Genomic DNA, 57671 nt, shown 5'->3' on the forward strand with positions numbered 1-57671 from the left:
CGCAACCTTTATCGCTGATTTTGAAATGGAATTTGCCAAGTTAGGCTGGGGCGGTAGTCGAGACTAGAATTTACGTTGTGCTAAAGAATCATATTCTCAAAAATGATTGGTAGGAGGAAGAAGATGAAAAGAAATATCAGTAAAAAGGCTGTTGTTTTACGCTTTGGGCTTATGGGGTGGAAATTATACACAAGAAATGAAAGGAAATTCGAAGCGAACCCGGAATACATATTTAGAGTATATTTCCTGGCATTTTTTACAGTGTATTCGATCGTCCTATTATTAGCTCTGTTGGTATCAATAAAGGTTTGGGCATTTTTAGAATTGTTTTTGATACTGCTGTCGTGGTTATATGGCTTTTGGGCATCTAAATTTTTTGCGAAGTATTTTTAGCGGCACAGGAACGATTTTTAATAGGAAAAAACTTGGAAAAGAGAAGGGGAATTATGGGGGAAAATGAATTAGATAGCTACAAAGAGCTTGTTGATGGATTTGTGGCGATAAGTGAAAGAGATTATAGAAAGGTCATAGAAAATAAAAAGAGTACGTTCATGGATAAGCTCAATGATGAGGAAAAAGAGGTTCTTTTTGAATGGCTGTCTGAAGCACGAACCGGCGGGATACATGATATGCTAGTGTATCTGAATGATTTACAAAATCTGGAAGACCTGACAATTATAAAGGGAAAGAAGAAGCTGCCAAAAGAGCCGTTTGGGACGGAAATATTCTATGATTACATGTGTAGATTAAAAGGCGATTCCTGGCCGGAAAATGAATAAGAGGGTGTCTCAAAAAAATTTAGATTAGAAGGTGTTTTATGTACGTAAATTCTAAGCGCAACAAGCTTTCACTTGAGCGTTTTTTTATAATAGGCAGCATATTTTTGGTTTTTGCTATCGTATTTTTATCTACGAATTATTTTTCTAGAGAAGATGGTATTGAGGCGACACTACAGAACAATAGATGGGAAATCAAAAGAGGGTCATATATTAAAATTGTAGAAATGGTTACTTTTTCTGATGAAGAAATCAATGTGAGAGCGACTAATTTGGACCCTGCTTTTTCAGGAACTCGGACATATCAGTATTCTATTGACGAAGATAGGATAACCATAGATAGCTATGATGGAGAAGAGATATATTTAATAGAAGAAAATGAGGCTGGATTCAAATTTATAGCTCAGAATGACCTAGCTAAAGCAAATCTAGGAAATGTACAACTGATGAAAAAATGAATAGCCAGCGCTGATTTTTTCAAAACAATCGAAAGGCCAGTCAGAGTAGTGTAAGTCCAATTTATACGATAAAAGTTTCTGAAAAAATTGACTATATTTAGATACAGAAAAATCGAGTGACCCGCGTGCTTCTTAAGCTAGTCACTCGATTTTTTGTCTTTAGAAAAGTTCCAGCACTCCTTCCTGTATCAATAAAGGAAGAAGTGCTGGAGCCTCTTTAGTCTAAATTTATTTCAGATTTTATCGAGTTCAGCAAGGCTACTTTTTTTATAATAAGCTTAATATCCTTTGAACTCAGAGCAGGGTTAATGTGAGCAATAGATATATCTGTATTAGATGTTTTGACGATTTGAGCAGAGGCAATAATTAAATCAGGTACAATGTCTGTTGGGATGTGGATTGTTGATAAGATAGAAACGTTAAAATACGGAGATAGGACAGAAAAAACTTGATGGGCAAGAACTTTCTCCATTACTACCGGAAGATCCGTTTCCATTTTTATTTTTATTTCAGGGTTGTAATCAGTTGGATGCCCAAACAGACAATAAAGTTCACAAAATCTGGAAACAATCAAAGCTTTATTATCCAATAATTTTGATGGATAAGATTGTTTCAGCAGAACTAGTCGGCGTTCCATTTCTTTTCGAAGATAGGGATAGGTTTGATAAAGATACTCATCGTAATCATAGCCGGAAAGGGTTGTTGCATAAGAAGGAAATAGGCTGGCTACCATAAGTGTTGAAAAAATTAAGCCTCTGGCAATTGCTGTAGTCTCTTCATCCGTCTCTTTCATCTCTTTACTAAAACAATTCAGTATGTCCTGGTACATTATGAAAATGGGTGTCTGTTCCTTTTCATGAAATGAAATATAATAATCAAGGTAGCCTGGGATTAAGTAGGTTTGAACGCTTGTCTGGAAAAAGAGCTGTAAGAAATCAAATTCAGCATCTACATGTACAGAAGCCAAGTCGAAAAAGACATTAGTAAAACTCTTAGTATCAAAAAAATTGGTTAACTCATAGAGCATTGTATCATTTAGCTGATGTGCAAACTCCGGCAGGTCACTATCCGATAAAATAGCTCCCTTCTTTATTCGGCAGAGATTAATGGCTACAATAAATTTCCATTGAGAGAAAGCAGTTGCTTCATATGGATATAAGTAGAAAAGTGTTGAGAAATGAGAAGATCGACTTTCTCTTCGGGGATGACTGTTTCAAAAGGTCAGTAAACACCTTTAGTAATTCGCCAAAAAAAAGTATACCCAAAAAAGCGAAAGGAGATTTCGTTACCAGTTACGCTAATAATTCCTTTTTCTTGGACTAAAAATATCTCTAGCGGCTCAAAAAAAGTTCGGAATTTACCAATCAATTCTTTTAGTGATGTCATACTAATAAAATATTCTTCACTAAAATCCTCCAAGTCTACATATGAGTGGAGATACAGTTCAGAAATAAAAGAAAAGGGGATAGATGAAGAAACCAGCTGATGTACAAAGTCTACATAAGCTGGTTTGCCTCCTATGAATCGATGCCCGAGGCCCTTTCTTGATAATATGATAGAATCATAGGTGTCTGGAAGAGAGTCGCTATCAGCTTGTAAAAGTTTCATATATTTCAAGACGGTTCGTTTATCAAGGGTGGATAATTTTACTAATTTTTCCGTTGACAGCCAGTATTCTTCCAGGTATAAAGTTCTTAGTAATGTGAGTTTTGTGCTTATTTCTCGGTCCCAAAAAATATATCTTTCCATAAGTAATCCCTCCATTAATTAGCATTACTTACTATAGTAAGCGTTACTAATGCAATGTCTATATAATTGCTTTCAATACAGAAAGAAACCGACTCGCAGATTGCGCGAGTCGGTTTTTTGTATTTTGATATGGCATTAGTAAGTTGGAAGCCAATGATTTTGCATGGTAATTTTATAGTATCAAATTCGATAAGAATTTCATCTATTTTTCCTATTTCTCTATCAAATAAGAAAAATCTAATAAAAATATTTGGTATATTCGTTAGTCTAATTGATATGACTGCTTTCGTCAATATGTTTATTAGAAAATATATTTTCTTTATTCTAAAGAAAATTAGAAAAATCAGAGAATAATGGCATGTAAAAATAGCATTTTGTCCGTTTTTCAGAAAGGCAATGAGAAGAAATGCAGGAATTACAAGGATTTCAACAATCTTCATTTTTTACCCGTCAAAAAAATCGTCAAATAATGAAGGGACTGAAGCAATATGGCTAAACGAGGAGAGAACATTTACAAGCGAAAAGATGGACGTTGGGAGGGCCGTTATATAAAAAAGAGAACCCCGGAAAGACAAATCATCTATGGCTATGTATATGGCAAGCGCTACGCTGATGTGAAAGAAAAGCTGACAATTCTAAAGGCAAAGCAGCTGACTACAACCTACGAGTTTCAACGTTACGAAGGAACCTACGAACAGTGGTTGGGGCACTGGATGTCCGGCACCGTCCGAAACAATGTGAAGGAGACAACCTATTCGAACTATTTTCGGATGCTCAACCGCCATATCTTACCGGAACTGGGAATGCATCGTTTGTATAAGTTAGATGAAGAATGTATCCAACAGTTTGTGAATGGTCTGATAAATCACGGTCTATCTGCCGGCAGTATACGCCTCGTTACTAATCTGGTGAAGCAATCATTAAATGAAGCTGTCCGAAAACACTACCTTCCATCTAATCCTTGTGCCTTCGTTCAATTGCCAAAACTGGAGTATCGGGCTGTTCGGGCACTATCGATAAAGGAACAGAGAGCATTAGAAGCTCTGGCCTTTCTGGATTCTGAATGCTCGCCTATTCTACTGGCACTGTATTCCGGGATGCGAATTGGTGAAATCAGCGGCTTGAAATGGCAGGATATCGATTTTGAGCAGAATATCATTTATGTCAATCGGACTATTTCGCGAATTGTTGATGAAACGAGTGTTCTCAATAAGACGAAGCTAATTGCAGGGACGCCGAAAACACAGGACTCAAGTCGGAAAATCCCATTAGCCAAAAACCTGAAGGCTTACCTGTTAGAAAAGAAAGAGCATGCTGTTTGTGATTATGTCATACACAGCCGTAAAAACCTGGCAGAGCCGCGCGTGATTAACTATCGCTTCAAAAAGGTAATCAAGGACACCTCCATTGAGCATATTCATTTTCATACCTTGCGCCATACCTTCGCAACTCGTTGTCTGGAACAAGGAGTGGATATCGCCAGCCTCAGTAAAATTCTCGGTCACCGATCCATCAAGCTGACACTGGATACCTATGCTGATTCGCTGATGGAGCAGCGCCAGGAAGCGATGGGAACAGTTGATGCGTTACTGACCTACGGCTAAAGATAATTGCGTTAGATACTCAGCGGACCTGCCGTAGGTCTCTTTTTTCCAGACGTTACGCCGTCATGATTCTGGTCGGAAGAGGCTGGAAAACAAGGTATAACAACATTTATGGGTATTCTTCCTATTTGATAGAGTAACACGAAAAAAAAGCATTTTATCTTAGTAAGTTTTCGAAATAATTGTACTATGCTTTACGAAAAAAACAAATAGGATGCACCAAAAAATACTATTAAGGAGGAGCATTATGTATCAGTTAGGTATTGTATCTTCAGAAAAATTTTCTGAACGAGTGATTACGGAGTTTGAGAAAAAAGGATTCATGCTAAACCCTTTATCAGAAGAGCAATTGTTTCAAAAAAATCACAAATTTGATGGAATCTTTATAGAAGAAACAGAGAATCATTCTGTCAGCTCGATTTGTGAACTCATCCTAACCGTCCGAAGAGAGAGCGACGCATTTATTTGGATTCTTTCCAATAAATCGACGACGATTGATCGACAAGTGTATTTTCAGTTAGGTGTAGACAATGTTTTTGACATAGACTATTTTCCTATGGAGCCATTACTTCTAATAAAGAACAGTTTCAGTAGACAAAAAATGCTGCAGCTAAAAGAGCAGGATATACATAGCACAAGGTTGCAGGAGAAGAGCAGTAAAAAAATAGAATTGAATATTATCAATCACAGCTTGTGCATTTCCACAGATGATGACGAGATAAAAGAGATAGATTTGACTAAATTAGAGTACAAAGCAGTCAAGCTCTTGTTTAGCAATCCCGGACAAGCCTTTACATATAAGGAAATCTACGAATGTCTTTGGAACAAGCCTTATAAAAATCAATCCTACAGAGTAGCGAATATCATTTTCCATATTCGTGAGAAGTTGGAAAACGACTCTCTTGATCCGAACTATATCAAAACAGTTCGGACAAAGGGCTACATGATAAACATGAATTATGCGGAGGTGTAACAAGCTGTTTTATTAAGAGATGTGAAAGAGATAAGTATACCTCTAAAAATGACTCAGAAGTATTCAGATAGGGAAATAAGAGGTCTGATGACTATTGATTATTTCAGAAAAATTAAGTAAACATTTAGATTTTAATATTATAGCTATATCTAAACAATGGCTTATATAATAGCTCATTTAGTAGTCGCATGTTCGTCACACTTGCGATTAAGAATCAAATAATTATAGATACTTATTTTATCGGTAATATGAAAGAGAACTTTGGGTGGGGATTTAGAATTAGAAATCGTGGGATGGATAAAGTAATCTTTCAGTATTTTTTTAGTAAACAAAAGGAGGGATGGTTTTTTAGACAACAATAGATAAAAGCTAAATTGCTTTTATGAAAGAAAGGAGGAAAAATATGAAAAATATTAAAAAGTTTATTCTAGTGAGTGTAGTTATTTTATGTGGACTGATATTGTTTTTTTACAATAATCAAGTTCAAAAAATTGAAGCGAAGCCAGATGATGGATCAGATACACCTGTTGTAATTGATCGAGGAACAACTAATGAATATCAGCTCCCTTATGATTCTACTAGTCTTTTTGAACCCAAACTATTGAATGATTCAAACTTTGAAGGGTACGTACAAAGTACAGATGAAGTGCTGAATGTTTACAAACAATTCGTAGGTGGTATATCAACACCATATTGGAATAAGTCATGGGTTGGTTCTGTCTTAGATAATGGAGATATCATCACTATTGAATATGAGATGTCATATCCGATTATTGTTGAAAGTAAATATTTAGATGATGTTTGGGTTGTGAAGAGAGACTCGTCAGGGAATGAACTAGCTAGACTTCAAGTTCCAAATAATTCAGGGATTCCAGCGGCTATCATAAACGAAGGAGTTCCACTTCTGAAAAAAAGCAACGGGAACTATATACTTCCATACAGTACTCAGGCAGTCAGTGTATCTACTAACTATTCAGAATCATATTTTTTTGAGTTCACTTCTGATTTGAATTATGTTAGTCGAGAGTTGATTTCTAATGATGCATCAGGTGAAGGGACTAGCTATTACGTAAGTTTTTCTGAAAATGCGAATGGAACGTATTTTTGGCATTATCGAAATTCCCCAAGTTCGAACAGTGCAAAGTTCAAAAAATTCAATTCTGATGGAACATTTATTGAAGATATTGAATTGGCGTTTTCGAGTGAAATAGCTCCAATAGCTGATATCAGTTTATATGAATATGATGATTACTATGTAGGGAAGATTATATCTGTAAATGCATCTGGTAATAGTGAATATTTAGCTGTTTGGGATAAGGGAACTAAAGAGATTCAAGGCGTATACAAGCAAGATGAGGAAAAGGGGAAAGTCAATGTTTTAACTGAGATTTCTGATTCAGGGGCTCTCTATTTTATTCATCAACCAAATAGTGGACGAACGAATATAAATGTAATGAAGGATGGCAATATATCAACTATAAAGTTGGCAATGGAACCAACCGATATTACTTCTTCTGATGTTAATGAAAAGTATGGTAGTAGCTATCCAGAAGGAACACAAATGGATCTAAAGCCATCCTCAAGAGGCTTTGTTATTGTAGGTTATGTGCAACAAGTAATTGATCAGTTTGATAAATATTCTGATGTTGGTGGTCAGTTTTATGCATTTTTGAATAAAGACTTTAAGTTTGAAAATGCAAATATTATCAAGAGCGATGGCGAATTAGCATTTACGTTAAATTTTTCTGATGATAAATCAATTTATATTGGTGGTAATTTTGATTCTAAAGGCTCGGATTATCTAACTATACCAATTGATGTGATTGAAAAAAGCGATAGTACACACAAAAATGGGCTGTATGGAAAATTAAATATTGCTAATGATTACTCACCGGCAATAAAAGCGCCTAGTGGGCTAATTATTGATCTTGAACTATTACCTAATTTAAACCAAGATGAGCTAGATAATTTACTGATATCTGGAGAGAAAGACGGAAGTAAAAATAGTATTAAAGCTATTAAAGTATTCGACTCATATGATATTGAAGAAAATAGTTCTAGTGAATCGTTGCTGTTTGAGAAAATCAACCGAAATCCCAATGCGTTGACAAACACAATTGACTGGGAGGCATTAGGATTTGATAACAATGGAAAGGTTGGCCCGAATCGAGTCACTTACTTCATTACAGATTCTCAGAGACAAACAACTTCTACCTCTAGAATTGTCAATAAGATTGATAGCCATACAGTAGTGAATAAGGAAGGGGCTTTAGCTGCTTATAACTTTGCGATTACTTTGGATGAGCTGGTTAATTTGACTGATGAAAGCCTAAGAAACTCCGATAAGTATGCCAACTTGACTGCCTGGGATTTAGATACAGGTGAAAGTATCCTGTCTCTTCCGGAAAATGAAGGGATTGAGATTGATGCCGAACAACTGGCTGATATTAAAGCAGCGACAGAATTTGGTGTTTATCCGTTGACCTTCAAACTGAACTATGGAGAAGAGTATAAGGAAGTAGCCATATCAGTATTTGTTTCTCGTTATGAACCAATTGATGACTATGTGTATGATTTGGAACCAATTTCTATGCCATGGGATGTATCTAAAGATATTTCCGGAGAGGATTATCCGAACTCGGAATTCTCTAAAGATGGTATTCATGTTTACACTGCTTATAAGATTTCAACTGGTGAAAAGATTGATGAAAACAATCCAAATTATCAGTTGATTGGTGATGTAACAAACTTAAATGCCTGTGATCCTAATCCGAATGATTATACTGCAACAGAAGCAGTGAAAGTTCCAGTATCTATTTGGACCAGAGGAGCAACCCCGACCAAGGAAGTGGATTTACCTAATACACCAGATACGACAGTCTATTATCGTACAGAAGATATTAAAGTATCCTTTGTCGATTGGAATTTTGCGACTCTATATGATGTAGAAGGCAATCAGCTTCAGGCGGCAGGTGTGACACTGGCTAATCAAATCGTTGGGAAAAATACTGCTATTAAGACCAATGCTCAAGTAGTCGCTGCAATAGAGACTATTCTATTAAAGGGGTATGAAAAAGAAGATTACTATTTAGAAGATAAAACAGCGAAGCTAACAACAGATTCTGTTCTGGTTGAATTAAATAATGGAGATGGGGCAACATACTATCTGCGTTTTAAAGGCTTACTGGAAATCATTTCTGTGCCAACAGTAGATTTCGGTCTCCACAACACTGCGACTGCATGGGGAGGAAGCCTGCGTGAAGATGCCCCGGATGTAACTGGTTCATTGATAATCTCAGATACTCGAGCAGACACGACGAAAAACTGGACGTTAAAAGCTGAGCTGTCAGAGCCGTTAACAAGCTTAGATGGCAGCGTGACTATTCCTGATGCTATTCGCTACAAGCGCAGCGGTCAGTCGGAATTTGTTTTAAGTACAGAGAAACAAATAATGATGGCTAATGATGCTGGGACGTTTGGAACCTTTGATGTTAGTGAGACCTGGGGATCAACTAAGGATAGTGATGGGTTCAAGTTTGAGGCACCTGCAGCAAAGGTGAAGAAGCTGACAAAATATCAAGCAACAATCAAGTATACACTCTCAGATACCTATGAACCATAAGAAAGGAAGAAATCAATGAAAAAGAGACTAGCAAGCTATCTTCTTCCAGTTGTTTCCTTTCTACTTGTGGGATACACATTAGGTGGAGGGCTGGGATATGTGGAAGCGACTGGTGGCGTTGTCTCAACCAAGGGACAAATTCGACTGACAGACACCACAGAGACCAGCAGCTCCAGTACAGATAGCAGTGATACAAGCTCTACAAACTCAAGTGACAGCTCGAATACTTCGGGTTCTAACAGTATTGGCGGTTCATCAAACGGTGGCGGCAATTCATTGTCAGGAGTGACAGGCGGTCAAACTACAGGAGACGGTTCAGTATCCAAGCCAGCGGGAAGCAAGTACCCATCAACAGGAGAACTAGTGAAAACTAGCCTATCCATTAGTGGTGGACTACTCATCGTACTAGCACTCTTCTTCTACATATGGAAGCGGAAGAAGGAAAGAGAGGCGAGAGGATGAGTAAAAAATACATGCTGGGATTTGTTTTCGGTTTGCCACTCTTATTCGTTGTAGGAAATACTGTAGCCTGTGGAGAAGAAGTGTCTGGTGCCGCATCGGTTCAGTTCTCTGAGTCAGACCCTAATCTTGGCGTTTTGCACCCAGAAACACAAAAGCCGACAGATCCTGGTGAAGTCGCAAAAACAGAAGGGCCATTACGGATTGATTTTGCACCTCAGCTGACTTTTGAAACGAGCGAGCTGACCAACAGCGGAACAGAGATTCGTTCATCCGCAACAGCACAGCTATTTCATGATGCTGATCCAAGTGGTCACTTTGTTCAAGTGTCCGATTATCGAGACACTAACACTGGCTGGACACTGATGGTCCGTCAGGAAAGCCAATTTGTTCATGAATCAAAGAGTGGTGTGCAGTTAAAAGGAAGTGTCATTTCCTTTGACTCTTCTTGGACAAACTCTAAAAAGGACGCTTCTTTAGCACCTACAGTTTCTAAAGAAACGATTCAAATGAACAACATCGGTGAAAGCTATCCGTTAGCTAGCGCCGGCGAAGGGCAAGGTATGGGGACTTGGAGTATCAACTTTGGTGCTTCCTCTGCCAACTCACTTGGTCAAGTAGACACTCTTGAAGCAATTACTGATACAGCAGGTAATCCGTTAACGGATGCTGCCTATGAAAATCAACAACTTTATCGAAACACAGCGGTCAATTTGACCATCCCGAAAACAAATGATTTAGTTTCGGGGAATTATTCCACGGTGTTAACTTGGATATTAGCCGAGTTGCCATAAAAAACACAAACAAACTTAGGAGGAAACACACATGAAATTTACACACAAATTATGCGGAGCTGCTTTACTTGCAGCAGTTGGGTTTGCAGTCGTTCTACCAAATAGTACAAAGGCCGATGACGGAGTAGGAGTTGAAGGTGGAGCGGAAATCGAATTTACCTCGACGACAACATCAACTACTGAAACAAACCCGGGAAGCGGAAGTGGAACTGATCCATTACCTACATCTTCAGGCGGTGGCGGAGTCACTTCAGATGCTAAAGGTTTTGGGATTTCTTATGTAAGTGATCTAGATTTTGGTAAGCATGAAAACATGACAAATACAGGGAACGAAACCTATTGGGCAAAATCATGGGTAGGTACAAATGAAGCAGGCGTGACAATGGAAAATGCCAACTTCGTTAACTTTGAAGATGTCCGCCAACAAGTTGGACATGCTTATCAAATCCAAGCTGAATTGACTACAGAGTTCACAGCAAGTGTGAATGGAAAAGAAGCAAAATTGAACGGAGTAAGCTTGACGTATAACAATCCAGGATTGAATACACGACATTTGACAGATGATTCGACTGCACCAACAGCAGGACTGAAAAACGGAGCGGTTGTTCAATTAGGAGCGAAGACAACGATGTTGGATAACTCTACACCTGCAGATGATGAAGTTGGATACGGGTACTATAGCTTGTACTACGGAAAATATGAGTTGGGTGAAGCTGAAGGCGGTTCAGCGAAATCTATCAAGCTAGCTATTCCAATGGCAGAAAACAAAGCAGTTTACAATGCAAAATACAAAGGCGGCATTACGTGGACAATGTCTGATGTACCACAGCCTTAAGCACTAAAGCTACGTATGTAAAATTAGTGAACTGAAATGGGTAGAAGGGAACAAGGCTGCTGGCTTTTAACAGGCCGGCTCCTTGTTCTGTTTATATAAATCCTTTAAAAGATTCATTGCACAAAAAGTGCTTTTTGCCAATAGTAGAGGCAAAAGAGATTGTTGAATAACTTTCTTTAATGGGATTTATACATAAAGAAATCTATTACTGTTCAATAAAAAGTTATCTTATAAAGTGATAAGAAACTAAATAATAAATAAGGGGAGACAATCAGTTGAAACATAGAAAAAGAAAAGAAATGAATTTAATTATTTACATAATTTGTCTGGGTATTTTTTCGCTGCTGCATCCATTAACCAGCTATGCAGAAGAAAGTCAGAGTGATCCCCTTGATTCAGGAACCTTTACGTATAAGGTAATCCTTCCAGAAAATCAAGCTAGTGAGGCCGGATACTTTGATTTACGGATGACACCAGGGCAACAACAGGTTGTGCAAATTGAATTGAACAACCCTTCAGAACAAACCGCAGTGACAGTCGGTGTTTCTCTAAGTGGTGCCAAAACCAATGCCAACGGAGTATTAGAGTATGGACCCGCTGCAATAGAGAAGGATGCTTCATTGCGTTATGACTTTGAAACGATTGTAACTGGACCTGAAACAGTGACCTTAGCACCCGGAGAAACAAAAATGTTAGAGCTGGCTATTGCTATGCCGGAAGAACATTTTGACGGATACATTGCGGGGGGCATTCAATTAGAGGTAGTGCTGACGGAGGAAACAAAGAAAGCGAGAGAATCACAAACAGGGATTATTAATGATTATGCATTTTTAGTCGGTATGCTGCTTAGTGAATCAGATAGTGTCGTTGAACCGGAAATCACATTTAATCGAATTTATGTAGACTTAGCGAATTACAGAAATGCTTTTTTTGTCAATTTTTCCAACACGGAAATGGGTTTTATGTCTGGTATGACAGTGGATTTCCAAGTGATGAAAAAAGGGTCGGATGAGATCCTATACGACACCAAAAAAGCAGATATGCGTATGGCACCTAATTCAATGATTGATTTTCCTTTGACGATGAACGGAGATGAAATGGTTCCCGGAACGTACACTGGCCATGTCCTTGTTACTAGTGGAGAGCGAAAGTGGGAGTGGACACAGGATTTTGAAATCACCGATGAAGAAGCAGAAAAGTATAACAAACAGGATGTATCTCTGGTACAGGAACGAGGCATCAATTGGTTGTTAATCGCTGGAATAGTTGTCGGAGTGTTGCTTGTTCTAATTCTTTTGTTTGTGCTGGTACATGGATTGAATAAGCGGCATAAGCAGAAACAACGTAAGGCACGAAAACAATTAAAAAAGAAGGCTGGAAAAGATAGCTGAACCAGTTGAATGGAGAAATAAAAAAAGGAATCAACTTTGGCAAAAGGGAGTTAGGGAATATGGATATACTCATTGAACTGATTACCACCTTGATGATGGAAATGATTTTTTTTGGATGTTCAGGTGTGAAGTATCTGATTAACTGGCTCTTGCAAGTGATAGAGGATAGAAAATGGCAGCAGGAACATCCAAAACAGAAAAAGAGATACAAACATCAGAAGTTGACAAATACGATGAATAAAAAGCTGAAGATAGAAATACTGCCAAATAGAAAAAAGAAGAAGCAACAGAAACTAACAGGAGGATAGAAAGTATGAGTGTATTGGATTGGCTGTTTATCGGTCTGTTATCAGGAGCTATCCTTTTTGGTTGTTTAAGTGTGGGTTTTCTATTACTGGGACTTCTACAGCGTAAGCAATATAGAAAGCAGCAGCAGAATCGCCCAAAACAAAAAAAGAAACGCAAGCGTTGGCAGAAACATTGTCGCAGCTTGAAAAAGCGGTATAGTCGTCAGTTAAAACGTAGCGGATTGTTCTTCTTGTTGCTGCTGATTTTTTCCGGCGGCAGCGGGTACAGTCGATATTACCAGCTGACTAACTTAGATACAAATGACGGAGAAATTATTGTTCAAAGCTACTTTCTGATTGACGAAGTTGAAAAAGAACTGATGAGTATTCAAGAAGGCGCTGATGCAGTAAAAGTACATGGGAAGCTGCGAGAAATGTTGGAAATGCTGGTTTCTTATACGAGTCAAACACCATCTAATGCTTTGACTAAAGATGGTCAGCAGTTATTGCGCCGCTACTATAATCGGGCTATGGAGTTTGGATTAAATCTTGATAGTCAAAGTGCTGAGAGCTTGAATCAGGGAGAACTATTGACTGATTTTTTGGATGACATTGAACGCCTTCAAACAGAACAGCAAACGATTTTCAAAAATTTTGGAATTAATGAGTCTGCTTTAGTGCAAAAGAAGTAGCCTAAGGATGGAAGAATGATTGGAAAGAAAAAGACCAAGAAAATTAGAAGAGAACCATTGCCGAAAAACTACTCAAAAAGGGAATCAAATGGAAAGAAACGAAGGAATGTTAAAAAGATAGCTGCAGTTTCTTTGGATGAGAAGACGATAACTTCACAAAGCGGAATCGCAAAAAAGAAGTATCCGAAAAGGCTGGAACGGAAAAAGAGTAAGAAAAAGCAACAGAGTCCTGTCAGAAAAGTAGGCAAAGAGCTGATTATTACTTTGTTCATTTTTTCCTTCTTGGTCGTACTTATCCAAGCCTTTGTTTTTTCGTTACCAAAGGCTGAAGGCTACTCTATGATGCCTACAGTGATGGATAAGGAGAGATTTTTTGTAAACAAGTTAGGTACTATCCGTCGTTTTTCTTTGGTTTATTATCGTGAGCCTGAAACTGGGGCTACCGGAATTCGGCGAATCATTGGGCTGCCGGGTGAACAGCTTAGTTATCGAGACGATCAATTGATTATTAATGATCAGGAAGTCGTTGAGCGGTTCCTTGAAGAGGAGAAAGCTCGAGCAAAGACCAATGGAATAGTTTTCACAGAGGATTTTACGTTATTTGAGGCAATTGGCAAAGATACTCTTTCTGAAGAAGAATATTTTGTTTTAGGGGATAATCGGTCTTATGCCTCTGACAGTCGTACATTTGGTTTCATTAAAAAGAAAAATATTATTGGTGTTGTTGAACTGCGCTGGCTCCCCTTTCATCGATTAACTAGATTTTAATATCAGTAAAGGGAACAAGAAAAGAAAGAATGGAAGAGACATGAAGACAACTAAAAAAAAGTCAATGAATGGATATGGCTCTTCATCAAAACATAAAAGAAGAGGCCCTGGAAAAAATAAAAAAATAGAACAAAGACGGATGGAGAAAAAGCTTTTGAGAACCTATCGGCTTGTTGGGCAAGTGTGTTTTTGGCTGCTTATGTTAGGTGGTATAGGGTTCTTAGTTGCCCTACGTCCTCATCAGGTAGACGGACAATCAATGATGCCGACTTTAGCAGATCGAGATCGGTTGCTAGTGTTTAAAAACAAGTCTCCTAACCGATATGACCTAATTGTCTTTGATCCTCAGGCAAAAGATGCTTCTTCTTACGTGAAACGAGTGATTGGCTTGCCGGGTGATCGCATTTGGTTAGATAACAACACGCTGTATATTAACAGTCAACTGGCAGAAACGGATCAAACTATAAAGAGTAATCAATTTTTGACTGGAGAAGACCTGCCGGATAGTACATTGAAAATTTGGGTGAATGAAGAAGTGGCTAGAGCACTCTACGGCTTAGATGAAATTCCGGCGAATCACTATTTTGTTTTAGGGGACAATCGAAATCATTCAACAGACAGTAGGAAACTAGGGTTGATAGAGGATAAACAGATTGAAGGTATCGTCGTTTACCGCTACTTTCCACTCAATCGACTAGGCAATGTATAGCTTGTCCAAAGGTAAGTAGAAATAAAGAAAGATTAAATCAAATACATAATAGCTATATAAATCCCATTAAAGAATGAGAGTTATTCAACTACCCCTTTTGCTTCTGCTATGGGCAAAAGGCACTTTTCGTGCAATGAATCTTTTACAGGATTTATATAGTTAAAAAATATAGAAACATAAAAATAGAAATAAGTGAGGAACTTTATGAACAAACGAAACATTTCATTCAGTTAAGCCGTACGCCGATATGGGCTGCCCCTTTTACTAAGTGTGTTGCTTCCTATCCTAATAATGGCTTTATTATACGCCAAAGAAGGCATTTACTGGAACAGTGCCAGAACGATGCTGGCCAGCGATGCGTTCCCCCAGTTAGCAAATTTCTATGCCAGTTACCATGATGTCTTATTAGGGAAAGAGAGCTTTTTCTACACTTGGTCTGGGGCGCTTGGAGGAAATTATTGGGCACTTTCTGCCTATTACATCAACAGTCTATTTACCTTTTTAGTAGCTCTGGTTGAGAAGGCTCAAATTCCCGATATCATGTATCTGATTACGTTGCTGAAATTCGGCGCAGCCGGCGGAAGCTTCTGGATATTCAGTCATCAGACTACGAAGCTTTCGCGGTGGCTGAATACTACGTTTAGTGTGAGCTATGCATTGATGAGCTTTTCGGTGGCGTATTCGCCGATGATGATGTGGTTGGATGCGCTAATCTATCTGCCGTTAATTATTTTAGGGATTCATCGAATACAAGAAAAAAGAAAACCACTATTGTTGTTTATCAGCTATCTGCTGCTTTTTCTTTCAAATTTTTATATGGCCTTTATGATTGGTGTTTTTTCCTTTCTATATTTTATGGGTCGCTTATATACAGATAGAAAAGAATTTGGCGGCACGGTCCCTATGTATCTGATTACGTCCTTTTTAGCAGGAGGAGCGTCTATGATAACCATTCTGCCTACTGTATTGGATTTACGAAATAATGGTGAAGCTTTAACTGAGCTGACACAATTTTGGACTCCGGATACTGGTGCGTGGGATGTGGTCGTTAAAAGCATGGTTGGTGTTTATGATACAGCAAAATTTGAAGCAGCACCTTTTCTGTATGTGGGTATATTGCCGTTGCTGCTTGCTTGCCTATACTTTTTTTCTAAAGGAATTTCCAAGCGAAGAAAGTGGTTATCAGGGGGCATGCTGTTACTTTTGGTGCTAAGCATCTATATATATCCTTTGAATTTATTTTGGCATGGCTTTCACGCTCCAAATATGCTGCTGTTTCGCTTTAGCTTCCTATATTCTTTTTTCCTGCTGATTTTAGCTCAACGAGGAATGGAGCAGTTGGAAGAGCAGAAGGTGGATACATTGTTGAATGTGGCAATAGGGCTTGTATTGGTGTTTCTTGCTGCCTTTTTATTAGCAGACCCTAAACGCTATGATTATCTGACTCGAGAAAATGTATTTTCTACCTTCTTTTTTCTAGTGGTGTACTTCCTCTTACTCATGGGAATGATTAAGGACGTTGGAGGATTACGATGGCGATCTTTGTTCGTTTTCCTGCTCCTTTTCGGAGGTCTGGTGGAGGCCGGAGTGAATACGGAAGCCATGCTGCAAGGCGTGAAGAAGGATTGGAATTACCCGCTTAGAAATGTCTACTCTGATTCTTATGAAGAGTTGGAAACGTTGGTAGGTCAAGCTGAGGAAGAGGGTAGTGGATTTTTCCGAATGGCTAATCTGGATTGGATGAGTATCAATGAAAGCTTTAATTTTGGTTATAGTGGTATTTCACAATTCTCCTCCATCCGTAACCGTCGAGCATTAAGCTATTTAAATCAGATGGGCTTTCGATCTGAGGGAACAAATTTAACGATTGAATATCAAAATAACACATTGTTTATGGATAGTCTATTTGGTATTAAGTACAATCTTGCCAAAGAAGACCCGTTAAAATTTGGATTTGAGAAGGTTGGAGAACAAGGAGAATACAGTCTCTATGAAAACCAGTATGCTTTGCCGTTGGGCATGATGACGGATGAAGGGATTTATGAAGAGGGCGTGGCAGAGAATCAGACAGCATTGATTCAATATCTATCTCAGCAATCAGATACCTATGTACGTTTTACTGAACCTAAGATAAAAGCATCGGAGAATGTTCAAATTGAAGAAGAAGGCGATTTTGTCTATTATTCCGCAGAACAGCCAGATAAGGAAATGACAATTGATTGGACGGTTTCTGCACCGGCGCATTCCCAAGTATATCTTAGTCTTTATGCGGAAGATATTGCTATGATGACCAGTGCTAAAGCGACTGTTACAGTGAATGGAATCAGTCGTACCTATGAAATGAAAAAAGTGAATCAATATTACAATCTGGGCTATACAGAAGAGGCGGAGTCAATTGATGTATCAGTCACTTTCCAAGGTGCTTCTGTCATTCGATTATTGAAACCGGATGTTCTTCTTCTAGACACCCAAGTTTTTAAAAACTCAGTGGAAGCTATCCAAACACGCGGTGTAGAGTTTATGGTGGAAAAGGGGCAGGCGCAAGCAACAATTGACTTAGATGAATCTGGTGTTTTAGTGACCACTATTCCTTTTGATAGTGGTTGGAAGGCTGAATTAGATGGAGAAGAAATCCCTATTACAGCTTTTAAAGAGGCATTAATTAGTGTGTCAATACCGGAAGGGAGTCACATGCTAGTGCTTCGATACCAGCCGGAGGGATTTAAGGTCGGAGCCGTCTTATTTGGCGGATGTCTGTTGGTATTTAGTGGGTATCTGGTTTATTTAAAAAAGAGAGACAGGAAAGGAAGAATATCAGATGAAGAATCGATATAGCACATCGGGACAAGCAAATGAGCATTGGAAATTGTTAAAGTGGCTTCCCTGTCTATTGCTGTTATTAATAGGAATGTCAGGGTGTCAGCAGGAGACCTTGGATAAAGAAGAACAGGAAGTATCAGGACAAGGTGTGACCTATACCTTTCAGCTGCCGGCAAATTGGAAGGCAATTACCAATTATGAAGAAGTGTATGGACGCTTAGCAGTTTTTGGAGCAGAAGATACTCGAAGTAAATCAGGGATGAGTGTTCTAATTTTTCCAAAAGAGAGTGCAGAGCAAGAGAATTTTGGCGAAACGACTCGAAAAGAGTTGGCTCAAAAAAATGGTTATTCAAACCCAGAGGATGTTTATATGAAGGAATACACAGTGAATGATAGTGTGGCGTATAAATTTACTTTCCAAACTCAATTTAACGGGGCAAAAAAATGGGCACATTATTATTGCATTTTTTCTGAGCATGGGATTCTACAAATTTTGTATTATTCAGCTGATGATACAAATTATGAGGACCGAGTGAAGACTATTGATGCCTCTATTGAGACAGTGAAGGAAACCGGTTTTGATGAAGAGTCGGCTCAAACAGCGACCGTGGAATCAGAAGAAGCCATTCGATTCCAGACCTCAAACTATGAGGTAACAATTAATGGGTTGGCAACAACAGTAGGTGAGGAGGGAACTTCCTTGTTGGTATTACGCTATAGTTTGAAAAATAGTGGAGATGAGGCTATAGCAGCAAATAGTTGGGAGGAGAAAATTCAGCTTATTCAAGAAGGTGAATTGTTGAAAAAGGGTACTTTATCAAAAGACGCTGTATCTTATGAACTAACAGAACTTTTGGATTCCGGAAGTCAGATGGTGGAGCCTGGAAAAGAAGGGGAAGGTATCGTGCTATACAAGCTCATATCCGAGGAAGCGACAACTTTAAAATTGGATACTGCTCTTGAAAGTGAACAAACTAGTTACACCTTGAATATACCTGCCAGTGAAAAATAAATACACGTGAAAAGCTTTCACGAAAAGATAGTAACAAGTGGAAAAAAGAAATGATGCTAAGGAATATGAAGGAAGGATACGATTATTGAATGAATAAATACTGTCGATACATAGGAGCGTTAATAGGTTTTTTCTTGCTGGCAGGATGTACAGCTTTAAAGGCAGAGCAATCGCCATTTACAGAAGCTGAACAACAGGTTACCTGGCATGGAGAAAGAACAGGAACCTTTGGCAACTATGATTATACAAATCTGGCGAATGAGGCGGAAGCACAGGAAATTTTAACAGAAAAGTTCAATCTGTCCTTACCAAAAAACTACGAAACATTGAAAACACAGCTTGCATCTACAGCGTATCTAAGTGGTAAACAATTGCTGGGAGAAGCTTGTGAGGTTATCGTCAGTGATCAGCAGGTAAATTATCATATCCAGCAACAATATGGTGAAGAATCTATAGAAGTGGTTGTCGAATTTTCATTGACTTACACAATAGAAGAAGAGAGCAAACGAGTGATTTTAGCCGATCAAACGCTGCTGCTTCAAGATGTGTCTAGCTCCGGAACTGCTGGCTTGTACGAAGCCATACCAGAACTGGTTCCACGGGTGGCAAAGAACTTGAGCTTTGACTCAGAAGATAAAGTATGGGAAACGTTTATGGATAAGCACCAGGAAGTCGATGATACTTTGGCGCAACAGACGGTGGTTATTCAGGAAAATGTGGATAAAGCAAAAGAAAATAAAGGGCTGCAGAAGTCCATTCAGGTATATTATGATGCCGCGGGTCAGTTGCGGGAAATATATTTTAATCTGACGGATCTTTCAGAAGAATGAAATTGATAATTCTATTCACGATAGATTCGTTAAGAGAGGAATCATCGCTCATTTGAGCTGAAGTGGTCAGCTATGCTGACCTGCTTCTGCACCCTGCGATTGATCGGTTTTAAGCAACCAAAAAGCTTGGGGGCTATTTCGTCCCAACCTTAAGAAAGAAGGAAATACATGCAAAACACAAATCAGCGAGCTCGTTTTGTTTATCGAGTTCAATCTTGGTGGAAAAAACCGCCCCTAATACTAATTTATCTTCTATTTTTGATTTTGAGTATAGGTAGTGTCTATGGGGTGTTGATTCACAACAATCAGTTTTTTTATGGGGATGACTTGGGGTTTCACTTAGCGCGAATCGAAGGGCTGAGCCAGTCGATTCAACAAGGAACGTGGTTTCCGAGAATTAATTACTTTATAACCGGTGGGATGGGGTATGCAACAGGGATTTTTTATCCGGATTTGTTGCTGTATCCAGCGGCGCTTCTTCGAGTAGCAGGTCTGACTTTGGCTCAAAGCTATCTTTGGTTTGTGTTGTTGGTCAATTGGGTTACTTTTGTGATTGCTTATCATAGCTTTCATGTGATTGTTAAAAATAGTCATAAGAGTTTGCTGTTTGCTTTTTTATACGGGATGGCCTCTTATCGAATGTCAGATTTAATTTATCGGGCAGCAGTCGGAGAATACTTGGCGTTAATGATCCTGCCAATTGCATTTGTAGGACTTTATCAAGTGATTAAGGGAAATGAGCGCCATTGGTTGACTTTGGCGATTGGAATGAGCTTGTTGTTTTATGCACATCTATTAAGTGCAGGGATGATGATACTGTTTAGCAGTGGCTTTCTATTGTTAAATATTCGGGGTGTTTGGCAGGAAAAAAGGCGGTTTTTAGCAATAGTAAAAGCGGTAGGAGTTACCTTGCTGCTAGTAGCCAATTCTTTACTACCGATGATTGAACAATTGTTGTTTCAACGCCTTCGAGTTCAGGATGAGCCGGTTTTCTATCTCCAACGTCAGGCAGAAACCATCGGAGAATATGTGCGTACAGCGATTCAAAATATTGGTTTTAACAATATAGGTCTTCCTATTTTGTGTTTGTTGGTTCTCTGGTTGTGCTTGTTTCGTCGATTGGAAAAAACGGATAGTCAGCTGTTGATTCTGGCGGTAACCTTTTTCTTTCTGGCCACCAGCTATTTTCCTCACTGGCTGTTTCATGGAACAACCCTTAATGCCATACAGTTTCCTTGGCGCTATTTCATTTTTGTAACTTTTTGTGTTTGTTGGATAATGGCTGACAACTATAATCGTTTGTTTTCAAATCAGTTAGGACAACGAGTAGTGGTAGCTGTTCTTGTCGTTAGTGTGCTAATTGTCAATTTGACGGGGCAAATCCGCTTAACTGAATTTGAAGCACGAAGAGGCGGGCAAGTTACGCTGAATGAGGTTGACGGGGAAACACAAATTGGTTATGGCAAGGAATACTTACCTAGCAATATGAGCAGTTGGGCGAGTCCGACAGGTTTATTGTCAGAACCTTCAGATGTTGTACAAACAGCTAATATGTCTCGAAGTAAAAATGTTTTTTCGTTGGATGTAGTAACGGAGGGACCAGCCAAGTTGATTTTCCCTCTGATTTATTACAAGGGATATCAAGTTCGATTCGAGGGAGAAGGAACAGTAAGTGAGGTCGAAGATGCAGAGAAATTTAAGGAAGCGGATATGCACGGGTTTGTTCAAGTCAAGGTATCTGGTTCAGGAAGGTTAACTCTTTGGTATGAAGGAACATTGATTCAAAAAGGTAGTTTTTATCTGAGTTGGATTACATTGTTTGTCATTCTAGCTGTTTCACTAAGCCGAAAATGGAAGAATAGTCAGATGGAAAAATTGCAAAAATGAATTATGAGGAGAAAGAGTAGAAGAGGGATATAAAAGGGAAAAAATGTTAGATATTTTTAGACCAAGTAAGGGACTGTGTAGTGTGAACTGCTAGAAAAAGAAAAGGGATTGGAGAAACGAAATGGAGATACATGTTTATTTTCACGTAGGTTTTCCTACATTGGCTAGGGGAGCTTTGGTAGTAGAAAAAAATCAACAGTTGAAAACAACAGCAGAAACAAATTTTTACTTGGAAATAGAGACAGAAGAGATTCAATTTTACGGCACTGTGTTGGCAGAGCTGTTTAAAGAGAGGTATCCTTTTTTTTCATGGGGCACCTTAACAGAAACGCAGTTAGAGGTGAACACCTATCAATATATTTTCGAGTTTTCTCCACATCGAATAGAGAATGGGGAACTTGTCCATCATTCATTACGGAGAAGTATGGAATTATGCGGCTGCTCTTTAGCGGAGACATGGAGTAATCAAATAAGGAAAGATATCGAAGCATTAATTGATAGGGAGCTTGCCGTGTTATCAGATGCAAAAGAAAAAGAGACGCAGGCCTTCTTTCTATAACAACATTTTTAGGAGAGCAAGGGTTATGGAAAAGAGAATTGCAGCAATCAATAAAGGGAAGAGATATACAGGTTGAGCCAAACTAGGAAGAATGTATTGGAAGTAGATATATAGTTTATTGAATCCACTATTACATGTTTTAGCAGCAATGTTACTTAAGAGGCAGACCGCCTATTGCGTTCGGTAGTAAGAATGATTTACACTGAGGTCATTAGAAAGAACGCAGCATCAATAGGGGGAGCAAAAATGAACTTGTTTAAATTTTTCAAAAAAAAGAAATCAGAAGAAATAGATACTAACGTAGAGCAAGAAGTAGAAGTTAAGATCGATTATAGTGGATTGATAGAAATTACAAGGCTTTTGACTGAAAACAATGCAGAGGCAATAGAAGCAATCCATCATTTGGTAGATGATCCATCTGGATTTGAACAGCAATTTGGCGAATGGTTATACGAGTATGATTTTTCACCGGAACACCAGCCGGATATCATCACTGCGTTTATACTCACCGGCTCCAATGTTGACAGTCCATATGACTTTGGCGGCTATATAGATTGGAAAGAAGAAGGAAATGAAATTCTTTGGAGTTTAAAGCCCGGGATTATAAATAAGAAATACCCGATAGTCTTAGATGACATTAAATTTCTGAATGATGAATGTGGACAGGATGCAATAAAAGTAATCGATTCTTTCTTGAAAAAAACAGAGTACTTACTTGTTATTTGGGATGTGAATGGTGATTGTTATAACCTGTTTATTATACCAAAATCAAAATGGCAGAGGCTGCAAGAATTAGGAAGAGCAATGAAGATAAACATTTGGTGTGTAGAGTCAGCTGAAAATTAATAGCAAAAAGATAGTTTAAGGAGAGAATAGTTAATGAAAAAGAGTATTGCAGTAATCAGCACGATATTTTTAGCAACAGTTATTTTGAGTGGTTGTGGAAATAAAATAGAAGAAGGAGCAACGAAAGAGTCCACCCAGAATACAGCATCGAGCTCTGTGGGCACAACGGAAACCGAAGCTGAGGCGGGAAAAACAACCGTAATTAAAACAGATAACGGTGATTTTGAGCTGAGCCTTTTAGACGGTTGGAAAGAAATTGATCCGGAAGAAGTCAACGATTATGCAGACTTGGCAATTGAGAATACAAAAAGAGATATGTATCTGATGGTTCTCAGTGAACCGGAAGAGTACTATGAGGATTTCGATGAGTTTCTTTCCGTAGCTGCGGTGACTGAGCTAGTAGATACGGTAACGGAAGAAAGTTCCTTTGAAGCAATTGAAGAAAATGGTTGGACAGGCCAACGAGAAATTTTTTCAGGGGAAATGGATGGCTTGGAGATTTTCTATATCTATGACTTGTTGGCTTCGGAAAACGGACATTTCGTTCAGCGCGTAGCGTGGACCTCAGCAGTCTGGCGAGAAAATAATGAAGAAGAAATGAAAGAAGTGTTGGCCTCAGTGGTTGATGTATCAGAGCCAGATAAGGAATGACACGATGGCTGTAAAGCCGTTGATTGAAAAAGGAGACAATAACAGAGTGGAAAATAGAGTAAAACGGGAAATTAAATGGGCACAGCTATTCTTTTGCAGCCTGTGGTTCATCGGTGCGGTATTGATCTTTGTCTTGTACCAGACAGACAGCCTCTCTTCGGGTTTCCCTGTGCCGAGAATTATCGGCTGGATTTATGACTTATTTGGCATTGTGATTGGTTCGGTTATTCAGATACTTGTAACTGGGCTGGGGATTTTCACAAGCTTTTCGAAGAAACCGGTTGGATAAGAAGTGAAGAACAGAACATTGAAGTGATGCAAGAATTTAGTTGTCATTTTTCTTTGTTCATTGAAAGGAATAAACGAGGGCAACAAAACCGAAATATATTGAAAATGCGAGAAATCATTTTCAGTATATTTCGGTTTATTTTAGGTTGTAGCCATTTACAGGTCTGGCTATTTTTATTTATCTTGAAAGATACTCTTGCTACTAATAGTCGTCTAATTTAAACTGGAAAAAAGAAGTGAGAAATAAGACAGTAATTTCTAAGTGAGTGAGATAGATAATAGAAAATGTTCGCAGTATTTGGTTAAGTGATGAATGAAGAAATATTATTGACACAGTAACTATTCTGTTTAAAAAGGATAGCGAGACAATGATCGAATCGATAGTCAAAGTGTTGGAGAGTTAATTATTGGCATAAAAAGGAGCAAATGATGGGAAAAGTTTTTAAAGCTGTAGGGATAGGCGTATTTGATTTACTCACAGAGATAATGATAACCCCTATTTTAGTAATACTCATAGTAGAGAGTAGTTATCCATGGGGGACGGATTATTTTTTTCTTGGTGGAGTTGGGCTTGCGGCGGTCATACGAACTGTAATAAAGATACAGGTAACTGCCTTTTTATCCACCAAGCTATTTGGCTATTCTCAAAATGGACGAGGTTTGAAAATCTATTATTATCTTAGTGGTGTATTGTCAGTTTTTGTCAATCCATTCGCGATGATGGTTGGGTTTATGTCTACAACGACATCCGAAGAGTATCTCTTTCAGTTTTTAGGAGGTTTTCTGTATGCTTGGTGGCTGCCTAATCTGGTTCTTTTGTTGGGATATCTACTTTGGGATAATTTCGGAGTGTTGAAATCCTGGTTTGTAAAAAGGTGGAACGAACTGAAAAGATAAGGGAAATGTAAGAAGAAAAGTGATGGTAAAGCAGAGCTGCTGCAAAAAATCATCACATAGATTAAGGCTTGAAGTGAGGTGGGAAAATGAGTCGAAAAATAAAGGCTATACGTTGCTATAGCGAGGAGAATGAAGTAATCTTTCTAGATTTCATGCCTTGCAAAAAGGCAGACTATAATTTTATTTATGATTTTTACGAGGAATCTCAGACTGAGTTTCTACGAATTTATCAAACCGATTATGCCAGGCTTCTTGTGCCCCATTTACGTAAAGTATATCCAATAGTTCATCCGATTACATTGGAAGTGCAGACAACTGTTGATGTTTGTTTTGATAATGTATTCAGCAAGGCAGACTGGCTGGAAGTGTTGGAATTGTTGAAGCTTGAAGCAGCTTCAAATACAGTGAAGCAAGAAAAAGATTTTTATGAAGCGTTTCTCTTGTGGAATATCAAGCAGTTGGACTGGGCAGAGGTTATGATGGTAGAAGGGAACCAATAAGAGATTCTAAAAAGTGTTTATCACCAGGAAGAATGAAAGGGGCGTTTACAGTGAGTATCTTTTTTGAGCTTATTTATTATGGTGCGGGTGCATTTGTTTTATATGTGATTATTCGTTTGGCAGTCAAGCATGGGATAAGGGATTCGAAAATGTGAATCTTCTCAAGTTACTTGATAGAAGAGCTGTTACATAACGATAAGGGAATTAGTGTAACGTGTTGAAAAAGAGTTAGGGGCGATAGAAAATGAGAGCCAACAAATTATGGAATGAAAAGATGAGCGGAAAGGACTTAAGCGGTTTAACGAATACTTTTGCATTTAGTTTAGAGCAATTAGAGCAGTTCTTTTCTATTAAAATCAAGAGTATTCACGGTTGCTTCAGTCTTATATTTGGTGAGGAAGAGGATGAACTGGCGTGGGAGAAGTCTGTTACCTCCAGCGTGGATTTCAAAGCGTCGATAAAGAAAAGCTTTGGGAATGAAGTCGGCTATGAATTTTCCGGTACAGAGCTGAGAATCATTGATTGGCTGGATCAAGAGTTAACCGTAGCGGAGCAGTATCAGCTAGGCATGGTTTATATACGGTGCATGAATAATCGACTGACTTTAATGACGGACAAGAAAATTCATTATATTCTAGGCTTTAGCGATGACATTCTAACGATATGGTTTTATCAGGACTGGGAGGATTCTATGGGTCATTTTGAAGAGCTGGAAGGATTTGACGGTCCGGTAGCAGTACTATCCAGTGATGAGGTTTCAACCAGTTTTTTTAAGATGTAACAAAATGTTCAGCTGGAAGTGGACGTGTCTTTTGTAAAGCAAATACTTAAGAGAAAAGAGAGTGTGACGAATGGGGAAAGAGATGATGGAAGAGCGTTGGGCAGATTTTGATTTTAGCGCATTTTGGAAGGTTTCTGATTATGCAAAGAAAACTTATGAGGGCAACGAGTTTGGGGCAGCGGATATTGCGCAGATAGAAGCAGCCTTAGGGTATAGATTACCGGAAATGTATATCTCCTTTATGAAAAAGCAAAATGGCGGAATGCCGTTGAAGGATAGTTTCAGAACGAAAACACCAACAAGCTGGTCGGAAAATGGTGTGGCGATTGAAGGTTTTCTGAACATTGGACTTACAGGCTCAAATGCACTGCTAGGTGATTTTGGGAGTCGCTTTTGGCTAGAGGAGTGGGGCTACCCTGATATTGGTATTGCCATTTGTGATTGTCCTTCTGCCGGGCATGATATGATTTTTCTAGATTACAAAATCCATGGTACACAGGATACCCCTGCCGTCGTGCATATCGATCAGGAGATGGGTTACAAAATAACATTTTTGGCAAAAGACTTTGAAAGCTTTGTTCGTAATTTGACGGAAGAAGAATGGTAAGAAAGCACGAATAGAATGAAAGCTAAAAGTTTTTGTTTTGAGATGGAATCAACGGCTGAAAGTGGAGAGAGTATCTTTTGACTGATAAAAAAGAGGAGCTATGACATGGATAAAGAAGAAGCTAAACGAAGATTGTCTTTCCATTCGTCAAGAAATGAGGATATAGAAAACCCGTTATGGGAGAGTGGATTTGTGCGGTCGTTAAGACAATTTAGGGGAGAGCAGCATTTAGAAACAGCTTTTCATGAAGTGATTCAGCTAATCTATGTATTAGCTGACTGCTTTCAAAAGGAACGGCTGGAGAAGGCAGTTATTGCAGACCTCTGGGCGATTGTTCATTTGGGTAAAAGCTGGGGCAGTAATGAAGAGATGTTTATTCCGAGTGAGCTGCAGCAAATCGCACATTTTACAGAGCAGATTTCATATCCTGTGTTTTGCTTACTGGATGGAACGGACTGTGAAACGGCGTTTGACTTATATATTCATGAATATCCGGAAAGAGCTCAGGCGTTGGTAGAGCTAAGAAAGAAGTAATAAATGAAGGCATAGATTAATGCGGCTGTGCTGAAAAAAATAGAAAGCGGAGAAAATAAAATGATGTGGACAATGGATAAGGTTCAAGAAATGTATAAAGAAAAATCGGATATGTCCTTTCTCTTTTTCTGGGGACATCAAAAATCGAAGGATGGCTACATAACAAAGAGCTGCCTGAGTCAATGGTGGAAATGTCGATTTTCGGATGGTGAAAATGAATATATAAGTACAGAACAATATATGATGTCTGAAAAGGCCAAGCTGTTTGGTGATTTAGAGCTTCACGCAAGGATTATTACGTCAGAGGAGCCTAAAGAGATAAAGCATTTTGGGCGACAGATAAAGGACTTTGAGCAGGCAACGTGGGATGCGAAAAAGCGTGAGATTGTTACAAAGGGAAATTATTTAAAGTTTATGCAAGATAACGAACTCAGGCATTACTTACTAGCAACCGGAAATGACATTCTTGTAGAGGCGAGTCCTGTAGATGCCATTTGGGGTGTTGGCCTTGCAGAAAATGATCCGATTATTACAAATCCGTTGCTATGGAGAGGTGAAAATCTACTGGGGTTTGCTTTGATAGATGTGAGAGAGCAGATTCTTTCAGAGGCTAGAGGCTAGAGGCTAAGAAAGATAGCTGCTTTTGACTGGTAGTTGGCCGGAGTTTTGTTGCTTATCAGGCGATATAACATAGCGATGCAGTGAGGAAAAGATTTGCCAATTTACTAGTATCTAAAAAAAATGAAAATATCTGTTGACTCGTACCTTACGTCAGCGTTTATAGTTTAGATATCAAATAAGTATTGGTTGTACATCAACCTGAAAAGGAGAGAGTTAAAATGGCAAGACCAACGACGAAAGAGGACCTTATCCAAGCAGCAAGTACGAACTATGAAAAATTGATGGGACTGTTGGATTCATTATCCGTTGAACAGCTGAATGGTACATTTTCTTTTGATATAGATAAGGAGAAGGGCGATCATTGGCAGAGAGACAAAAATATTCATGATGTTCTGATTCATTTGTATGAATGGCAGCAGTTGTTACTGGATTGGGTGGAGGCAAATCAAAAGGGCGAAACCAAGCAGTTTCTTAAGGAAGGCTACAATTGGAAAAGCTATGGCGCGATGAATGTAGAATTTGTGGAAAAGCATAAGGATGGTTCTTACGATGAAGCATTATCTCTTCTTAAAGAAAGTCACGATAAGGTGATGAAGTTAGCAGAAGGCTTTTCAAATGAAGAGCTATTTGCTAAAAAGGTTTTCCCTTGGGTTGGCGGTTCTACATTGGGCAGTTACTTTGTTTCTACTACAGCCAGTCATTATGATTGGGCAATCAAGAAAATTAGAAAATATAAAAAATCCATTGGTTAGGAATTGGTATCGAAGCAGGTGTAGCGCTTAGACGTTACGCCTGTTTTTTATGTTATGTAAAATAAGATGTTCCTTTATAGGATTTCATGGGATAATGAGTAGTGAGCGAGATTTAGTCAGTATCAAAGGCTGTTATAAATAGAATTATGGATGGGACGATGAAAAATGATAAGTCTTGTATTGAGTGTGGCTCCAATGGCTACATTCTGTATTCTTGCTCTTCTTTTTTATCAATGGAAAAAGAGAATAGAAGGGCGCTTGACAGAACGGGTCTTTGGAACGGTGATTCGTAATCGAGCATATAAAGCCAGGGAAAACTATGGCAGGGTATCTTTGATTGAATATACATTGGAAGGAAAAACCTATCAAAAAGAGTTTCAAGTCAATCAGTTGATTTACTTTCGAAAAATCCCAATTGGTCAGAAAAAAGGGCTTCCGGTGGGAACGACGACGGAGCTGCGCTACAATCCTCAAAACAGAGAGCAGATTATTTCGACAGTAGATGACCAGTTCGGAAAGAAGTTTATGATTGGTATTTTTGTGTTTCTTGCTATTCTATCAGCGATTCTCCCAGTCCTAATTTTACTGGATAGGGTTGGTTTCCTGCGTTGATTGCCGCAAATGGCCAGTCGTGTTTGATAAGCGTATGAAAGAAATATGGATGAGATAAAGGAGAGCATTATGGCTAACGTATTGATTGTCGAGGACAATCGACAAATCGTTGAGGTATTAAAAAAATATTTGACACATGCAGAGTATACAGTTGATGCAGTCTATGATGGGAAACACGCGTTAGAAGCATTTAGAAATCAGCGTTATGACTTGATTTTATTGGATATTATGCTGCCTGAGCTGGATGGCTATGCTGTTTGTCGGGAAATACGAAAAGTATCAACCATTCCAATCATCATGATTACAGCAAAATCGGAGGATGCCGATCGAATTCTGGGCTTGGAGATTGGGGCGGATGATTATATTGTCAAGCCGTTTTCTTCCAAAGAGGTTGTTGCTCGTGTGAATGCTCTACTTAGAAGAATACAGTTTGAAAAGGTTGGAACAGAACCGCGTCTCTCCTGTGGCGATATTGTTATGGAAGTAGAAACAAAAGAGGTTACGGCAGCAGGCAACAAGCTGTCCTTAACAAAAAAGGAGTACGAAATGCTTCTGCTATTTGTTCAATTTCCTAAGAAGGTCTTCACCCGTGAAAATCTTCTGGACAGTGTTTGGGGCGTAGACTATTTTGGTGATCCTCGAACAGTTGACAGCCATATGAAAAGGTTGCGGGCGAAGCTGAAGGCCAGTGAATCTGTCTGCCATATTCAGACAATCTGGGGAGAGGGCTATGCCTTTGAGGTGAGTCCATGAAAAAACATATATCCGGACGTCTGATTCGTCTTTTTTCTATTCTGCTGGTGACAATGACCATTATCATCGGGTTGTTGTTCAGTGTAATCTTCTCGAAACAGACGGAGGATCTGCATGTGGAGGAGATGACGCATCGAGGACAAGTTATTCAAGAGACATTGACCGATTATTTTACGACGGATACAAGTAGTACAAGGCAGCGCTCAGCGGGGAACCACAACGGAATGATGGGGTATGGTGCTTACTTGAATTTTATCAATCAAATTGCCGGTGACAGCATTTGGGTTGTTGATCAAGAACAGAATACACTCTTGAACGGGCATCACAATTCTACAACAGCCAATACGACTATGCCGAAAACTGCTGAAAAGCTGATAAAGGAAGTCTATCGAACGAAGCAAGGGGCGATAGAAAAAGAAGGCAGCTTACTTCAACTGAATGCGGTGACGAATGTACTGCCAATCCTTGTTAACGGAGAAGTGGCCGGCGCCATCGTTATGTATTCCGAGGTTGCGGCAATCCATCAGAATCAAGCAAATGGCTATCTGATTCTGATGATTAGCCTGGTTATTGCGTTACTTGTCAGTATTTTGGTTTCAGTTAGACTGGCAAAGGGATTTACTGCGCCAATCAAAGCGATGGAAGTCTATACAAACGCACTGATTGCAGAAGAATACCCTGCAGCACTAGCTATTAATACTGAGGATGAGCTTAACGAGTTGGCAGATCGCTTGTCGATTTTGAGTGAACGCCTTGAACGAGCGGAGAAGGCACGAAGAAATAAGGAGCAGAGTGAAAAAGAATTTCTATCTCAAATTTCCCACGAGCTGCGGACACCAGTTATGGTCATGAAAAGTTCTTTGGAGGCACTGACGGATGGACTAGTCGATTCTCCGGAGGAACAAAGAAATTATCATGAGCACTTGTTGAAGGAAGCTGATTACTTGGAGCGATTGGTGAATGATTTGCTGGAGTTGAGTCGGTTGCAGTCTGTTGGATTTTCTTTAACTATGGAGAAGGTAGATCCGCTAATCGTTATTGAGGATGCAGTCCGTTCTTATCGATTGAACTTTGCTGAAAAACAACAGGAATTTGTATTCCATAATCAATTAACTTCACCCGTTTATATTAAAGGAGACCAGGGGCGTTTAACGCAGCTGCTGAAGAATCTTTTGGAAAATGCGTATAAATATAGTGAACGTAAGGCAACGATTGAACTTTTTTTGGCTGTTACAGCAGATCAGCTCCATATTCAATTGCGTAATCCAAATAATCACTCCGCAGCATTGGATCAAAAAGAGCTGTTTCAGGCCTTTCATCGAGGGGATGCGACGACCAAAGAAGATGGCACTGGTTTAGGTTTGGCCATTTGCCAACAGATTGTTCAGCGTCATTCAGGAACCATTGCATTTAAAGAAGATTCGCAGAAACGAGTAGTTGTAGATATTTACTTTCCGATAAAACAGTAGAAAAAAATTTTTTACAGGCTGCCACAGTTTTGCCATATTTTCCTTTTATACTGAAAGTGAAGAGGAAAGTGAGGTGAGAAAATGAAAAAAGTTATGGGTATACTACTTACTGTATTGACTGTTGGAGTATTGGGACTTAACTTGGGAAGCATGACAGCAGACAGCAGAACTTCAGATGTGAAAGCAGGAATGGTTGTTACATCAACAGGCTATTGTTCTGGCGTTCAAATGACAAGGCTGAGCAAGAAAACAACCGATTTGGTTAACCAATTGAAAAAGAAACAGGCTGAGAAGAAGGTGCTTGAAACCAAAAATCAGACACAACCTGTTCAGACAACACCGGTTGTACAAGAACAACCGGCACAAGAAGAACTACCTGTCGTAGACGTGACGGTTGATGAAGTACCTGCAACAACGGAACCTACTCAGTCAGCTGTATGTGATGGTCGCTTCCACACGAATGGTATTTGCGATGGCTCATGCGTTGGAAATGGCATGGGTTACGGCCATCATACCGGTAGCGGAGCAGGTATCTGTGATGGTACCGGGCATAATAATGGTGTTTGTGACGGAAGCTGTATTTATTCCAGCACACAGGGCACCGGTCAGGCAAATGACCAAGGAACAGGGGGTTACGGCCATTCATCGACTCATGGAAATGGTCATGGCGGCGGACACAGAAGATAACAAAGAGGATGGCAGAAGAGGGTAGCTTCAAGCGCCAAGTAGGTACTTCTCGTCATCTGCTCTGTTTACAAAGTCAGCAATCCCAGTGATTCTAAGTAATAAGCAGGAATTTACGAAAAGTGCATCTACGGTTCTCGCTAAACTACGATTTTCCATGCACACAAACACAGCTTTACAAATTTTTGTTAACCAAGTAGATATTTGATAAGAGCGGAGCACTACGCAGTGCTCCGCTCTTATAGCATTATTAAGGTTCTGTGAAAGCCAAATCTTCACTAATATCCTCTGCAAACCTAGGGAATGTCTCTTCAGCATGTAAGACATGTCGCGGGTTTTTACAGACAGAAATAGCCTCCATCACGATTAATGCCAGTGTTTCATCATATATCCATGTTTAGATACGAAGAGAGTTTGGAACTTTATTTTTGTCCCAAACTCTCAATGTAATTATAGTAAGCTTCGTCGCTTATTTATCTGTTGGCAACAGCATACGTAAGCCGTTTAGGATGACAATCAAGGTACTGCCTTCGTGGGCAATGACCCCAATGGCTATATCCATTTTTCCAAATAGATTTAGTATGACCAGTAAGGCAACGATGAACATAGAGAAGGCGATGTTCTGCCAAACAATCTTGTTTAAGCGTTTGGATACCTTGTGGGCATAGCTGAATTTTTTTAGGTCATTTTTCATTAGCACAGCATCTGCAACATCAATTGCAATGTCGGTACCATCACCCATGGCAAAGCCAATATCCGCAGCAACCAGAGCCGGAGCATCATTGACACCATCGCCAAGCATGGCAGTCATGCCATATTTCTTTTGCTGTTCCTGAACAATCAGTGATTTGTTTTCAGGAAGAACGTTTCCGGCAACTTCATCAATGCCTAATATATTAGCGACTGCTTGTCCTGTCGCTGCTGCATCACCAGTAATCATTGTTGTATGAATATTTTGCTGTTTCAGGTAACTGATGACTTGCTTCGCTTCAGGATTTGGAACATCCATCATAGCGATAAGTCCAACGACTGCATCATCTTCACCGAAATAGATTACGGTTTTTCCTTCACTCGCATACTGCTCCTTTTTTCTATGAATGATTGGCGGTACTTGTTTGAAAAGATCGGGTTTTCCGATTTGGTATACGTGACCGGCAACCATGGCAGATAAGCCTTTTCCGATTTCGTTCGTTACATCCAGTTCCAAACTATTTCTTGCAGGGAATTTTTCCAGTATCGCGTTTGCTAAAGGATGATTAGCAGTTGTTTCCATGGCAGAAAGTATGGTTAGCCATTCTTTTTCCGTTTCTTTATTTTCAGTTTGGAAGTAGTAGTCTGTGACCTTTGGCTTTCCTTCTGTCAATGTGCCGGTTTTATCGAAAGCTACGGCTTTGATATCAGCTAAATTGGAAAGGAAGGCACCACCCTTGAAGAGAACACCGCGTTTGGCAAGGTTTGAGATGCCTGACAATGTAGCGGGCACAGCACTGGCGGCCAACGCACAAGGAGAGGCTGAAATCAGCAATACCATACCGCGATAGAAGCTAATCTGCCAGCTCCAACCAAGTAGAAACGGCGCAATTAGAATGAACAAGGGAACAATAATCAATACAGCTGTCACATATGTTGGTTCGATTTGTTTAATCTTTGTTGCAGTTTTAGATAGATTGGATTGTGATTGCTCTACAAGCTGAATAATTTTAGCAAAAACAGTATCCTTGCTGTCCTTTGTCACTTCCATAGTGAATGAACTGCTGCCGTTGATGGTACTCCCAAATACGACATCACCTGTTGTTTTTTCCTTTGGTATACTTTCACCGTTGATAGAAGATTCATCAATCACAGCGGTTCCCTTCAGAATTGTGCCATCTGTCGGAATTTGGTCGCCATTCAATACTTGCAATGTATCGCCAATTTGTAAGGAAGAAACAGGGACGAGCTTGGTTGTTCCATCCTCCTGCAATAAACGAGCTTCAGTTGGATTCATCTTCAATAGGTTTGTAATTTCACGTTTACTTTTTCCTTCAGCATAATCTTCAAGGAAGTGCGCACCGGCAAAAATAAGAATCAGCAGGGCACCTTCATCGAAATCACCGATAATTGAAGCACCCAGAGCAGCCAAGGTCATTAAAATGTGGACGTTGGGTGTAAACTTCTTTTTTTCTATCGTATCTGTAAAGGTTTCACCAAAGCCTTCAAGGATAACGTGATGACCAGCTGCCAGCATAGAGCCGATATAGAGAATTGTTTGCAGCAAGCTATCCTCAGGCACAAAGAATGCGCTGAAATACAATAAAACCCCTGTGAAAAATAGAATGACCGGCATTTTACCATGACTGTGTTCATGAGAGCAGCCTGTGTGGTCATGATTGTGAATGTTTTCTTCGTGTGTATGTTCCATTTTTGTCTACCTTCTTTCGTTATCTATACGCGTCTCACAAAAACAAGAAGTGAATAAGTTCTGTTAACGATTCAATTGCTCATTGCTGTATTTTTTCCATGTGTTAGTAGAGTCATCGTATAAATAGGAATTATTTTGATTTACATATGAATGGTTGTTCATGTTTGTGTCTTTATTATATATGAATATACGTTCATGTGTCAAGGGCAGAGAATAAATTAATTAATTATATGATTTATGCTGTGATAGATGAATCAAAGAACGTATCGTATATAGAAGGAAATCGCGAATGACCGAACGAAAAGAGTGTCATTACTATATCATCATTTTCTCTATTCAGATCGGAATAGGTAGTTTTGTTGGATGCTCTCTATTTTTGTAAGTAAAAAAACATGGGAACCATAAAGAATTTTTATTCTTATTGAAAATTTTTTTATGTTAGGAATATTGACATAAAGTTATTTTTATAATAATCTGGAAAAAATGAGAAGGAGATTAGAATATGGAAAAGTTATATGATGAAGCAAAGGATTTACAGGGTGAGCTAGTTGAGATGAGAAGAACTTTGCACCGGTCCCCGGAGATTGGCTTAAGCTTACCTAAGACAACTGCTCTTGTGAAAGAAAAGCTTGAAAGCTTGGGATTAGAGCCTAAGCTCGTGGGAGAATCAGGATTGTCTGTAACGATTGGCAAATCCGGTAAATGCTTTTTAATTCGTGGAGATATGGATGCGTTACCAATTAAAGAAGAAGCAGAGGTTGCTTTTAAATCAGAAAATGAGAACATGCACGCTTGTGGTCATGATTTTCATACGGCAATGCTGTATGGCGCAGCAAAATTACTAAAGGAACATGAAGATGAATTAGCAGGAACCGTGAAACTAATGTTCCAACCAGGTGAGGAAATCTTACAAGGGGCAAAAGTCATGGTTGAAGAAGGAATTTTGGAAAATCCTAAAGTGGATGCGGCAGCAATGATTCACGTCTTCCCGGGATTGCCTCTAAAAAGCGGGACAGTTTTAGTACCAGAAGCAGGTCCCTTTGCTTCGACATCTGACTGGTTTGAAATAAAGATACAAGGAAAAGGCGGTCATGCGGCCATGCCTGAATTGAGCATCAATCCGTTGACTGTGATGAGTCACATTCATTTGGCACTACATGCATTGGAAGCTCGGGAAATTTCAATGTACGACAGTGCAGTCATTTCAACTACTATCATGGAAGGTGGGGTTGTAGACAATGCGATTCCGGATACAGCATATATGAGGGGAACGATTCGTACCTTTGACGATAAGGTTCGGAAGTTTATTTTCAAGCGAATTCCTGAAATCGCTGAGGGGATTGCTCAAAGCTTTGGCGCAACTGTTGAAGCAAAAATCATCGAAGGATGTCCGACTGTAGAGGTTGATGGTACTGTTTCGGCGGATATCAGAGAAGCGTTGGAAAAGGTCTTTCCGGGAGATATCACTTCTCCGGATATTGTCGGGATGAACAAGCTTGGCGGTTCTGAGGATTTCTCTTATGTGACTCAGGAAGTGCCGTCAACAATGCTGTTGCTGTCTTCAGGACATAGCGCTGAAGGCTATCCTTACTTTGTTCACCATCCAAAAGTGGTTTTTGACGAGGATGTGCTGTCTAAAGGTGCAGCGGTTTACGCAATTTCTGCCATGGAATGGTTGAAGAAAAATCAGTAATCGGAACGTTAGTTTATCGTCAAAAGTATCAGCTGAAAATTTCTCTGGTGCTATAACTTTTCAGCAGCTTCAAAAGAAGACATGCTGAAGAAGCTTGAAAAATGAAGGGAGAATATAATGGAGTTTTTGAAAGTGGCAAATGGGGTGCCGATGTTAGTTATTTGTACATTGATTATTGTACTGGTGTTGTTTCAACCGATTATTATGAGCGTCATGGCGCGTAAACGTGCGGTAGAAATCGGGTTAACGGATGAAGAAATCAAGAAAGCAGTAAAAAGTACAGCGATTTTTTCCTTTATTCCGTCGATTCCTGCAATTGTCGGTTATTTGGTATTGATTCCTGCGCTGGGAAAATATATTCCTTGGATGCGTTTGAGTGTGGTAGGTTCTGTTGCATATGAAGGAATGGTCGCAGATCAGGCTGCCACAGCATTTGGCTATGATTTGACGAAAGGGGATTTCCCAATCGATGTTTTCCTGGCAATTTTCTTTATCATGAATATCGGTATTATTGGTGGAAATCTATTTAATATCTTCTTTCTGAAAAGCTATGATTCCGGCGTGAAAAAAATAATGAGCCGAAATGCCGCTCTGGTTCCAATTATTACGGGAGCTGTGTTTGTTACCTTATATGGTGTATTTTCAGCAAGATATATCACGAATATTGAGAATCCTGTTTCCTTAATTACGTTTTTGGGCGCAGCGGGTATCGCGTTGGCTGTCAATGGCGCGGCGAAGAAGCATCCTAAGCTGAAAGAGCATGCATTTTCTATCAGTTTGATTGCCGGTATGATCATTGCGTGTGTCGCAAGTCCGTTTTTTAGTTAAGGAGGATGGGAAAAATGGAGAATTTTACGAACAGAATTCATAGAGTTGGACGAATTACCGTGTTTTTCTGTCTGACAGCATTTGTTTTATCAGCAGTTGTGTTATCTTGGATTTATGGAACGGCTTTGGACTTTCCGGTAATCTTTAAAAATGCTTGGCCGATTATTCTGACCTTTACGATTGCAGGCTTTAGCGAGAATTTATCCTATGCACCAATTATTGGGCCGGGTGCACTATACATTTCTTGTATTACCGGTAATTTATCGAATATCAAAGTACCGGCAGCCATCAATGGTCAAAAGCTGTTGGACCTTGAGCCGGGGAGTGAAAAATCAGATGTTCTTTCAATTATTATTGTTTCCGTCTGTACAATTGTTACCACGGTTTTAATGTTCTTCGGTATGTTGTTCTTAGCACCGTTAATTGAGCCGGTCTATAATAATCCGATTATAAAACCTGCCTTCGATAATTTGCTGCCGGCGCTGTTCGGTGCGCTAATTGCGCCTCAAATTATGAGTAATATTAAAGTTAATCTGCCAATCTTTTTGGTACCGTCCGTATTGTTTCTACTGACTGATCCAGTATTTTTCCAAAACAACCAAGGGTTCATCTTATTAGGCTGTGCATTAATCGCTATTGCATACAGCTACTTAATGATGCCGAAAACGGATGATACGTTAGAGGTGGAAGAATAGAATAAATCAGTATTAGTGTGTGCAGCGAATCGTTTAGCGATTCGCTTTTTTTAATCGGCGAGAAAATATAGTTGTTTTCTACTTATTTTAGAAGCAATAACAGATTAAATGTGTTGTTTATGTTACTATAGTTCTTTTATAGTTATTTTGTTAGATGGTTTGACCTCCTTATGTCTCTTAATGTAAAATGAATGGTGTTGCAATTATCAGAATTTATTAAAAATGGCTATCTGCAAGGCTTTTAGCAGACAGAAATTTACGATATCGGTGAAATTATACGGGGGTATTGGTTTGTCAGGTTTAACTATTTTGCTTATTGGAAAAATGTTGTTGTTTTATCTGGTCATGACAGGGGTTATGTACATGACAGGTTCCGGTGTTAGTAAGCTTTTAGGCATTCGGACCATAGGATTAGAGCGGCTAAGTATTGGGTTTGTTTTCCAACTGGCCTTGATTCAATTATTCGGTTGGTGTTTTATGGCCTTTGGCTGGAGTACAACAGCCTTCTCTGTTCAAGTACTGCTTATTTCGTTAGCAGGTATTCTATTAGGTTTTTATGGTCAGGCCTACAAGACGGAGCAGCGATCTTTTGATAAATCCTATCTATTGAGTGCAGGGATGCTGCTGCTTCAGATTATTTTAACACTTGTGATGTATCGGTCTGATGCGGATGATTCATTTTATGTAAGCAATGTAACGCTCTTCCAAAATAGTCAGGCACTGAATTCTTATGATGCCAGCTTTGGGATTACCAGTCTGGGTACAGTTCCGATGTATGATTTTGAAACATGGGAAGCTTACGCAGCTGTACTTGGGAACTTCTTTCGGATAGAAGGCGTCACGCTGATGCATTTTGCTCTGGTTCCCTGGCTGCTTTTAATGTCAGCATCGGCTTATTTTCTTTTGGGGAGAAGATTATTTAATGGAGAGTTGAAAAAGAGTAACTACTTCTATGTGTTACTTTCCGTCTTCCACCTTATGGGAGGCAACGCTGTTTTTTCACAGGGGAGCTTTCTGTTGTCAAGAATATGGCAGGGAAAAGCAGTCTATTTGCATGTCGTTCTGCCGGTGATGATGGTCTTTTTACTGTGTTGTATTGGGGAGAAAAGGAAAGAGGCGAAGGATTCCTCTGAAAAATTGGAGCGATACCTATTTGTTCTCTTATTTGCCTGCATTTTAGCTGGTGCGGCATTAAATCCAACCAGTTTATATGTTTTAGGCTTTCAACTGGCGGCAATGCTGATAGTAGTTGCTATCTACAATAAAAAAGCCAAACTGCTTTTGCATGGACTGCCGGCAGTCTGTATTGTCGCTTTCTTTACCCTGTTAATTTACTTTAGAGCGAGTCGCTTTACAGGGCAAATAGAAGCTGCATCTGGTGCCGGAGATGACTTTGTTTTGAATGTTTTTAAAAACTTTTTCGGTAGTGGTCTGCTCTATTTTCTGCTTTATGGATTTGCTGTAGTTGTTGTTCTATTTTTAGGAAACAGACAGGCGAAAACGGCGTTTGTTTTCACTCCGGTGGTTTTATTCGCGGGTGTTTGGAATCCAATTGCCGGGAAAGTAGTTGCGGAGACATTAACCAAGGTTCCTTCCTATTGGCGCGTATTTTGGTTGATTCCGGTAGGACTGGCTATTAGTTATGCCATGATTATTCTATCTGATCGTTTTAAGTACCAAGGGATTGGAGTACTGGTTGGTTGCGTATTAATGATTGTGCCGGGAACATGGATGTTCTCTGAGGAAAATCATTTTTTCATGGCTGAAAATATCGAACGTTTGCCTCAAGAAGTGATGCTGTTTGGTCCTCAGGCAATAGCTGAAAAAGAACGACCTGTTATCTTGAGCTCAGATGCACTTTCAACAACCTTTCGACAAAAATATGAGCAGGTTGAGCTGATATACTCAAGATATCAATATATATTAGACCTATTTACCTATAGAGGACAAGCGGATGAAGGTGCTGAACGTTTACAACTCATGAGATTCTCAAATGGGCAGATTGAAGAGGAAGCTCAAATAGCAAATCTTTTAGAAAAATACTCTGTCGATTATGTTATAGTAAAAAAGGAATATGAAAACAGCTGTCAATTAGTAGAAAGCAATCAATGGCGTGTGATGGATGAGAGTGACGAATATATCATGTATAGCGCACCAATATAGCTATTTGACGTTTCTAATTATGAAAAAGAGTTTTAAAATATTATCTGTTGTTTAGAGGGTGTTTTAGCTGAACATCAAGAAAGGTGTACAGAATGATTTCGAAAGAGTATGTTGGAATAGTCATTCCGTCGTTGGATCCGGATGAAAAACTTCTTCATTTGTTGAAGGATTTAAAGGATTCAGGTTATGCGAATATTTTTGTAATCAACGATGGAAGCGGCGAAAATTATACAGGTTACTATCAAAAGGCCATAACAGATTATGACTGTGTACTTCTGAGGCATCAAGTAAACTGGGGAAAAGGCCGGGCATTAAAAACAGCCTTTAATCATATCCTGACAGAATATCCGGAAATCAAAAGTGTGGTGACAGTCGATTCTGATGGGCAACATCGGATTGAGGATATTGAGAAATGCTATGAAGCATCCATTGAAAATGAGGAAGCATTAATTATGGGATGTCGTGATTTCTCAAAGGAGACAAGTGATATCCCTTTTAGAAGTCGTTTTGGTAATGTAATGACCTGCAAGGTTTTGAAGTTGTTTTGTGGGATATCTTTAACCGACACTCAGACTGGACTTCGTGGGATTTCAAGGAACTTGATGAGAAAGTTTCTGACAGTAAAGGGCGAGCGCTTTGAGTATGAAATGAATATGATTCTGGAAACGAAGGAGCAGAGTATTCCTATCGTTGAAGTGCCAATTCAGACTATCTATATTGAGGAAAATGAGACCTCACATTTCAATCCACTAAAGGATTCATTGAGAATTTACTCCTTATTTGCGAAATTCATTTTCTCATCTATTTGTTCATTTCTAATAGATATTGTGCTATTTGCTATTTTTGTTAGGATGCTGGCAGGTGCCAGTGAGCATTACATTCTTTTTTCCGCTTATTTAGCACGAGCCATCTCTTCTCTTTTCAATTATCAAATGAATAAGACACAAGTATTCAAAGCAGATGGTGATAGTCGAGCAACCTTAATCAAATATATTTTCCTATGCATTGTTCAAATCTTAGTCTCTTCCTTTGCAACAGAATGGTTGTTCCGTTTACTGCATATAGATGTTACTGGAATAAAAATTATTGTGGATATTCTTTTGTTTTTTATCAGTTTTCAGATTCAAAGAAATTGGGTATTTCGAAAATCAAAAGCATAAACCGTATTGTCGAAGAGAACCATAAATTCTATTTCTAGGGACTTAGGATACAGCGCGTATCCTGAGCTCCTTTTTGTTTTAGGTGAATAATATCCTACATTTGGTTGAAACGTGTTTTTTACAGAATTGCTGTTCAAATGTAAAGATTCTGTGAACAAAAAGGTTATTTTATGTAAAAGCCCGCAAATGGCTTATTTTTTTTGGTTAAATAGAGAAGAGAAAATAACCGGAGGTATTAAGGATGAGGGTTTTGATTGTGGAGGATAATCGTGAACTGGCACTGTCTGTCAGAATGGGGTTAGTGAAGGAGAATGTATCGGTAGATATCGCCTTTACTGGACAAGAAGGGGAAGAAAAGGCGTATGTAACAGAATATGATGCGATTCTGTTAGACCTAAACTTACCAGATAAGGACGGGTTGTCGATACTGACTTTTTTAAGAGAGTCTGGCGTTGAAACGCCCGTTATCATTGTTACTGCTCGCCATGAAATCGAAGAACGAGCGAAGGGCCTCGATTATGGTGCAGATGATTATTTGGTCAAGCCCTTTGAGTTTGTGGAGCTGATGGCTCGACTGAGAGCTGTCGTTCGTCGTTTTTACGGCAGAACCTCCCCGAATATTTCTGTAGGCCAACTGCTTGTAAATACTGTGAAGCGAGAGGCATCTATTGGCGGTGCAGTAGTAAGCTTGAAGCCTAAGGAATTTGATATTCTCTTATACATTGCTCAAAAGGCGCCTGCTGTCGTTTCAACGGAAGAAATTGTTGAGCACATCTATGATGAGTCCTTTGATCCATTTTCTTCTGTTCTTAGAGTGCATATGGCACGCTTAAAGAAACAGCTGGCTTCTTCCGCTGGTAAAGAAGTGCTGAAAACAATTCGAGCAAAGGGGTATCAGCTATGCGAATGAACATGAAAATCGGCATTGTAATCAGTGCTTTCTCTCTGATGATTACTGCAGCCATTGTTGGCGGCTTCTATATGTTTCAAAAATCTCTACAATCAGTTGAAGCTGGGTCGGTACTGGGATCAAGTGTGTATGTTATGAGTAATCAGGAGGAAATCAGTGCGTTGGAAACTGCGCAGATTAACGTGAATGCAGATGCCATCCTCAGTACCTCTGAACTGGATGATTTTTATGTACAGTCCTTTTCACAGAACTTACCGATGATTATCATTGTTATCTGCGGTATTTTGGTGGTCTCTACCTTGGTTCTCTGGCTGATATTAAAGCGCATACAGATGAAGCAGACAATCTCAATCATTGAAGAATTGAAAAGAATAGATAAGGAAGACTCTCTTCAAAGCTTGGATAATGGGATTCAGCAGGCATTATCAGCGTTACGTCAGGATTACGCGGCAAGCTTAGAAGACTACAAGCGGCTAAGCAGCTATATGACCCATGAACAAAAGAATACGATTGCTGTCTTGAAAAGCAATCTGGAGCAGCAAACAGGCACGGAAGCGGATCTTCGTCTTTTAGGCCGTCTTACAGATAGTGTGGATGATATTTTGACCTTAGCAGGAAATGATGATGAAGAGCTGGTGCTGGTGGATGTCTCTTTGATTTGCGCAGAGGTCTGTGATAGTTACCGCAAAGTGTATCCCAAGCTCACTTTTTCTTTTTCAGAGGATAAAAATCTTGAAATTTTGGCAAAGGAGCGCTGGATTTATCGTGCTGTGTCCAATTTATTGGATAATGCGGTGAAGTATGGTCAGGAGCAGAATATCCATTTAGCTGTGACCGCTAGAAAAAACAGTGTGATAATTACTGTCAAGGATCAAGGAGCCGGCTTGGATAAAGAAACACAGGAGCAAATATTTGAGCATAAATACCGAGTGAACGGCTTGAAGCAGGATGGCTATGGTATCGGCTTATCTGTAGTGAAGCATGTCTGTAACTTATGCCGAGGTTCGGTTTATGTGGAAAGCTTAAAGGGGCATGGATCAGCTTTCTATTTGAGTTTTCCGTCGGTCACAGCAGCGAATGGATAAAAAGATGTGTTTTAGATACCAGATAACCAGCTTTCTATTTTTGAAGGTCTGATTGTGCCAATTTGATTTCAATTAACATTCAGTTAACAATCAATTTGTTAAAGTAAGGATAGAAAGGAGCTCCCCTGATTATGCAACTTTTCAAACATGCATATTTTAGTCTGAAATATAGTAAACTGCAATGGTTAATCAAAGGTCTGATTCTCTTTCTTTATTTGAATCTAGTCTTTAGCTTAATTGACAGCGTCAATGGCTTTAGAAAAAAAATTGAAGAAAGCCAAGCAAATTATGCAGCACAGATTCAGCTTTTTCCTACATCAGGTGAAGTTGATTTGTTAACCTATCAACAATTGGAGGAGTATGGGAAGTCTGAGTATGTCGACTCGATTGAGCATACAGGTTTTCTCTATTTAGAACCCGAAGAGGAACAGCCGACGGATAGTTTGCAGGAAAATGAACTTTCTTCTGCTGTATCAATACTTGGGGTACTTCCTCAGAATGAGTTGAAAAATAAGGTGAAAATGGTAGAAGGAATAGACAGCTTTGAATTGGACGCTGGCGAGTGCCTGATTAGTCAGCGATATGCTGAAATGGAGCAGTTGAGTGTAGGAGACACACTTTCCTATTCAACGAATCAGAAGCAAATTGATTTTACCGTTAGAGGAATCTATGAAACTGCTGAAGCAGAGGCTTTTGCTTCGGATATCTATACGACAGTGGAAGCTGTTGAGGCATTGGATACTGCATTATATAAGCAAATAGACTGGTATTCGGTCTTTCATCTGGTTGATCCGACAGCAATTGAGAATTTTTCCTCAGAGCTGAAGGAGAAAGGATTGTCTGAGCATTATCAAATTTTTTCAAATGAGGCATATTACAAGGAAGAAACAGTCTTTTTGAATGAAGCCAAAAAACGGGCAAGTTATGCGCTGTTTGGCGTAATATTGCTGGGCATTGTTCCGATATATGGAGTAGCCAATCTTTTCAAGAAAAGACAGGCATCAGAAATTGGCTTTCTCTATAGTACAGGTATCAGCAAAGCGAAATTAGTCTGGATGTATAGTGGCAATAACTTGCTCTTATTACTGACAATGAGCCTGCTGGCATCCTTCTCGGCACGCAGCTATGTTGCTTCATTCGCTCAGTTTATATTAGATACAACACAGCAGATACTTGATTCTCAGACAGCCGATTTCTTTTCAACAAGCAGTTTTAGTATCGTAACATCAGTTGTCGAACCGATAACAGCCATATCTGTGGAATCATCCCTTTATTTTGAAAAGTTTTTACTGGCTGCTATTGTATTGATTGCTCTCTCTGTCGGTACAATAAATGACATTCGCCGTTTTCAACTCGGCAGTCGATTGATGGAGGAGATATGATGGAAGCGATTCGATTGGAACAGGCAGACTATAATAAAGAAGCGCTTGTTTTAGAGCAGGTGACTACTACGTTTGATAGAGGTAAAACTTATTTGATTTTCAGCGATGCTCGCTTAGAGCTTGGCTTATTGACAGCTGTAATGACCGGATTGGAATCTTTAAACTCTGGAAAGCTTTTCTATTATGGAGAAGAGTATTCCAAAAATGTACATACAACCTTACGTACTGCAGCAATCGGTGCTGTTTTTCAAAAGTACAATTATATACCGGAATTATCAGCAGAAGAAAATCTCTATTATTACCTCCAAATCAGTAACAAGCCTAAGAAACGAGCAGAATGTTTGAAGTACTTAGCGAGCTTTGGGATTAACGGCGTTACTGCTAAACGCCCACTCCAGCTGCTGGATATATTTACGCAAAAAAAATATTGTTTGGCAAAGGCTGTGGTTTTTTCACCGAAGCTGCTAGTGTTGGACCATTTACTATCGACGCTGGATTTCTATAGTCAGGAGCAAATTATGGGCTATTTAGATAAGCTGGCAAAGGAAGAACAGACCTGTGTCATCCTGCTGGAACGTGAACAGTTTCTAGGCAGGTATACAGACGAGGTTTGGGGATTAAATCGGGGGAAGCTTTCTTTTATCAAATCTATATGAGCTTTGCTAAGTAAGAGACAGCAGTGAAACGCTGTTGGCTTATTCAGTGAAGGTCATATCGTGAAAAAGGGGAAGCGTATATGAATTATTTACAGAGAGGTATCCGCAGTGTCACGCGGAGAAAGGGCAAATCCTTCATTCTATTTGCCGTAATATTCATTTTAGGCAATGTCATTGCCGGAGCAATTGCTATTCAGCAATCGACCGAAAATGTAGAGAAAAAGGTCAAGAAGGAACTGGGGGCAACCGCCACAGTAGACTTGGATTATGACAAGCTGATGGAAGAAAATCCGTCTGGTGGACAAGTACCGGGAGGGCTTTCCGAGGAGGATATTAAGAAAATCGGTAGTTCGCCTTACGTAAAAGAATATGACTACAGTGTCAATGGCATGATTCAAGTAAAAAATCTTAAGACCTATCAAATGGATTCAGAGAACAGTGCTTTTTCTGTGGGGATGATGCAATACCTTCAACTAAAAGGAACAAATCTGACTAGTCCGCCTGATTTTTCAGAGAAGAAAATCGACTTAACAGATGGAAGGATGTTTACCCAGGAAGACCTTGACAGTGATAAACCAGTGGCCATCATTTCAGAAGAGCTGGCCGAGCTGAATGGTGTCGGAGTTGGTGACCAGCTTGTATTGGATAGCAATCATTACTCGTATAGCAGTGATGGTACCTCGTCTGAGGCAATGAAGGGTGACGATCATCCGGTAGAAATCATTGGTATCTTTAAACCAAAAACTGTTGAGAAGAAAAAGGATGACAATGCGCAAAACAGTATGAACGACCAAATTTTTCAAACAGAGCAATTCAACACGTTGTACATGCCGAATAACGCCATCAAGGCAATCAATAAACAGGAATATGAAACAGGAAAACGTCTGACACCGGATATGTACACCGATGATTTTACAGAAGAAAGTATGAATCAGGCAACGCCTACGTATATACTGAAGAGTCCGGACGATGTGGACGCCTTCAAAGAGGAAACGGAGCCGCTAATACCAGAATTTTTCAAGCTAAGTGCTTCAACCGATCAATACGAACAGGTTGGCAGCAGTATGAAGAAGCTGTCTCAAATTGCCGGTTATGTGGTAATGATTGCAGTAGGAGCGGCCTTAGTAATCATTTCTCTGATTGTTGTCCTCTTCTTAAGAGATCGTAAGCATGAGTTTGGTATTTACTTATCTCTGGGAGAGAAGCGCAACCGAGTATTGGCTCAGGTTATTATTGAGTTATTGATGATTAGCTTATTAGCGATGGGTATCTCTTTGATTACCGGTAATCTGCTGGGAGACGTTGTTTCGAATTCTCTTCTTTCCGGTGATATGCTGGCAGAGACAGCCAATAATGGAATGAACAATGGTATGTCCTTTGTTGCTGGAGCAAATACCGCATCAACGATTAGTGCAGAAGATATAACCAATGCCTATGCAGTGAAGTTCTCGTTAAGCTACATTATTACGTTTTTAGCTGCTGGAATGGCAACAATATTGGCTTCAGCAATTCTTCCGCTCCTTTATATCTTGCGGTTGAATCCGAAGAAAATCATGATGTAGGAGGAAGAATAGAATGGCAATTTTAGAAACGAACGCATTGACATATTTTTATCAAGATGGTGACCGCCGTCGAAAAATACTGGAAGAGACAACAATCTCTTTTGAACAAGGAAGATTCTATACGATTCTTGGACAGTCAGGATCAGGGAAAACGACGTTTCTTTCCTTAATCAGCGCCTTAGACGAACCGAAAGCCGGAGAGGTGCTATACAAAGGCAAGAATATTAAGGATATCGGCTACGAGGAATATCGACGTGATGATATCAGCATCATCTTCCAAAGCTACAATTTGGTTCCGTATCTGACTGCTGTAGAAAACGTCATGGTGGCAATGTCTGTAACAGACAACCAGTTGCCGGATTCGCCTAAGGATGTCGCTTATAATCTTCTGGATTATATCGGAATTACACGCTCCAAGGCGGATCGGATGGTGAATCAGCTTTCCGGAGGGGAGCAGCAGCGGGTGGCAATTGCACGCGCCTTGTCCACAAATGTTGATATTATCCTTGCAGATGAGCCAACAGGGAACTTGGATGAAGGAATGGAACAGGAAATCATTGATATTTTTAAGGATTTAGCGAAGGTACACAATAAATGTGTGATTGTCGTGACCCATTCCAATGAGATTGCCAAGCATTCCGATCACACCTACTATTTGAAGCAAGGTGAGTTGATGCTGCATGAGTGATTTCTTGTCTAAATTTAACAAGGGAAATTACGATCAAGAACAAAAAGAGCTCCAGAAGAGACGGGAAAACCGTCAGGAACAACAGCTAGCGCATACAGAGGCTCAAAGCAAAGAGCAGCTTGTTGAATCACAATCGGAAGAGCAAACAAAAGCAGCTTCTTCAGGGGCACCAACAGGTGAACGAAGTAACGCACAAACACCTGCACAGCAAATAAGAGAACGGAGCAAGGCATCACCTGAACCGAATGATAGTCCATATATCATTCCAAACAATCGAGCAAGAAAATCAACGGATGAACCAGAGCCGATGAGTCGTCGGCGAAAAGAGGAAGAGACTGAATTTGATCCTACCTATAAAGGAAAACAGAAGCGCAAAAGGTTGCTGATTGCGGGACTGATTGGACTTGTTTGTATCGCAGGATTTTTCCTATATTATCAAATGACTCATGTAAAGGTTCCTGATTTTACGAACAAGGATGTCGCCGATGCTCGAAGCTGGGCAAGTGAAAATGGTATGAAGGTGGAACTTGAACAGAAATACGAACCAAACATTGCTGCCAACAAGGTTGTTGAGCAAAAGCAAAAAGCAAAATCCACGGTGAAAAAAGGCTCGACCTTGAATGTAACAGCCAGTCTTGGTGCTGATCCGGAGGAACAGCTGCAGCTGCCGGATTTCATGACAATGTCCAAGAAGGCTGCTGAGGACTGGATTACTGCGCAACAGGCGGACAATATCTCGATTATTGAAGAGTTTCATGAAACGGAAGAGGCTGGTAAAGCCTTGAAAATGGAATTTACAAATGCAGAGGTCAACAAGGACAACTATCACCGCAAGGACAAGCTCAAGCTGTATTATTCTAAAGGAAAAGAAACCTACAACAAGAATATCACTGTTCCGGACTTTGCCAAGAAAACAAAGGCTGAGGTTGAAACCTGGGCGAAAAACAATGAGATTGAGGTTGTATTCGAAGAGGTTACTTCTGCAGATGCAGAAGCCGGAACCGTCATTTCTCAGGGAATTGCCAAGGATGAAAAGCTTGCGAAAAAGGATCAGCTGCCTATTACTGTTTCACTTGGAAAAGGAATTGTCGTTCCTGATTTTTCTGAATACAGTATGGATGAAGCACCGAATGCTGTTTCAGGCCTGAACATTCAAGTGAAAACAATCTTTACAGAGAATATGGGCTATGGCCAGTTAGTTTCTCAAAGTGTGGCAGCAGGAACAGAGCTGACAAGTAAAGACGATCAAACCGTCAAAGTTGTTTATTCTGCCGGGCAGCCTTACATGAAGGATTTGAGGGGAACGACGGTGGAAGGCGACTTGCAAAAGCTGTTTTATGATGAATTTCAGTCAAAAGGTGCGAACATCAATTATCAAATTCGCTATGTAGATTCAGCTGAGGCGAAAGGAATGGTTGTTGACATGAATGTTCATGGTCAGTACTTGCCGTTAAACTACACGGTATATTTGGACATCAGCTTAGGTAATCTCAGCGGTGCACAAAAATATGGCACACCGCAAAACCAAGAGGGTGGCACAGATGGCGCAGAAAGCGAGTAGCTTCCACAAGCTTTCTGGGAGCAACACACTATAGAAAAGCAGTAGTACAAGTTAGATAATGAACTAGACTAGACAAAATAAAAAAATCGTTCTTCTATTCGAATAGAAGGACGATTTTTTGTTTTGTCTGATTAAGCTTTAACTGGTGATTTTGGTTCACGACCAAGAATTGCCTGCAGTACAGTCAATACACCGTAGGATGCTAAAATCGCATAAATCAGGCTTGAATAGGTTGTGATATCGAAATCCCAAGTTTTATAAATAACCAATACAATAGCTAAAACAATACCGGCAAGAACGTTGAATAGAGCGAACGCCCATAGATTACCGTTTTCCTTACGTGATAAATAGAAAACAGAGAACCCGATACTTAGAACACCCCATGCAATACATACTAAAATAGCTGCCCAGTAAATAATAAATGCTACCACATTTTTTCACCTCACTTTATATCAGTAGTATTCTATCATGTTCTGCATTTTTTGTCATGAAAAGGTGATGAAAAAAGGATAGCGAGTGTGAAAAAATAGGCGTGTCGATAGGAAATGATGTTTGTTGAAAGGCTTGCCTTCCCATTGACCTTTTCTTGCGTTTACGATACCTTTATAACGGTAGAATTTTGAAAAGACGAGGTGTTTGTATGTGGTTCTTACCAGCGGTGATTACCGTGCTTGCTTGGGGGACAGCAGATTTATTTTATAAAAAAGGAAATAATCCGAAGGACCGCTTCACAGCAACAAAAACAACTATTATGGTGGGACTGGTTATGGGGCTGCATGTCCTTTTTTACTATGTCATGTATGAAGGGATTGCGTATGATTGGAAAAACCTGCTGCTTTATTTGCCGGTATCCTCTATGTATATTCTTTCGATGGCTGTTGGTTATTTTGGCTTGCGCTACATTGAGGTGTCAATCTCCTCTCCTATCAGTAATTCTTCAGGAGCTGTGTCCGCATTATTAACCTTCTTTCTATTAGGCGGAACGATGAACGGAATGCAGTTTGCGGCAGTAGCCATTATTTCGTTTGGTATTCTTTTATTGTCTGTATTTGAAAAGCAGGAATTTGACAGGGAGCTGAAGGAAGAAGGGCAAGTGATTGAACGAAAATATAGAATTGGTGCAGCAGCAATTATTTTCCCAATCCTCTATAGCCTCATTGATGGACTCGGAACTTTTCTTGATGGGTATTACTTGGAGTTTAAACAAATTATGCCGGAGGATCAAGCAAATATGAGCTATGAATTAACTTTTTTTATCATAGCGTTAGTGTTATGGGCATATCTTGAGCTTGTGAAAAAAGAACCGGTTCTAGTCTTCTCTGAGCGAGATAAGGGACTGGCGGCACTTTTCGAAACAGTAGGTCAATTCTTTTATGTAGGTGCTATTGCTTCGAATGCGATTGTTGTTGCTCCGATGATTGCTTCTTATAGCATTGTTTCTGTCTTGCTGGGACGAATATTTTTAAAAGAAAAGCTGAGTGGCAAACAGTATGCGGTAATCCTTATCATTATGATAGGCATTGCGATTCTAGGGTTTTATGATGGGTAGCAATGATCAATTCAACGATATTGCTGCTTGAAACCCAATCATACAAACTAGTAATGACAGGTACTGGTTTTTGAGGTGTAAAACAGCTAATTAAAAGAAAAGGACAAAGTCTTTCATTCCGTTGAAGGGCTTTGTCCTTTTTGTATGATTAAATAACAAATAAAATCCATTGATAATTAAGCGTTTACAAATGGCTGGCGGTTGTTTACATTAATAAAATAATAGGAATCTGTTGCGTTTGCGTAAGCTATTTAGAAGCTGAAAGCTGTCTTTGAGCTTTAGTAATAAACAGGCTCATCCCAACAAGCGGAAAGAGAGCGGTTTCAAATTGGGATGAAACGAGCAAAGCAGCAGAAAATTTTGAGTTAAGATGATTATAGAAAGAGGTGACATCAATGGATCGTTTGGAAATGGCTTTGATTCAAGATTTTTTTCAAAGAGACGATATAGTGATAGATAAGATTCTGGCATCAAAGCTTTTATCACAAGTAGATTTGGCAACACATCTAAAAGAAATCAACCATACTCTTCATTCCAAACTCACTGTAGAAGAACAGCAGATTTATTTGTCAGAAAAGGATCGGGAGAAATGCTACCGCTATCTGAAAAAGAAGAAGGTAACAATTTTTACTTACTATGAGGGGAAGTATCGGCGGGCTTTATTACTGTTACATTTACTCCTAAGTAAAGAGGATATGAGCCTGGCGGAGCTGACTGACCAGCTGCTCGTCAGTAAAAATACTGCTTTAGCAGAAATCAAGCGCTTGAAGCAGGAACTGGAGTCAAAAGGGATATTCCTGAAGTATTCACGTAAAACCGGATATGCGTTGCTAGGCTCAGAATTCATTATAAGAAACGAACTAGTGAATACCTTGAAAAGTCTGTTGAAACAGCCATCGGGTAAATATTTTTTACTGGAGACGGGGTTTATCAAAGAACATGAGCTGCTGCTGTTGAAAAATAGACTAACAAATTTACAGCAACGTGCACAGCTAACATTTACAGAGGAAAGTCTGGAAGAATTGCCCATAGTATTAGCTTTCTTGGTGAAACGTGCACAGCATCATAAAGGAGCCTGGCACTTCAAGGTTGAAAAATATGATATCAAGAATACAAAGGAATTTCCAATGTATGCGGAGCTGTTTCACCATGCAGCAGACTTAAATGAAAACGATTTATTGTATTTGGTTTTACAGGTTCTGTCTGCCACCATTGTCAAAACAAAGCTTGATCTTTCTGACAGTGAGGACATTGTGAAAGCAACGGATCGCTTTATTGTCTTTCTTGAAGAGGAATGTGTCATGCAGTTTGCCAATCGCGAAAGTCTGAAGGAAAAGCTGCTATTGCATGTGAGACCTGCGATTTACCGCTGCTTGCTCTGTGTGAACATCAAGAATCCACTAACTGATGTATTTATTGAAGAATACCGTCCCCTTTATGAAAAAATCAACGTTGGTGTGGGTATATTCGAAGAGTTAATTGGTAGAGCTTTTCCAAAAGAAGAAGTGGTTTTTATTGCAATGATTGTTATCAGCTCGATGATTCACACGAGAAAAGCGGAGAAAAATCAAGTATTCCGCGCGATGGTTCTATGCCGAAGCGGGATGTCGATTTCAAAGCTTTTATTGGAAAATCTACGTTCGATGTTTCCTAAAATTGAGTTTGTCGGAGCATATGCAATCCATGAAGTATCTGAAACAGGCTTTGAACCGGACTTCATTTTTACTACTATTCCTATTCATACAGAAATTACGACCTTTTTGGTTCCTCCTGTATTGGATAAAGAGGCCAGAGCTAAAATCAAAAATCAGGTAGAGGTTGCAATTAATGAAGATGTCACCAAGAAAACAAAGGAATTATTCAGCTATTTAAGCGACCTTTTTCCGGAATTTTGTAAAGAAGATGCGTTCATGCGTATTGAGAGCTTCTACATGAAGGATGAACAACCGAAGATAGCTGTGGAAGAGGATCATTTTCTGCTGACAGAGGAACACATAACAGTGGTTCAATCTGCAGATATGGATAAAGCGCTGACGGAAGCATTTCAGCCGTTGCTGGATCGTGGCAGTATCACAGAGCAGTATGTAGAAGCCTGCAGAACCGTCTTTCATCAGGATTATCCTTATATGATGATTGCGTATGAATGCTACCTGCCTCACGTAAAGCCGGAATATGGTGTGCTAAATCCGGATTATCAAATTTTATTTATTCAGGAGAAGACTGAGCTGCCGAATAAAGAGTCCATGCGCATGATGATTGCTCTAGCTCCATCTGTTGAAAATCAGCATGTAGAATGGCTGCTCAAAATGAATCAGGTACTTTTGGAAAGTGAACTTCCGCAAAAAATGACCACGATTACTTCCGAGAAAGAATTGTTTCTGCTGATTCAGGAGGAATTAAACAAAATTGCCGATTAGGGCTGCAAAAAGAAAAAACGTTTAAAGAGGTGAAAATATGGTAGGGACAGAATTATTTAGTGAAGAACTAGTGTTTATCGAGCAGGAATTAGCGGATCGTGAGGCGCTTTTCCAGTGGTTCAACAGATGTATGCTTGAAAAGGACTTTGTAAATGAAAGCTATTATGAAAGTATTTTAAAAAGAGAACAGCAATTTCCGACAGGAATTCAAACACCGACAGTGGGGGTAGCGATTCCCCATGCAGATCCGGAAAATTTGAAAAAACCGTTTATTGCAGTGGTCAGACCAAAGCGAAGGATTGAGTTTGAACCAATGGGGATTGCGGAGGGAAAAATACAGGCAGAACTAATCTTCATGCTGGGCGTTCTTAAAAATGGGGATCAAGTTATCGCGCTGCAAAAGCTGATGAACCTGTTAACCAATGATGAAGCTGTCCGACAGCTGTTGGCAGCCCATACCTGTGGAGAAGTGCTGGATATCATACGAACAAATTTTGATCAAAGTGAATAAAAAACAAGAATAGACATTTAGGAGGAGCAGAAATGAAACGAATTATTGTAGCATGCGGCAGCGGAGTGGCAACATCACAGACAGTAGCCAGCAAGGTTAGTAGATTGTTAAAGGAGCGGAACGTAAATGCATATGTTGAAGCCGTTGATTTAAAATCAGTCGAGCGTCATATGGATTCGAGTGTCGCCTACATCACCATTACAAAAACCAAGAAGGAATATCCGATTCCGGTTATTAACGGCATTGCTTTTCTAACGGGGATGGGGCAAGAGGCAGAGCTGCAGAAGCTGATTGATATCTGTAAATAGCAAACAAAAAGGAAGAGGAGGTAAAAAGATGGAGATTTTAAGTAATGTAGTGAACTACCTGTTAAGCTTGGGTGCTGCAATCTTTGTACCAATTATCATCATTATCGCAGGTTTAATTGTGGGCATGAAGGTTAAGGATGCAATAAGCTCCGGCATTACACTTGGCGTAGCCTTTACCGGAATGACGATGCTGATTAGTTTTATGACAGGTGCTATCAGTCCGGCAGCAGAAGCGATGCTGGAAACGGTTGGTATCTCACTGCCAATCGTGGATGGTGGTTGGACAACCATGTCTACAATTTCCTGGTCGTGGCCTTATGCCTTTTTAATGTTCCCGCTAATGATTGGAATCAATGTCATCATGTTAGTTATCAATAAGACAAATACCTTCAATGCTGATTTATGGAATGTTTGGGGAAAAATCTTTACAGCGGTTGCCGTTGTAGGAATTACCGGCAGTGTTCCGCTAGCCTTTGCAGTTGCAGCTGTACAAATTGTATTCGAGCTGAAAAGTGCAGATGCGCACCAGCATCGTATTGAGACCTTATCAGGGATTCCCGGCGTGACCTGTACCCATAAAATGGTTTTCTTAACAGCTATTTTTTATCCAATCGATAAATTACTTCGGAAAATCCCAGCATTAGATAAAGACTTTGATGCGGAGTCCTTGAAGGACAAAGTAGGGATTTTTGCAGAAAACCATGTGCTAGGTTTTATTTTAGGCTGTGTCTTTGGTGTATTGGCTCGCTATAGTGTTGCTGAAACGTTGACCTTAGCAATACAGGCGGCTACAGCATTGACGCTATTTCCGGTTATCACCAAGTATTTCATGCAGGCGTTGTCGCCAATTTCTGAAGCAGTCAGTGACTTTATGAATAAAAAATTCGAGGGACGGACCTTATTGGTTGGCTTGGATTGGCCTTTCATGGGTGGTTCAAATGAGATTTGGCTGGCGGTTATCTACTCGGTACCAGTCACCTTGATTTTCTCTATGTTCCTTCCTGGAAATGAAATCTTGCCATTCGCCGGAATTATCAATATTGCTTTGGCGGTTCCTGCTTTCTTGGTTACAGGCGGTAACCTGTTGCGAATGATTATTCTGTGTACGATTGGTTCTCCGATTTTCTTATGGGTCGGTACGGCGTTTGCTCCATTCATGACAGATTTGGCTAATACAACAGGCGCAGTTCAGCTGGAAGCCGGAAAAATGATTTCAAATAGTTCAATTGATGGACCTGTATTTACCTATGCGTTCTCCCATGTATTCAAATTTTTAGAAGGGAATTTCATCCCACTAATCATTTTGGTTATCTGGGTCGTCAGCTTTGTTTTCTATTATCGTGACTTGATGCGTGAAGCCAAGGCGGCACAGCAACAGCAAGAGTCAGCTGAATCTATGGAGGCTGCGGAAGCTTAGGGAGGATAGAGAGGATGATTTATACAATCACGCTGAACCCGGCTATTGATCGCCTATTGTTTTTAGACAAGACTTTAACCAAACGAAAAACAAATCGTGCGTCGAAAATAACTTATGACATTGGCGGAAAAGGGACGCATGGGTCATATGCCATGACACAATTAGGTGTTGAAAACCTGGCGTTAGGGTTTGCCGGTGAACGAAATTTTGAGGCATTCGAACAAATTGTGAAGCAAAAGGGAATCACACATTCATTTATTCCGATACCTGAAGGATTAACACGAGAGTCCATAGTAGCCATTGAGCCTGAAAATCAAGGATCAACGATGCTGACTGAGCCAAGCTTTTTTGTCCGAGACGCTGAAAAGAAGCAGCTGCTTGACTTTTTAGACGAGCAACTGACTTCTGAGGATATTGTATTGATTGCCGGCTCTTTACCGGAAAATTTTCAGATGCATGATTTGAAAGATTTAATACAGTTGGCGAAAGCCAAGCAAGCCTTCGTTGCTTGTGACTTATCTGGAGAGGCGTTACTTCAAGCGGTTCAATTGGGTGTCGATTTTATTAAGCCGAATGAGTTTGAGCTGGCAGAGCTGCTGAATGAAAAGAAGGATTCAACAGGAGAAGCATTTGAGCGGTTGACACAGGAAATCACTTGTATCGTTGCTTCAAAGGGCGAGCAGGGAAGTGTTTGCTGTTACGAAGGAAAACAGTACCAGGTGATTGCACCAGAAGTGAAAGAAGTCAATGATACAGGAGCAGGAGACTGCTTTGTCGGAGCCTTTCTGGCAGAATTTTCCAAATGTCGAGATATTATCGCAGCACTTAAAAGAGGCAGTGCCTGTGCTGCAAGTAAAGTACAGTATGAAGACAGTTCTTATTTTAATCCGAGAGAAGCAGAACAATTGATGAAACAGGTAAAAATTACTGAATTATAAAAAGAAGAGAGTCAATTAAAGGCTGGGAGGAAAAATATGTTATACCAATCAGAGAGAGAAGATTTATGCAGAATCACTAAGAATATCTACCAACGATATGGAACGAATGCAGCAGGAGGAAATATCAGTGTGCGTTTGAATGATGAACATATTATCATGACGCCAACATTGATGTCGCAGAATCATTTATGCGACCTTTCTCCTTATCAGATATTAGTTGTCGATATGGATGAAAACATTGTAGAAGGCTACGGCAGATTGACGCGAGAAATCAATATGCACATGGCCTGTTATCGTGAAAATCGTAAAATCGGCTGTGTATTGCATGGACATGCTCGAGAGTCGATGGTCTTTGCTTCTCAGGGGATGGATATGCCGAACCTGACAGAAGCTACACAAAAATTCGGGAAGATTCCTTGTCTGCCGTTTGCGCCGGCTTGTTCTCCTGAGCTTGCTGAAATCGTGACGGAACATGTCAACAGTTTGGGGGATGATGTGTTATCGAAGGTAATGCTGCTGAATAAGCATGGAGTTCTCGTTCTAGAAGACACACTTCATAAAGCGAATGATATGTTGGAGCGTTTGGAGTACAATGCGTATATTGCCTATAAAGCTTTGTTATTTGATAAATTGGGGATTCAAAGCATTGAAGCCGAAGAATACGCTTATAACGTAGAAGAATAGAAAAATAAGAGAGGAGTCTGTATGAATAAATCATCCTTCAACATCGATATCTACTCTGACGGAGCAGAGTTGAATAAAATGAAGAATAGTTACACAAGTGGTTATATCAATGGCTTTACGACAAACCCGTCGTTGATGAAAGCAGGTGGTGTGACAAATTACTTGGAATTTGCGAAACAGGCACTGGCTGCGTTTCCAGATATGCCAATTTCTTTCGAAGTATTTGGTGATGATCCGGAGACTATGAAAAAAGAAGCGTTGGTACTAAATGAATTAGGCGAACATGTTTTTGTAAAAATTCCTGTAATCAATAGCGAAGGAGAAAGTATGGCTTCGTTGATTCAAGAGCTTTCTCGACTTGGACTTAAGCTGAATATTACAGCTATCACGACTGAAGAACAGGTTCAGACAACGGTTAATGCCTTTTCAGAGGGAACAACCAATATTGTATCGATTTTCGTTGGACGCTTAAATGATGCAGGGATTGATACAACCACGTTTGTTCAAAGAAGTCGGGAAATTTGCAATCAAAAGAAGGGGAGTCTCTTGTTGTGGGCAAGTACACGAGAGGTCTATAATATCTGTGAAGCCGAACGTTTGGGATGCGATATTATCACAGTTCCACCGGCGATTATTGAAAAGCTTGGTGGAGTCGGAAAGTCTGCTGAAGAAATCTCTTTAGATACAGTAAAAACGTTTCAAAAAGATATCAGTGAGCTGGGGTATAGTATTTTATAAAATAAATGAGCAGAAAAATCCGTCAATGATTTTTCTGCTCATTATTTCGGGATACATTATTCTCAGTGCCTTTATAGTGAATCATTTTCTTTATAGAGACCATCT

Annotated in this window: 60 protein-coding genes (2 of these 60 cut by a window edge); 54 read left to right on the forward strand and 6 right to left on the reverse strand. The window is 39.7% G+C overall.

Going from position 1 to position 57671, the window contains the following annotated elements:
- The 4 genes in view from IW510_RS16235 to IW510_RS16250 are tightly spaced (at most 56 nt apart) and all read left to right on the forward strand, a layout consistent with a single transcriptional unit that may run on beyond the window.
- Positions 1-67, forward strand: partial view of a hypothetical protein gene (locus IW510_RS16235; protein ID WP_202061452.1) — the 3' portion only. It extends 422 nt beyond the left edge of the window; only the last 67 of its 489 coding nucleotides appear in the window; the start codon falls outside the window, past its left edge; its stop codon occupies positions 65-67.
- 56 nt (positions 68-123) lie between these two features.
- The gene (locus IW510_RS16240) at positions 124-393 is read left to right on the forward strand and encodes a hypothetical protein (RefSeq protein WP_202061454.1); all 270 of its coding nucleotides are present in this window, start codon (positions 124-126) and stop codon (positions 391-393) included.
- 53 nt (positions 394-446) lie between these two features.
- Entirely contained in the window at positions 447-779 is a 333-nt protein-coding gene (locus IW510_RS16245; protein WP_202061456.1) for a DUF6547 family protein, read from the forward strand.
- A 38-nt stretch (positions 780-817) separates the two neighbouring features.
- Positions 818-1234, forward strand: a complete 417-nt coding sequence (locus tag IW510_RS16250; protein ID WP_202061458.1) for a hypothetical protein — start codon at positions 818-820, stop codon at positions 1232-1234.
- Positions 1235-1451: 217 nt separating this feature from the next.
- On the opposite strand, the gene IW510_RS16255 is transcribed toward IW510_RS16250, so the two are convergent.
- The 3 genes from IW510_RS16255 to IW510_RS16265 form a co-directional block, all read right to left on the reverse strand.
- Positions 1452-2261: a hypothetical protein gene (locus IW510_RS16255; protein WP_202061460.1), complete on the reverse strand. Its 810-nt coding sequence runs from the start codon at positions 2259-2261 to the stop codon at positions 1452-1454.
- A 194-nt stretch (positions 2262-2455) separates the two neighbouring features.
- Complete coding sequence (locus IW510_RS16260; RefSeq protein WP_202061461.1) at positions 2456-2983, reverse strand: helix-turn-helix domain-containing protein; 528 nt, start codon at positions 2981-2983, stop codon at positions 2456-2458.
- A 14-nt stretch (positions 2984-2997) separates the two neighbouring features.
- Positions 2998-3423, reverse strand: coding sequence for a hypothetical protein (locus IW510_RS16265; RefSeq protein WP_202061462.1), 426 nt, complete (start codon positions 3421-3423; stop codon positions 2998-3000).
- A 48-nt stretch (positions 3424-3471) separates the two neighbouring features.
- Here IW510_RS16265 and IW510_RS16270 point away from each other — a divergent pair, with 48 nt between their 5' ends.
- The 30 genes from IW510_RS16270 to IW510_RS16415 all read left to right on the forward strand — a co-directional run bounded on the left by IW510_RS16270 (position 3472) and on the right by IW510_RS16415 (position 32223).
- Positions 3472-4587 carry a tyrosine-type recombinase/integrase gene (locus IW510_RS16270; protein WP_202061463.1) on the forward strand — a complete coding sequence of 372 codons (1116 nt, stop codon included), beginning with the start codon at positions 3472-3474 and terminating at the stop codon, positions 4585-4587.
- Between the two features lie 247 nt (positions 4588-4834).
- Positions 4835-5560, forward strand: coding sequence for a DNA-binding response regulator (locus IW510_RS16275; protein WP_202061464.1), 726 nt, complete (start codon positions 4835-4837; stop codon positions 5558-5560).
- Positions 5561-5963: 403 nt separating this feature from the next.
- Positions 5964-9182 carry a WxL domain-containing protein gene (locus tag IW510_RS16280; protein ID WP_202061465.1) on the forward strand — a complete coding sequence of 1073 codons (3219 nt, stop codon included), beginning with the start codon at positions 5964-5966 and terminating at the stop codon, positions 9180-9182.
- 15 nt (positions 9183-9197) lie between these two features.
- Positions 9198-9644 (forward strand): LPXTG cell wall anchor domain-containing protein, encoded by a 447-nt coding sequence (locus IW510_RS16285; RefSeq protein ID WP_202061467.1) that lies wholly within the window; start codon positions 9198-9200, stop codon positions 9642-9644.
- Entirely contained in the window at positions 9641-10435 is a 795-nt protein-coding gene (locus IW510_RS16290) for a WxL domain-containing protein (protein ID WP_202061468.1), read from the forward strand. Before IW510_RS16285 ends, IW510_RS16290 begins: the two co-directional genes overlap by 4 nt.
- Before the next feature lie 31 nt (positions 10436-10466).
- The gene (locus IW510_RS16295; protein WP_202061469.1) at positions 10467-11270 is read left to right on the forward strand and encodes a WxL domain-containing protein; all 804 of its coding nucleotides are present in this window, start codon (positions 10467-10469) and stop codon (positions 11268-11270) included.
- Positions 11271-11545: 275 nt separating this feature from the next.
- Entirely contained in the window at positions 11546-12661 is a 1116-nt protein-coding gene (locus tag IW510_RS16300) for a DUF916 and DUF3324 domain-containing protein (protein ID WP_236674781.1), read from the forward strand.
- A gap of 59 nt (positions 12662-12720) precedes the next feature.
- On the forward strand, positions 12721-12969 hold the full coding sequence (locus IW510_RS16305; protein ID WP_202061470.1) for a hypothetical protein: 249 nt from the start codon (positions 12721-12723) through the stop codon (positions 12967-12969).
- Between the two features lie 5 nt (positions 12970-12974).
- Positions 12975-13640, forward strand: coding sequence for a YccF domain-containing protein (locus IW510_RS16310; RefSeq protein ID WP_202061471.1), 666 nt, complete (start codon positions 12975-12977; stop codon positions 13638-13640).
- 15 nt (positions 13641-13655) lie between these two features.
- Positions 13656-14408, forward strand: coding sequence for a signal peptidase I (lepB, locus tag IW510_RS16315; protein WP_202061472.1), 753 nt, complete (start codon positions 13656-13658; stop codon positions 14406-14408).
- Between the two features lie 154 nt (positions 14409-14562).
- A complete protein-coding gene (gene lepB, locus IW510_RS16320) occupies positions 14563-15117 on the forward strand; it encodes a signal peptidase I (protein WP_236674782.1) in 555 nt (184 codons plus the stop codon).
- 270 nt (positions 15118-15387) lie between these two features.
- Positions 15388-17952, forward strand: a complete 2565-nt coding sequence (locus IW510_RS16325; RefSeq protein WP_330932667.1) for a YfhO family protein — start codon at positions 15388-15390, stop codon at positions 17950-17952.
- Positions 17936-18949 (forward strand): DUF5067 domain-containing protein, encoded by a 1014-nt coding sequence (locus IW510_RS16330; protein ID WP_202061476.1) that lies wholly within the window; start codon positions 17936-17938, stop codon positions 18947-18949. The genes IW510_RS16325 and IW510_RS16330 overlap by 17 nt, the downstream gene beginning before the upstream one ends.
- Positions 18950-19038: 89 nt before the next feature.
- The gene (locus IW510_RS16335; protein WP_202061477.1) at positions 19039-19779 is read left to right on the forward strand and encodes a hypothetical protein; all 741 of its coding nucleotides are present in this window, start codon (positions 19039-19041) and stop codon (positions 19777-19779) included.
- Between the two features lie 168 nt (positions 19780-19947).
- Entirely contained in the window at positions 19948-21666 is a 1719-nt protein-coding gene (locus tag IW510_RS16340) for a hypothetical protein (protein ID WP_202061478.1), read from the forward strand.
- Between the two features lie 121 nt (positions 21667-21787).
- A complete protein-coding gene (locus IW510_RS16345; protein ID WP_202061479.1) occupies positions 21788-22225 on the forward strand; it encodes a hypothetical protein in 438 nt (145 codons plus the stop codon).
- A 246-nt stretch (positions 22226-22471) separates the two neighbouring features.
- Entirely contained in the window at positions 22472-23071 is a 600-nt protein-coding gene (locus IW510_RS16350) for a DUF6630 family protein (RefSeq protein ID WP_202061481.1), read from the forward strand.
- Between the two features lie 33 nt (positions 23072-23104).
- Complete coding sequence (locus IW510_RS16355; RefSeq protein ID WP_202061483.1) at positions 23105-23722, forward strand: hypothetical protein; 618 nt, start codon at positions 23105-23107, stop codon at positions 23720-23722.
- A 4-nt stretch (positions 23723-23726) separates the two neighbouring features.
- Positions 23727-24011 carry a hypothetical protein gene (locus tag IW510_RS16360; protein ID WP_202061485.1) on the forward strand — a complete coding sequence of 95 codons (285 nt, stop codon included), beginning with the start codon at positions 23727-23729 and terminating at the stop codon, positions 24009-24011.
- Between the two features lie 425 nt (positions 24012-24436).
- Positions 24437-24907 carry a hypothetical protein gene (locus tag IW510_RS16365; RefSeq protein ID WP_202061487.1) on the forward strand — a complete coding sequence of 157 codons (471 nt, stop codon included), beginning with the start codon at positions 24437-24439 and terminating at the stop codon, positions 24905-24907.
- Between the two features lie 86 nt (positions 24908-24993).
- On the forward strand, positions 24994-25407 hold the full coding sequence (locus tag IW510_RS16370) for a hypothetical protein (protein WP_202061489.1): 414 nt from the start codon (positions 24994-24996) through the stop codon (positions 25405-25407).
- A 244-nt stretch (positions 25408-25651) separates the two neighbouring features.
- Positions 25652-26188, forward strand: coding sequence for a hypothetical protein (locus IW510_RS16375; protein ID WP_202061491.1), 537 nt, complete (start codon positions 25652-25654; stop codon positions 26186-26188).
- A gap of 70 nt (positions 26189-26258) precedes the next feature.
- Positions 26259-26795, forward strand: a complete 537-nt coding sequence (locus IW510_RS16380; protein ID WP_236674783.1) for an SMI1/KNR4 family protein — start codon at positions 26259-26261, stop codon at positions 26793-26795.
- Positions 26796-26900: 105 nt separating this feature from the next.
- Positions 26901-27329 carry a hypothetical protein gene (locus tag IW510_RS16385; RefSeq protein WP_202061493.1) on the forward strand — a complete coding sequence of 143 codons (429 nt, stop codon included), beginning with the start codon at positions 26901-26903 and terminating at the stop codon, positions 27327-27329.
- Between the two features lie 60 nt (positions 27330-27389).
- On the forward strand, positions 27390-27950 hold the full coding sequence (locus IW510_RS16390; RefSeq protein WP_202061495.1) for an NADAR family protein: 561 nt from the start codon (positions 27390-27392) through the stop codon (positions 27948-27950).
- Between the two features lie 218 nt (positions 27951-28168).
- The gene (locus tag IW510_RS16395) at positions 28169-28702 is read left to right on the forward strand and encodes a ClbS/DfsB family four-helix bundle protein (protein WP_202061497.1); all 534 of its coding nucleotides are present in this window, start codon (positions 28169-28171) and stop codon (positions 28700-28702) included.
- A 165-nt stretch (positions 28703-28867) separates the two neighbouring features.
- Positions 28868-29314 carry a DUF3592 domain-containing protein gene (locus IW510_RS16400; RefSeq protein WP_202061499.1) on the forward strand — a complete coding sequence of 149 codons (447 nt, stop codon included), beginning with the start codon at positions 28868-28870 and terminating at the stop codon, positions 29312-29314.
- Positions 29315-29383: 69 nt separating this feature from the next.
- Positions 29384-30067, forward strand: coding sequence for a response regulator transcription factor (locus IW510_RS16405; RefSeq protein WP_202061501.1), 684 nt, complete (start codon positions 29384-29386; stop codon positions 30065-30067).
- On the forward strand, positions 30064-31536 hold the full coding sequence (locus tag IW510_RS16410; protein ID WP_202061502.1) for a sensor histidine kinase: 1473 nt from the start codon (positions 30064-30066) through the stop codon (positions 31534-31536). The genes IW510_RS16405 and IW510_RS16410 overlap by 4 nt, the downstream gene beginning before the upstream one ends.
- A gap of 81 nt (positions 31537-31617) precedes the next feature.
- A complete protein-coding gene (locus IW510_RS16415) occupies positions 31618-32223 on the forward strand; it encodes a hypothetical protein (RefSeq protein ID WP_202061503.1) in 606 nt (201 codons plus the stop codon).
- 466 nt (positions 32224-32689) lie between these two features.
- Here the strand turns inward: IW510_RS16415 and IW510_RS16420 are convergent, their stop codons facing one another.
- A complete protein-coding gene (locus IW510_RS16420) occupies positions 32690-34621 on the reverse strand; it encodes a heavy metal translocating P-type ATPase (protein WP_202061504.1) in 1932 nt (643 codons plus the stop codon).
- Between the two features lie 502 nt (positions 34622-35123).
- Between IW510_RS16420 and IW510_RS16425 the strand changes: the two genes are divergently transcribed.
- From IW510_RS16425 to IW510_RS16480, 12 genes are all read left to right on the forward strand, one after another.
- Entirely contained in the window at positions 35124-36314 is a 1191-nt protein-coding gene (locus tag IW510_RS16425; protein WP_202061505.1) for a M20 metallopeptidase family protein, read from the forward strand.
- Between the two features lie 117 nt (positions 36315-36431).
- Positions 36432-37142, forward strand: coding sequence for a DUF5058 family protein (locus IW510_RS16430; protein ID WP_202061506.1), 711 nt, complete (start codon positions 36432-36434; stop codon positions 37140-37142).
- A gap of 14 nt (positions 37143-37156) precedes the next feature.
- The gene (locus tag IW510_RS16435) at positions 37157-37837 is read left to right on the forward strand and encodes a hypothetical protein (protein WP_202061508.1); all 681 of its coding nucleotides are present in this window, start codon (positions 37157-37159) and stop codon (positions 37835-37837) included.
- A gap of 291 nt (positions 37838-38128) precedes the next feature.
- On the forward strand, positions 38129-40000 hold the full coding sequence (locus IW510_RS16440) for a DUF6077 domain-containing protein (RefSeq protein ID WP_202061510.1): 1872 nt from the start codon (positions 38129-38131) through the stop codon (positions 39998-40000).
- 92 nt (positions 40001-40092) lie between these two features.
- Complete coding sequence (locus IW510_RS16445; protein WP_202061513.1) at positions 40093-41160, forward strand: bifunctional glycosyltransferase family 2/GtrA family protein; 1068 nt, start codon at positions 40093-40095, stop codon at positions 41158-41160.
- A gap of 241 nt (positions 41161-41401) precedes the next feature.
- Positions 41402-42070 carry a response regulator transcription factor gene (locus IW510_RS16450; RefSeq protein ID WP_202061515.1) on the forward strand — a complete coding sequence of 223 codons (669 nt, stop codon included), beginning with the start codon at positions 41402-41404 and terminating at the stop codon, positions 42068-42070.
- Positions 42061-43155 carry a sensor histidine kinase gene (locus IW510_RS16455; RefSeq protein WP_202061517.1) on the forward strand — a complete coding sequence of 365 codons (1095 nt, stop codon included), beginning with the start codon at positions 42061-42063 and terminating at the stop codon, positions 43153-43155. The genes IW510_RS16450 and IW510_RS16455 overlap by 10 nt, the downstream gene beginning before the upstream one ends.
- Before the next feature lie 131 nt (positions 43156-43286).
- A complete protein-coding gene (locus IW510_RS16460) occupies positions 43287-44537 on the forward strand; it encodes an ABC transporter permease (RefSeq protein ID WP_202061519.1) in 1251 nt (416 codons plus the stop codon).
- Complete coding sequence (locus IW510_RS16465; protein ID WP_202061521.1) at positions 44534-45193, forward strand: ATP-binding cassette domain-containing protein; 660 nt, start codon at positions 44534-44536, stop codon at positions 45191-45193. The genes IW510_RS16460 and IW510_RS16465 overlap by 4 nt, the downstream gene beginning before the upstream one ends.
- An 80-nt stretch (positions 45194-45273) precedes the next feature.
- Positions 45274-46755, forward strand: coding sequence for an ABC transporter permease (locus tag IW510_RS16470; protein ID WP_202061524.1), 1482 nt, complete (start codon positions 45274-45276; stop codon positions 46753-46755).
- Positions 46756-46768: 13 nt separating this feature from the next.
- The gene (locus tag IW510_RS16475) at positions 46769-47443 is read left to right on the forward strand and encodes an ABC transporter ATP-binding protein (protein ID WP_202061525.1); all 675 of its coding nucleotides are present in this window, start codon (positions 46769-46771) and stop codon (positions 47441-47443) included.
- 4 nt (positions 47444-47447) lie between these two features.
- Positions 47448-49004: a PASTA domain-containing protein gene (locus IW510_RS16480; protein WP_236674784.1), complete on the forward strand. Its 1557-nt coding sequence runs from the start codon at positions 47448-47450 to the stop codon at positions 49002-49004.
- A gap of 131 nt (positions 49005-49135) precedes the next feature.
- Here IW510_RS16480 and IW510_RS16485 read toward each other — a convergent pair whose 3' ends face one another.
- Positions 49136-49435: a hypothetical protein gene (locus IW510_RS16485; RefSeq protein ID WP_202061526.1), complete on the reverse strand. Its 300-nt coding sequence runs from the start codon at positions 49433-49435 to the stop codon at positions 49136-49138.
- A 209-nt stretch (positions 49436-49644) separates the two neighbouring features.
- Between IW510_RS16485 and IW510_RS16490 the strand changes: the two genes are divergently transcribed.
- From IW510_RS16490 to IW510_RS16525, 8 genes are all read left to right on the forward strand, one after another.
- Positions 49645-50553 (forward strand): EamA family transporter, encoded by a 909-nt coding sequence (locus tag IW510_RS16490; RefSeq protein ID WP_202061527.1) that lies wholly within the window; start codon positions 49645-49647, stop codon positions 50551-50553.
- Positions 50554-50948: 395 nt separating this feature from the next.
- Complete coding sequence (locus IW510_RS16495) at positions 50949-52970, forward strand: BglG family transcription antiterminator (RefSeq protein WP_202061528.1); 2022 nt, start codon at positions 50949-50951, stop codon at positions 52968-52970.
- A 37-nt stretch (positions 52971-53007) separates the two neighbouring features.
- Positions 53008-53481 (forward strand): PTS sugar transporter subunit IIA, encoded by a 474-nt coding sequence (locus IW510_RS16500; RefSeq protein ID WP_202061530.1) that lies wholly within the window; start codon positions 53008-53010, stop codon positions 53479-53481.
- Between the two features lie 32 nt (positions 53482-53513).
- Positions 53514-53789, forward strand: a complete 276-nt coding sequence (locus IW510_RS16505) for a PTS sugar transporter subunit IIB (protein ID WP_202061532.1) — start codon at positions 53514-53516, stop codon at positions 53787-53789.
- Positions 53790-53817: 28 nt separating this feature from the next.
- Positions 53818-55206, forward strand: coding sequence for a PTS galactitol transporter subunit IIC (locus IW510_RS16510; protein ID WP_202061534.1), 1389 nt, complete (start codon positions 53818-53820; stop codon positions 55204-55206).
- Positions 55207-55220: 14 nt separating this feature from the next.
- Positions 55221-56144, forward strand: coding sequence for a 1-phosphofructokinase family hexose kinase (locus tag IW510_RS16515; protein WP_202061536.1), 924 nt, complete (start codon positions 55221-55223; stop codon positions 56142-56144).
- A 36-nt stretch (positions 56145-56180) separates the two neighbouring features.
- A complete protein-coding gene (locus tag IW510_RS16520) occupies positions 56181-56828 on the forward strand; it encodes a class II aldolase/adducin family protein (RefSeq protein ID WP_202061538.1) in 648 nt (215 codons plus the stop codon).
- A 21-nt stretch (positions 56829-56849) separates the two neighbouring features.
- A complete protein-coding gene (locus tag IW510_RS16525) occupies positions 56850-57566 on the forward strand; it encodes a transaldolase (RefSeq protein ID WP_202061540.1) in 717 nt (238 codons plus the stop codon).
- 71 nt (positions 57567-57637) lie between these two features.
- On the opposite strand, the gene IW510_RS16530 is transcribed toward IW510_RS16525, so the two are convergent.
- Positions 57638-57671: the 3' end of a hypothetical protein gene (locus IW510_RS16530; RefSeq protein WP_202061542.1), read on the reverse strand. Its footprint extends 380 nt past the window's final position; 34 of the gene's 414 nt are visible here — the last part of the coding sequence; the start codon falls outside the window, past its right edge — the gene reads right to left on this strand; its stop codon occupies positions 57638-57640.

The organism is Enterococcus sp. BWR-S5 (assembly GCF_016745255.1).
Lineage (GTDB): Bacteria > Bacillota > Bacilli > Lactobacillales > Enterococcaceae > Enterococcus_L.

Coding starts and splice junctions, on each gene's coding strand:
- IW510_RS16455 (WP_202061517.1), top strand. CDS start 42,061: ATGCGAATGAACATGAAAATCGGCATTGTAATCAGTGCTTTCTCTCTG.
- IW510_RS16330 (WP_202061476.1), top strand. CDS start 17,936: ATGAAGAATCGATATAGCACATCGGGACAAGCAAATGAGCATTGGAAA.
- IW510_RS16350 (WP_202061481.1), top strand. CDS start 22,472: ATGAACTTGTTTAAATTTTTCAAAAAAAAGAAATCAGAAGAAATAGAT.
- IW510_RS16460 (WP_202061519.1), top strand. CDS start 43,287: ATGCAACTTTTCAAACATGCATATTTTAGTCTGAAATATAGTAAACTG.
- IW510_RS16270 (WP_202061463.1), top strand. CDS start 3,472: ATGGCTAAACGAGGAGAGAACATTTACAAGCGAAAAGATGGACGTTGG.
- IW510_RS16525 (WP_202061540.1), top strand. CDS start 56,850: ATGAATAAATCATCCTTCAACATCGATATCTACTCTGACGGAGCAGAG.
- IW510_RS16515 (WP_202061536.1), top strand. CDS start 55,221: ATGATTTATACAATCACGCTGAACCCGGCTATTGATCGCCTATTGTTT.
- IW510_RS16285 (WP_202061467.1), top strand. CDS start 9,198: ATGAAAAAGAGACTAGCAAGCTATCTTCTTCCAGTTGTTTCCTTTCTA.
- IW510_RS16310 (WP_202061471.1), top strand. CDS start 12,975: ATGAGTGTATTGGATTGGCTGTTTATCGGTCTGTTATCAGGAGCTATC.
- IW510_RS16275 (WP_202061464.1), top strand. CDS start 4,835: ATGTATCAGTTAGGTATTGTATCTTCAGAAAAATTTTCTGAACGAGTG.
- IW510_RS16360 (WP_202061485.1), top strand. CDS start 23,727: ATGGCTGTAAAGCCGTTGATTGAAAAAGGAGACAATAACAGAGTGGAA.
- IW510_RS16445 (WP_202061513.1), top strand. CDS start 40,093: ATGATTTCGAAAGAGTATGTTGGAATAGTCATTCCGTCGTTGGATCCG.
- IW510_RS16280 (WP_202061465.1), top strand. CDS start 5,964: ATGAAAAATATTAAAAAGTTTATTCTAGTGAGTGTAGTTATTTTATGT.
- IW510_RS16450 (WP_202061515.1), top strand. CDS start 41,402: ATGAGGGTTTTGATTGTGGAGGATAATCGTGAACTGGCACTGTCTGTC.
- IW510_RS16505 (WP_202061532.1), top strand. CDS start 53,514: ATGAAACGAATTATTGTAGCATGCGGCAGCGGAGTGGCAACATCACAG.
- IW510_RS16405 (WP_202061501.1), top strand. CDS start 29,384: ATGGCTAACGTATTGATTGTCGAGGACAATCGACAAATCGTTGAGGTA.
- IW510_RS16240 (WP_202061454.1), top strand. CDS start 124: ATGAAAAGAAATATCAGTAAAAAGGCTGTTGTTTTACGCTTTGGGCTT.
- IW510_RS16305 (WP_202061470.1), top strand. CDS start 12,721: ATGGATATACTCATTGAACTGATTACCACCTTGATGATGGAAATGATT.
- IW510_RS16475 (WP_202061525.1), top strand. CDS start 46,769: ATGGCAATTTTAGAAACGAACGCATTGACATATTTTTATCAAGATGGT.
- IW510_RS16495 (WP_202061528.1), top strand. CDS start 50,949: ATGGATCGTTTGGAAATGGCTTTGATTCAAGATTTTTTTCAAAGAGAC.
- IW510_RS16295 (WP_202061469.1), top strand. CDS start 10,467: ATGAAATTTACACACAAATTATGCGGAGCTGCTTTACTTGCAGCAGTT.
- IW510_RS16290 (WP_202061468.1), top strand. CDS start 9,641: ATGAGTAAAAAATACATGCTGGGATTTGTTTTCGGTTTGCCACTCTTA.
- IW510_RS16245 (WP_202061456.1), top strand. CDS start 447: ATGGGGGAAAATGAATTAGATAGCTACAAAGAGCTTGTTGATGGATTT.
- IW510_RS16430 (WP_202061506.1), top strand. CDS start 36,432: ATGGAGTTTTTGAAAGTGGCAAATGGGGTGCCGATGTTAGTTATTTGT.
- IW510_RS16340 (WP_202061478.1), top strand. CDS start 19,948: ATGCAAAACACAAATCAGCGAGCTCGTTTTGTTTATCGAGTTCAATCT.
- IW510_RS16470 (WP_202061524.1), top strand. CDS start 45,274: ATGAATTATTTACAGAGAGGTATCCGCAGTGTCACGCGGAGAAAGGGC.
- IW510_RS16410 (WP_202061502.1), top strand. CDS start 30,064: ATGAAAAAACATATATCCGGACGTCTGATTCGTCTTTTTTCTATTCTG.
- IW510_RS16335 (WP_202061477.1), top strand. CDS start 19,039: ATGAATAAATACTGTCGATACATAGGAGCGTTAATAGGTTTTTTCTTG.
- IW510_RS16390 (WP_202061495.1), top strand. CDS start 27,390: ATGATGTGGACAATGGATAAGGTTCAAGAAATGTATAAAGAAAAATCG.
- IW510_RS16260 (WP_202061461.1), bottom strand. CDS start 2,983: ATGGAAAGATATATTTTTTGGGACCGAGAAATAAGCACAAAACTCACA.
- IW510_RS16465 (WP_202061521.1), top strand. CDS start 44,534: ATGATGGAAGCGATTCGATTGGAACAGGCAGACTATAATAAAGAAGCG.
- IW510_RS16490 (WP_202061527.1), top strand. CDS start 49,645: ATGTGGTTCTTACCAGCGGTGATTACCGTGCTTGCTTGGGGGACAGCA.
- lepB (WP_202061472.1), top strand. CDS start 13,656: ATGATTGGAAAGAAAAAGACCAAGAAAATTAGAAGAGAACCATTGCCG.
- IW510_RS16420 (WP_202061504.1), bottom strand. CDS start 34,621: ATGGAACATACACACGAAGAAAACATTCACAATCATGACCACACAGGC.
- IW510_RS16415 (WP_202061503.1), top strand. CDS start 31,618: ATGAAAAAAGTTATGGGTATACTACTTACTGTATTGACTGTTGGAGTA.
- IW510_RS16375 (WP_202061491.1), top strand. CDS start 25,652: ATGAGAGCCAACAAATTATGGAATGAAAAGATGAGCGGAAAGGACTTA.
- IW510_RS16385 (WP_202061493.1), top strand. CDS start 26,901: ATGGATAAAGAAGAAGCTAAACGAAGATTGTCTTTCCATTCGTCAAGA.
- IW510_RS16265 (WP_202061462.1), bottom strand. CDS start 3,423: ATGAAGATTGTTGAAATCCTTGTAATTCCTGCATTTCTTCTCATTGCC.
- IW510_RS16380 (WP_236674783.1), top strand. CDS start 26,259: ATGGGGAAAGAGATGATGGAAGAGCGTTGGGCAGATTTTGATTTTAGC.
- IW510_RS16250 (WP_202061458.1), top strand. CDS start 818: ATGTACGTAAATTCTAAGCGCAACAAGCTTTCACTTGAGCGTTTTTTT.
- IW510_RS16370 (WP_202061489.1), top strand. CDS start 24,994: ATGAGTCGAAAAATAAAGGCTATACGTTGCTATAGCGAGGAGAATGAA.
- IW510_RS16395 (WP_202061497.1), top strand. CDS start 28,169: ATGGCAAGACCAACGACGAAAGAGGACCTTATCCAAGCAGCAAGTACG.
- IW510_RS16365 (WP_202061487.1), top strand. CDS start 24,437: ATGATGGGAAAAGTTTTTAAAGCTGTAGGGATAGGCGTATTTGATTTA.
- IW510_RS16435 (WP_202061508.1), top strand. CDS start 37,157: ATGGAGAATTTTACGAACAGAATTCATAGAGTTGGACGAATTACCGTG.
- IW510_RS16355 (WP_202061483.1), top strand. CDS start 23,105: ATGAAAAAGAGTATTGCAGTAATCAGCACGATATTTTTAGCAACAGTT.
- IW510_RS16425 (WP_202061505.1), top strand. CDS start 35,124: ATGGAAAAGTTATATGATGAAGCAAAGGATTTACAGGGTGAGCTAGTT.
- IW510_RS16400 (WP_202061499.1), top strand. CDS start 28,868: ATGATAAGTCTTGTATTGAGTGTGGCTCCAATGGCTACATTCTGTATT.
- IW510_RS16255 (WP_202061460.1), bottom strand. CDS start 2,261: ATGCTCTATGAGTTAACCAATTTTTTTGATACTAAGAGTTTTACTAAT.
- IW510_RS16500 (WP_202061530.1), top strand. CDS start 53,008: ATGGTAGGGACAGAATTATTTAGTGAAGAACTAGTGTTTATCGAGCAG.
- IW510_RS16345 (WP_202061479.1), top strand. CDS start 21,788: ATGGAGATACATGTTTATTTTCACGTAGGTTTTCCTACATTGGCTAGG.
- IW510_RS16510 (WP_202061534.1), top strand. CDS start 53,818: ATGGAGATTTTAAGTAATGTAGTGAACTACCTGTTAAGCTTGGGTGCT.
- IW510_RS16520 (WP_202061538.1), top strand. CDS start 56,181: ATGTTATACCAATCAGAGAGAGAAGATTTATGCAGAATCACTAAGAAT.